This is a genomic window from Ruegeria sp. HKCCSA071, from assembly GCF_017872555.1.
Taxonomy (GTDB): domain Bacteria; phylum Pseudomonadota; class Alphaproteobacteria; order Rhodobacterales; family Rhodobacteraceae; genus Ruegeria.
Genome location: NZ_JAEDOX010000001.1, coordinates 736,173 through 793,843, shown reverse-complemented (window position 1 = coordinate 793,843; position 57,671 = coordinate 736,173). Strand labels below are relative to the sequence as shown.

53 protein-coding genes and 1 tRNA gene (2 of these 54 cut by a window edge) are annotated in these 57,671 nt (G+C 56.1%); 26 read left to right on the top strand and 28 right to left on the bottom strand.

The annotated features are described in order from the left end of the window. The 6 genes from I9188_RS03965 to I9188_RS03940 form a co-directional block, all read right to left on the bottom strand. On the bottom strand, positions 1–152 hold the 5' portion of the coding sequence (locus I9188_RS03965; protein ID WP_209504128.1) for a nucleotidyltransferase family protein. It extends 448 nt beyond the left edge of the window; the window shows 152 of its 600 coding nt (coding positions 1–152); the start codon lies at positions 150–152; its stop codon lies beyond the left edge, outside the window. A gap of 31 nt (positions 153–183) precedes the next feature. After that, the gene (locus I9188_RS03960) at positions 184–2,601 is read right to left on the bottom strand and encodes an FAD-dependent oxidoreductase (protein ID WP_209504127.1); all 2,418 of its coding nucleotides are present in this window, start codon (positions 2,599–2,601) and stop codon (positions 184–186) included. Between the two features lie 96 nt (positions 2,602–2,697). Next, the gene (locus I9188_RS03955) at positions 2,698–4,005 is read right to left on the bottom strand and encodes an HlyC/CorC family transporter (RefSeq protein ID WP_209504126.1); all 1,308 of its coding nucleotides are present in this window, start codon (positions 4,003–4,005) and stop codon (positions 2,698–2,700) included. Between the two features lie 63 nt (positions 4,006–4,068). After that, a complete protein-coding gene (locus I9188_RS03950) occupies positions 4,069–5,025 on the bottom strand; it encodes a site-specific tyrosine recombinase XerD (protein WP_209504125.1) in 957 nt (318 codons plus the stop codon). Between the two features lie 2 nt (positions 5,026–5,027). Further along, entirely contained in the window at positions 5,028–6,548 is a 1,521-nt protein-coding gene (locus I9188_RS03945) for a hypothetical protein (RefSeq protein ID WP_209504124.1), read from the bottom strand. Further along, entirely contained in the window at positions 6,538–6,687 is a 150-nt protein-coding gene (locus I9188_RS03940) for a hypothetical protein (RefSeq protein ID WP_209504123.1), read from the bottom strand. The genes I9188_RS03945 and I9188_RS03940 overlap by 11 nt, the downstream gene beginning before the upstream one ends. A gap of 79 nt (positions 6,688–6,766) precedes the next feature. Between I9188_RS03940 and I9188_RS03935 the strand changes: the two genes are divergently transcribed. Next, a complete protein-coding gene (locus tag I9188_RS03935; RefSeq protein ID WP_209504122.1) occupies positions 6,767–7,354 on the top strand; it encodes a shikimate kinase in 588 nt (195 codons plus the stop codon). After that, positions 7,354–8,466, top strand: coding sequence for a 3-dehydroquinate synthase (gene aroB / locus I9188_RS03930; RefSeq protein WP_209504121.1), 1,113 nt, complete (start codon positions 7,354–7,356; stop codon positions 8,464–8,466). The genes I9188_RS03935 and aroB overlap by 1 nt, the downstream gene beginning before the upstream one ends. An 8-nt stretch (positions 8,467–8,474) precedes the next feature. Here aroB and I9188_RS03925 read toward each other — a convergent pair whose 3' ends face one another. Together I9188_RS03925 and ssb are read right to left on the bottom strand one after the other, a co-directional pair. Next, positions 8,475–9,545, bottom strand: a complete 1,071-nt coding sequence (locus tag I9188_RS03925; RefSeq protein ID WP_209504120.1) for a site-2 protease family protein — start codon at positions 9,543–9,545, stop codon at positions 8,475–8,477. An 18-nt stretch (positions 9,546–9,563) separates the two neighbouring features. Then, entirely contained in the window at positions 9,564–10,052 is a 489-nt protein-coding gene (gene ssb / locus I9188_RS03920; RefSeq protein ID WP_209504119.1) for a single-stranded DNA-binding protein, read from the bottom strand. Positions 10,053–10,255: 203 nt separating this feature from the next. Here ssb and I9188_RS03915 point away from each other — a divergent pair, with 203 nt between their 5' ends. From I9188_RS03915 to I9188_RS03905, 3 genes are all read left to right on the top strand, one after another. Next, a complete protein-coding gene (locus I9188_RS03915; protein ID WP_209504118.1) occupies positions 10,256–10,834 on the top strand; it encodes a lytic transglycosylase domain-containing protein in 579 nt (192 codons plus the stop codon). 96 nt (positions 10,835–10,930) lie between these two features. After that, entirely contained in the window at positions 10,931–11,893 is a 963-nt protein-coding gene (locus I9188_RS03910; protein WP_209504117.1) for a LuxR C-terminal-related transcriptional regulator, read from the top strand. 130 nt (positions 11,894–12,023) lie between these two features. After that, positions 12,024–13,010, top strand: coding sequence for an MBL fold metallo-hydrolase (locus I9188_RS03905; RefSeq protein ID WP_209504116.1), 987 nt, complete (start codon positions 12,024–12,026; stop codon positions 13,008–13,010). A 108-nt stretch (positions 13,011–13,118) separates the two neighbouring features. On the opposite strand, the gene I9188_RS03900 is transcribed toward I9188_RS03905, so the two are convergent. From I9188_RS03900 to miaA, 5 genes are all read right to left on the bottom strand, one after another. Continuing rightward, a complete protein-coding gene (locus I9188_RS03900) occupies positions 13,119–15,206 on the bottom strand; it encodes an ABC transporter ATP-binding protein (protein ID WP_209504115.1) in 2,088 nt (695 codons plus the stop codon). Between the two features lie 93 nt (positions 15,207–15,299). After that, complete coding sequence (locus I9188_RS03895) at positions 15,300–16,763, bottom strand: ABC transporter permease (RefSeq protein ID WP_209504114.1); 1,464 nt, start codon at positions 16,761–16,763, stop codon at positions 15,300–15,302. Positions 16,764–16,776: 13 nt separating this feature from the next. Beyond that, positions 16,777–17,823: an ABC transporter permease gene (locus tag I9188_RS03890; RefSeq protein ID WP_209504113.1), complete on the bottom strand. Its 1,047-nt coding sequence runs from the start codon at positions 17,821–17,823 to the stop codon at positions 16,777–16,779. A gap of 123 nt (positions 17,824–17,946) precedes the next feature. Next, positions 17,947–19,617: an ABC transporter substrate-binding protein gene (locus I9188_RS03885; RefSeq protein WP_209504112.1), complete on the bottom strand. Its 1,671-nt coding sequence runs from the start codon at positions 19,615–19,617 to the stop codon at positions 17,947–17,949. Between the two features lie 353 nt (positions 19,618–19,970). Continuing rightward, positions 19,971–20,864 carry a tRNA (adenosine(37)-N6)-dimethylallyltransferase MiaA gene (miaA, locus tag I9188_RS03880; RefSeq protein WP_209504111.1) on the bottom strand — a complete coding sequence of 298 codons (894 nt, stop codon included), beginning with the start codon at positions 20,862–20,864 and terminating at the stop codon, positions 19,971–19,973. A gap of 97 nt (positions 20,865–20,961) precedes the next feature. Here miaA and pyrH point away from each other — a divergent pair, with 97 nt between their 5' ends. From pyrH to I9188_RS03825, 11 genes are all read left to right on the top strand, one after another. Further along, complete coding sequence (gene pyrH / locus I9188_RS03875) at positions 20,962–21,714, top strand: UMP kinase (RefSeq protein WP_209504110.1); 753 nt, start codon at positions 20,962–20,964, stop codon at positions 21,712–21,714. A gap of 262 nt (positions 21,715–21,976) precedes the next feature. Then, complete coding sequence (locus tag I9188_RS03870; protein ID WP_209504109.1) at positions 21,977–23,203, top strand: aminotransferase class V-fold PLP-dependent enzyme; 1,227 nt, start codon at positions 21,977–21,979, stop codon at positions 23,201–23,203. A 48-nt stretch (positions 23,204–23,251) separates the two neighbouring features. Further along, positions 23,252–24,676, top strand: a complete 1,425-nt coding sequence (locus I9188_RS03865; protein ID WP_209504899.1) for a deoxyribodipyrimidine photo-lyase — start codon at positions 23,252–23,254, stop codon at positions 24,674–24,676. A gap of 69 nt (positions 24,677–24,745) precedes the next feature. Next, a complete protein-coding gene (locus I9188_RS03860; protein WP_209504108.1) occupies positions 24,746–25,957 on the top strand; it encodes a cyclopropane-fatty-acyl-phospholipid synthase family protein in 1,212 nt (403 codons plus the stop codon). Positions 25,958–25,968: 11 nt separating this feature from the next. Beyond that, a complete protein-coding gene (locus I9188_RS03855; protein WP_209504107.1) occupies positions 25,969–26,409 on the top strand; it encodes a TrgA family protein in 441 nt (146 codons plus the stop codon). A gap of 26 nt (positions 26,410–26,435) precedes the next feature. Next, entirely contained in the window at positions 26,436–27,551 is a 1,116-nt protein-coding gene (locus I9188_RS03850; RefSeq protein ID WP_209504106.1) for an NUDIX domain-containing protein, read from the top strand. 68 nt (positions 27,552–27,619) lie between these two features. After that, positions 27,620–28,654: a cysteine synthase A gene (locus I9188_RS03845; protein WP_209504105.1), complete on the top strand. Its 1,035-nt coding sequence runs from the start codon at positions 27,620–27,622 to the stop codon at positions 28,652–28,654. Further along, positions 28,654–31,080 (top strand): DUF3772 domain-containing protein, encoded by a 2,427-nt coding sequence (locus tag I9188_RS03840; protein WP_209504104.1) that lies wholly within the window; start codon positions 28,654–28,656, stop codon positions 31,078–31,080. The genes I9188_RS03845 and I9188_RS03840 overlap by 1 nt, the downstream gene beginning before the upstream one ends. 142 nt (positions 31,081–31,222) lie before the next feature. After that, positions 31,223–31,312 (top strand) — tRNA-Ser (locus I9188_RS03835). A 224-nt stretch (positions 31,313–31,536) separates the two neighbouring features. Continuing rightward, on the top strand, positions 31,537–31,917 hold the full coding sequence (locus I9188_RS03830) for a group 1 truncated hemoglobin (RefSeq protein WP_245223696.1): 381 nt from the start codon (positions 31,537–31,539) through the stop codon (positions 31,915–31,917). Beyond that, entirely contained in the window at positions 31,914–32,972 is a 1,059-nt protein-coding gene (locus I9188_RS03825; RefSeq protein WP_209504102.1) for an adenylate/guanylate cyclase domain-containing protein, read from the top strand. Before I9188_RS03830 ends, I9188_RS03825 begins: the two co-directional genes overlap by 4 nt. 6 nt (positions 32,973–32,978) lie before the next feature. Here I9188_RS03825 and I9188_RS03820 read toward each other — a convergent pair whose 3' ends face one another. From I9188_RS03820 to guaA, 9 genes are all read right to left on the bottom strand, one after another. Then, a complete protein-coding gene (locus I9188_RS03820; protein WP_209504101.1) occupies positions 32,979–33,593 on the bottom strand; it encodes a TetR/AcrR family transcriptional regulator in 615 nt (204 codons plus the stop codon). A 113-nt stretch (positions 33,594–33,706) separates the two neighbouring features. Beyond that, the gene (gene ppk2 / locus I9188_RS03815; protein ID WP_209504100.1) at positions 33,707–34,576 is read right to left on the bottom strand and encodes a polyphosphate kinase 2; all 870 of its coding nucleotides are present in this window, start codon (positions 34,574–34,576) and stop codon (positions 33,707–33,709) included. Between the two features lie 49 nt (positions 34,577–34,625). Continuing rightward, positions 34,626–35,579, bottom strand: coding sequence for an alpha/beta hydrolase (locus I9188_RS03810; protein WP_209504099.1), 954 nt, complete (start codon positions 35,577–35,579; stop codon positions 34,626–34,628). Beyond that, positions 35,569–36,486 carry a homoserine O-succinyltransferase gene (gene metA / locus I9188_RS03805; protein WP_209504098.1) on the bottom strand — a complete coding sequence of 306 codons (918 nt, stop codon included), beginning with the start codon at positions 36,484–36,486 and terminating at the stop codon, positions 35,569–35,571. The genes I9188_RS03810 and metA overlap by 11 nt, the downstream gene beginning before the upstream one ends. A gap of 36 nt (positions 36,487–36,522) precedes the next feature. Beyond that, a complete protein-coding gene (locus I9188_RS03800) occupies positions 36,523–37,395 on the bottom strand; it encodes an ATPase (protein ID WP_209504097.1) in 873 nt (290 codons plus the stop codon). A 47-nt stretch (positions 37,396–37,442) separates the two neighbouring features. Continuing rightward, entirely contained in the window at positions 37,443–38,339 is an 897-nt protein-coding gene (locus I9188_RS03795; RefSeq protein WP_209504096.1) for a DMT family transporter, read from the bottom strand. Positions 38,340–38,438: 99 nt separating this feature from the next. Beyond that, the gene (locus I9188_RS03790; RefSeq protein ID WP_209504095.1) at positions 38,439–39,602 is read right to left on the bottom strand and encodes an outer membrane protein transport protein; all 1,164 of its coding nucleotides are present in this window, start codon (positions 39,600–39,602) and stop codon (positions 38,439–38,441) included. A gap of 125 nt (positions 39,603–39,727) precedes the next feature. Further along, positions 39,728–40,633, bottom strand: coding sequence for a DMT family transporter (locus tag I9188_RS03785; protein ID WP_209504094.1), 906 nt, complete (start codon positions 40,631–40,633; stop codon positions 39,728–39,730). A gap of 211 nt (positions 40,634–40,844) precedes the next feature. Then, entirely contained in the window at positions 40,845–42,404 is a 1,560-nt protein-coding gene (gene guaA, locus I9188_RS03780; RefSeq protein ID WP_209504093.1) for a glutamine-hydrolyzing GMP synthase, read from the bottom strand. Positions 42,405–42,706: 302 nt separating this feature from the next. On the opposite strand from guaA, the gene I9188_RS03775 reads away from it, so the two are divergent. Further along, positions 42,707–44,251: a trimethylamine methyltransferase family protein gene (locus tag I9188_RS03775; RefSeq protein WP_209504092.1), complete on the top strand. Its 1,545-nt coding sequence runs from the start codon at positions 42,707–42,709 to the stop codon at positions 44,249–44,251. On the opposite strand, the gene I9188_RS03770 is transcribed toward I9188_RS03775, so the two are convergent. Beyond that, on the bottom strand, positions 44,252–44,551 hold the full coding sequence (locus I9188_RS03770; RefSeq protein ID WP_209504091.1) for a DUF6477 family protein: 300 nt from the start codon (positions 44,549–44,551) through the stop codon (positions 44,252–44,254). A 240-nt stretch (positions 44,552–44,791) separates the two neighbouring features. On the opposite strand from I9188_RS03770, the gene I9188_RS03765 reads away from it, so the two are divergent. Further along, positions 44,792–45,874: a DUF6456 domain-containing protein gene (locus I9188_RS03765; RefSeq protein WP_209504090.1), complete on the top strand. Its 1,083-nt coding sequence runs from the start codon at positions 44,792–44,794 to the stop codon at positions 45,872–45,874. A 72-nt stretch (positions 45,875–45,946) separates the two neighbouring features. Here the strand turns inward: I9188_RS03765 and I9188_RS03760 are convergent, their stop codons facing one another. Next, a complete protein-coding gene (locus tag I9188_RS03760) occupies positions 45,947–46,495 on the bottom strand; it encodes a peroxiredoxin (RefSeq protein ID WP_209504089.1) in 549 nt (182 codons plus the stop codon). Between the two features lie 261 nt (positions 46,496–46,756). Between I9188_RS03760 and lipA the strand changes: the two genes are divergently transcribed. Beyond that, on the top strand, positions 46,757–47,707 hold the full coding sequence (lipA, locus tag I9188_RS03755) for a lipoyl synthase (RefSeq protein ID WP_209504088.1): 951 nt from the start codon (positions 46,757–46,759) through the stop codon (positions 47,705–47,707). Continuing rightward, positions 47,704–48,855: an amidohydrolase gene (locus I9188_RS03750; RefSeq protein ID WP_209504087.1), complete on the top strand. Its 1,152-nt coding sequence runs from the start codon at positions 47,704–47,706 to the stop codon at positions 48,853–48,855. The genes lipA and I9188_RS03750 overlap by 4 nt, the downstream gene beginning before the upstream one ends. Before the next feature lie 11 nt (positions 48,856–48,866). On the opposite strand, the gene I9188_RS03745 is transcribed toward I9188_RS03750, so the two are convergent. Further along, positions 48,867–49,223, bottom strand: coding sequence for a hypothetical protein (locus I9188_RS03745; protein WP_209504086.1), 357 nt, complete (start codon positions 49,221–49,223; stop codon positions 48,867–48,869). Between the two features lie 119 nt (positions 49,224–49,342). Further along, positions 49,343–49,885, bottom strand: a complete 543-nt coding sequence (gene hpt, locus I9188_RS03740; protein WP_209504085.1) for a hypoxanthine phosphoribosyltransferase — start codon at positions 49,883–49,885, stop codon at positions 49,343–49,345. Positions 49,886–49,957: 72 nt separating this feature from the next. On the opposite strand from hpt, the gene I9188_RS03735 reads away from it, so the two are divergent. Both I9188_RS03735 and I9188_RS03730 read left to right on the top strand, forming a co-directional pair. Continuing rightward, on the top strand, positions 49,958–50,404 hold the full coding sequence (locus I9188_RS03735; protein WP_209504898.1) for a type II toxin-antitoxin system RatA family toxin: 447 nt from the start codon (positions 49,958–49,960) through the stop codon (positions 50,402–50,404). Positions 50,405–50,441: 37 nt separating this feature from the next. After that, entirely contained in the window at positions 50,442–51,734 is a 1,293-nt protein-coding gene (locus I9188_RS03730; RefSeq protein WP_209504084.1) for an MmgE/PrpD family protein, read from the top strand. Here I9188_RS03730 and pyrC read toward each other — a convergent pair. Then, positions 51,731–52,768 (bottom strand): dihydroorotase, encoded by a 1,038-nt coding sequence (pyrC, locus tag I9188_RS03725; protein ID WP_209504083.1) that lies wholly within the window; start codon positions 52,766–52,768, stop codon positions 51,731–51,733. The two genes, I9188_RS03730 and pyrC, sit on opposite strands and share 4 nt — an antisense overlap. A gap of 163 nt (positions 52,769–52,931) precedes the next feature. Between pyrC and I9188_RS03720 the strand changes: the two genes are divergently transcribed. Beyond that, positions 52,932–53,840 (top strand): MoxR family ATPase, encoded by a 909-nt coding sequence (locus tag I9188_RS03720; protein ID WP_209504082.1) that lies wholly within the window; start codon positions 52,932–52,934, stop codon positions 53,838–53,840. Positions 53,841–53,898: 58 nt separating this feature from the next. Next, positions 53,899–55,158 (top strand): VWA domain-containing protein, encoded by a 1,260-nt coding sequence (locus I9188_RS03715; RefSeq protein ID WP_209504081.1) that lies wholly within the window; start codon positions 53,899–53,901, stop codon positions 55,156–55,158. A gap of 4 nt (positions 55,159–55,162) precedes the next feature. Here I9188_RS03715 and I9188_RS03710 read toward each other — a convergent pair whose 3' ends face one another. After that, complete coding sequence (locus I9188_RS03710; RefSeq protein WP_209504080.1) at positions 55,163–55,669, bottom strand: hypothetical protein; 507 nt, start codon at positions 55,667–55,669, stop codon at positions 55,163–55,165. 224 nt (positions 55,670–55,893) lie between these two features. On the opposite strand from I9188_RS03710, the gene I9188_RS03705 reads away from it, so the two are divergent. Together I9188_RS03705 and I9188_RS03700 are read left to right on the top strand one after the other, a co-directional pair. Further along, positions 55,894–56,862, top strand: coding sequence for an XdhC family protein (locus tag I9188_RS03705; RefSeq protein WP_209504079.1), 969 nt, complete (start codon positions 55,894–55,896; stop codon positions 56,860–56,862). After that, positions 56,859–57,671, top strand: the 5' portion of a protein-coding gene (locus tag I9188_RS03700) for a molybdopterin-binding protein (protein WP_209504078.1). 189 nt of this gene lie beyond the right edge of the window; 813 of the gene's 1,002 nt are visible here — the first part of the coding sequence; its start codon is at positions 56,859–56,861; the stop codon falls past the right edge of the window. The genes I9188_RS03705 and I9188_RS03700 overlap by 4 nt, the downstream gene beginning before the upstream one ends.

The following is a 57,671-nucleotide window of genomic DNA, read 5'->3' as shown; positions in this document are numbered from 1 at the left end:
GGCAGGGCGACAAGGACAGGCGCCACGCCACGCGCAAGGGTCGCTGTACGGGTCAGCAGTGGAATGCCGTCGATTTGCTGCAGAAGCTTGTCCAACCCGCCCATGCGGCTGGATTGACCGGCGGCAAGCAGGATGATGGGTATTTCAGTCACTGAGCCACACTGCCGTCAGTCATGTGTGCTGTCATCCCCTCATGCGTCTACCATCTGGGTCAAACAAAGGTGTCGAGATAACCTTCGCTTTGCGCATCTGCCCCAGAATCTCGATTTCAACCTCCAGACCATCTTCTATACGCCCGGACGGCAGAAAACCCATGGCGACGGATTTTTGCGCAAAATGAGAGTAGCCGCCCGAGGTACAGAACCCAACAACTGCACCATCCAGCCAGATCGGTTCATAGGCGTTGACGTCTGCATCGTCTGTTTCAACCTCGAAGGCTGCCAGCTGGCGGGTGGTTCCATTGGCCCGTTCTGCTTCCGCTGTATCGCGGCCGATGAATTGGGTGTTTTTGCTGAATGCAATGAAACGATCCAATCCCGTTTCCGCGGCGGTGTAATCTGGCGAATACTCTCGCATCCATGAGCCAAAGAACTTGTCCAGCCGCAGGCTCATCATTGCGCGCATTCCGAACGGAACAATGCCGTGGGGTTGTCCAGCCTCCCACAGCGTCCACCAAAGCTGACGCTGCGCTAAGGGGTCGCAATAGATTTCATAACCAAGATCACCCGTATAGCTGACACGCTGAACGATACAGTCGGTCATGCCGACAGTCATCCGGCGCACGTTCAGGAAGTTGAAATCGGCCAAGTCGTCTCGGGTGCAGGCTGCCAGAACCTGCGTTGCCTTCGGGCCGGCAATCTGGAAGCCGTTCAACCGGTCGCTGACGTTTTCAATCCTCACGCCGTCCTGAGCGTTTTGCTGGAACCACCGCATGTGGAAGGCCTGACTGCCATAAGACGCCGTAAGCTGGAACTCGGTGTCAGTCAGGCAGGAAACGGTGAAATCGCCGATTAATTTGCCCTTGTGCGACAGCATCGGGACCAAAGACAGCCGACCGGGTTTCGGAATGCGGCCAGCCATGATCCGGTCCAGCCAGTTCCGAGCATCGGGTCCGGTGATGCGGTATTTGCCGAAATTGTGGACTTCGTTGATACCCACAGCTTCACGCACCGCCCGCACTTCGCGCCCTGTCGCCGTGAACGCGTTCGAGCGGCGGAAGGATGGCGTTTCAAACCCCGGCTCATCTTCCTGAGCAAAATAGTTTGGGACCTCAAGGCCGTATTGCTGCCCCCAGACCGCGCCCAGCTCGCTGAAGATGTCATACATTGGTGTTGTGCGGTTGGGGCGTGCAGCGGGCAGTTCTTCGTTCGGATAGGCGACGCTGAAGCGTTTCTGATAATTCTCGATGACTTTGGGGCGGGTGTAACCTGGGCTGATCCAGTCTCCGAAGCGGGCAACATCCATGGCAAACACATCGCGCTCGGGCTCGCCTTCGATCATCCACTGCGCCAGCGTCAGGCCAACGCCGCCACCCTGACTGAACCCGGCCATGACACCGCAGGCCGACCAGTAGTTGCGCATTCCGGGTACAGGGCCGACCAGCGGGTTGCCATCAGGGGCAAAGGTAAACGGCCCATGGATCACCGATTTTATCCCAGCCTCAGCCAGCACGGGAAAGCGGCGATATGCGAATTCGATACTGTCGGTGATCTTGTCATAGTCATCGGGCAGCAACTCGTGCCCGAAATCCCACGGGGTGCCGTCTACTGCCCAGGGCTTGCAGGGCTGTTCGTAGAACCCGATGCACAGGCCACGCCCTTCCTGCCTCAAATAGCTTTCACCTGCCGGATCCATGACATGCGGATGCTCGCCACCCGCATCGATAATTGCTTCGACCTGTGGGATCGCGTCGGTGACAAGATATTGATGCTCCATCGGGTGCAGGGGAAAATAGACACCGGCCATGGCGCCAACTTCACGTGCCCAAAGCCCGCCTGCATTAACAATGTGTTCGGCATGGATTGTGCCCTTGTTGGTGACGACATCCCAGCTTCCATCGGGGCGCTGGTTGGTTTCACGCACCATACAATGGGTTTCAATTGTGGCACCGCCCATTCGCGCGGCCTTGGCATAGGCATGGGTGGTGCCTGAGGGGTCCAAATGTCCATCCAACGGATCGTAAAGAGCACCGATAATTCCGTCGATATTTGTAATGGGCGCGATCTTTTTGATTTCTTCCGGGCCGACGATTTCTGTCTCAAGCCCCATGAACCGATGCTTGGCGCGTTCCGCCAACAGCATATCGAACCGGTCCTGATTGTCGGCAAGTGTCACACCGCCCACATGGTGCAGGCCACAGGACATGCCAGTGATCTGTTCCAGTTCTTTATACAGCCTGATCGTGTATCCCTGTAGCGCCGCCATGTTGGTGTCGCCGTTGAGGGTGTGAAACCCGCCTGCCGCATGCCAGGTCGATCCGCTGGTCAGTTCGGACCGTTCCAGCAACATGACGTCCGACCACCCGAGCTTGGTCAGGTGATAAAGAACCGAACATCCGACAACGCCGCCACCGATGACGGCCACCTGGCATGTGTTTTTCATCTGCTCCTCCATCTCTGGTAGGACGGTGCAGATCAACGATAAAGCATTCTGTCATACGAGCGACAGAGCGCGTCGTTTTTGTCTGGCGTCCGAACCCTATAAGGGCCGCACTTTCAGGGCTGTGATACGATTGCCTTCGCGTGCTGTAACCTCGAACCGGAAGCCATGGAACGAAAACACTTGCCCAACAACCGGGATCATCTGGGCTTCGTGGATGACCAGACCAGCAAGAGTGTTGGCTTCTTCATCCGGTAGCGACCAGTCCAGCGCACGATTGGCGTCGCGAATGGTCATAGCACCTTCGACAAGGAATTGGCCATCATCCGTTCGAACGACCGGCACTTCTTCGGCGATATCGAACTCATCGGCGATTTCGCCCACGATTTCTTCCAGAATATCCTCAAGCGTGATCAGTCCTCGCAATGAGCCATATTCGTCCACCACCAGCGCAAAGTGACCGTGCATTCGCAGAAACTCGCGCATCTGGTCATCCAGAGTTGTGGTCTCCGGAACGAAATAGGGGGCATTTGCGACCTTGCCGATGTCGAAGCTGGCCAGCCGGTCGGTGCCGCCGTCGCTGCTGCCAGCCTGTGCATACATCGCGCGGAACAAGTCCTTGGCGTGAACAACGCCAACAATGTTCTCCTGCTCGTCCCTGAAAACAGGCAGACGAGTGTGAGGGCTTTCAAGGCATTGCCTCAGGATAGCTTCGGGTGGGGCGTTCGCATCGATCATCTCGATGTTGGAACGGTGGAGCATGATCTCTTCCACCGTGCGGTCGCCCAGGTCCAGCGCGCCGAGGATGCGGTCGCGATCTTCTTTTTCAACAACCCCTTCGGAATGGCCCAGTTGCAGGGCGCCTGCGATTTCTTCGCGCACGGCCAGAATGTTGCTGTCAGGATCGATCTGAACTCCGAACAGGCGCAATACGCCACGCACCAACAAACGTACGGCCGCGACGACAGGCGAAAACACTGTCACGACCACGCTGATGATCGGCGCAACGGCCGCAGCGGCCTTTTCGGAATTGGTGATGGCGTATGTCTTGGGCAGCACTTCGGCAAAGATCAACACCAGAAAGGTCATGACCAGCGTTGCCAATGCCACGCCGCTTTCGCCAAAAAGACGTGTGAACAACGCCGTCGCCAGTGACGCGGCCAGAATGTTGACGAGGTTGTTGCCCAGCAGAACCGACCCGATCAGACGTTCGTTGTCGTCGGTGATTTCCAGAGCCTTTTTGGCCCCGCGCGATCCCTTGTCGGCCTGAGCGCGCAGTTTTCCCCTAGATGAGGCGGTCAGCGCCGTTTCCGAGCCCGAGAAAAATCCGGACAGGATAAGCAGGAACAGGATAGCGCCGGTCGTAAACCAGAATGCGCCGTCGATCATAGAAGGTAAGGGTTCCATTGGTCCTTGATAGGTTTGTGTACTGCATCCGTTATGGGGACGTCGCCCCGCTGGATCAAGGTCTTAGCCCTTGTCCTCATTGCGGTCTTTGCTCAGCGGGTGATGTTGCAACACCAGTTCCGCCAGACGTTCATCCAGAACATGCGTATAGATTTCGGTCGTCGCCACGTCTGCATGGCCCAATAACGTCTGGATCGATCTTAGATCAGCGCCGTTGGCCAGCAGATGCGTGGCGAATGCATGGCGCAGCGTGTGTGGTGTGACTTTTTCAGAAGAAACACCACCCCGTACAGCCAGTTCTTTCACCAGCAAAAAGAACCTGTGCCGTGTCAGATGACCGGACTTTCCGCGTGATGGGAACAGAAAGCGCGAGCGCTGAGCGCCTTTTTCCGCGGCCAAGTCCTCGGCCTCGTCCCGCGCGGTCAGCCACGCGGCCAAAGCATCCCGGGCCGGGGGCGACAGGGGGACCATTCGCTCTTTACCCCCTTTCCCCAGCACCAGCAGCATCCGGGGATCGCCACGGGCCGAAGAGACGGGCAGGGAGACAAGCTCAGTCACCCGCATTCCTGTGGCGTACAAAACTTCCATCAGACAGGTGTTTCTTAGCCTGTCAGCTTCGGTTCGCCCGGTTTGTCTGGCGGCCTCCAGCAAACGGTCAACTTCGGGCACATCCAGCGTCTTGGGCAGCCGTTTCTGCCGGCCGGGACCTTTGATCTGAATGGCAGGGTTGGTCGCGCGCCAGCCTTCCTCAAAGCCAAACCGGTACAGCTGTTTTATAGCAGACAAACGCCGCGCGCGGGTCGAACGTGACAAGCCCTGTGCATCGCAGTCGATCAGGTAGGCTTCGATCAGGTCGCGATTTGCCTGATCAAATCCGGATTTCTTGCGGTCCAGCCATTCGGCAAAATCTTTCAGGTCGCGCCCATAAGCCAGCAGCGTATTGGTCGCAGCGCCAAGCTCCGCCGCCTGCGCCTGCAAAAACGTTGAAATCCACAGTGCATCTGATACCGGAGAGCCCATGATCAACGCTCTTGCAGGATCAAAAGGGACAGGGCGGCACGTCGCGCGGTGTCCTCCAGCCCAACGCGCCGGAATGTTGCAATTGCCGCTGTCAGATCCACCAGATTGCCCCGCGCGCCATGTGCAAACAGTTGCATGGCTTCAATAATGGCTTCGCCCAATTGACCGTTGGTCAGCAACGCATCAATGTCGCCTGGCACAGGCGCTGCCCATTCAAACCCCTGAGCGACGGCATCAGCCAAAGGGGACGGGGACACCGCGCGCCCGGGGTCGCCTTGTGCCAAAGCGGCAAGAAACTGGGTGTCGTTGGATGTGTCAGGTGTTGACAAGGCGGCCTGTTCGTAAAGCCCGGACAGCATCAGAATACGCCAGCGCAGGCTTTCGGTGGTGGCAACCGGCAATGTGACAGATGACAAGCGCTCGGCGAACAGTTCGGCAAACGGAACCTCAAGCCCGACACCACGCATCTGTTGCCAGACCGGCTGCAAGGTCTTTCCTATCGCTTCCGCGTTCCCGGTGTCCAACGCGTTTTCAAATCGCTGAACGGCAGCCACCCGATCCCAGACAGCACCTGAGGCTGCCGGATCACGCTCGGTATAAAGGCCCAGCAGCTGATTGGGGGTTAATGCGCCAATTCGGGTCAGCCGCTCCGCTGCTTCGATCTGTGCCTTCCAACCTGCGACATCGCGCAGATCCGCATTGGCAAACGCCCGTGGCAGCGGAGCGGAGGGAAGCCGTTCGCCAATTGCCTCAAACAAACGGAACGTCAGGGGATCAGGGTTTTCCGGCTGCGGCAGGTAAGCTGCGCCTTCATACAGTTCCGGGCTGAGGAAACGGTCCAGAACCGCCAGATCCTCGGGTGGAAGGATTTCAAGCGCATGAGCTGCCTCAAGTGTCAGCGCGGCTGAAACCCAATCCCCGCGGCGGGCCTTGCAGAAGATCTGAGCCGCATAGTCCCGCGAAAGATGCGGTTCAGCAATAAGGGCGGTACAGCTACGATCCTCATCCCCGGTCAAGAGCGTCGCATCGAACCAGCGCTTGAAACGGTCCTGCGTGTCAGTGGGCCCGGCCAATTGAACAAGCGACTGCGCCGGATCAGCAGCGCCCAGTTGCATCAATCGGTCCAGCCGTGCCAGCAAAAGGATTTCTTCAGCCAGAGGCCCTGACGGCGCGCGGGTTTCAGACAAGAGCAGCGTGAACAACAATCGCTGCATGGCCGGGTTGTCACGCACGTGGACGCCGGCGATCAGTTCGGCCAAACGATCCGCATCGCTGCCCTGCCAAAGGTCGACGGGCAGACCAGTGACTGAGGATGAAACAAGGCCCAGCGGCTGCGACAGCGCTTCAAGCGAAGTCACCTCAATTTCCGGCAATGCGCCATCTTGCGTGACCGGAGGTTCCAGCAGAACGGTTCCCGGCAGGTTTTCCGGCGGGTCTGTCAGCCATTCGATGGCGGATAAGGGTTCCTGCGCATGTGCCGACCCGGCAAGTGTGATTACCAAAAGCAGTTGCTTAGTTGACATCCAGTGCAACCGGCTCGCGAATTTCACTTTGAGGCGCAGAGAAATCCGCACCAAAGAATGGACCGACATAGGCATAGGCGACCAGCCCGATGAATGCCAGGCACAGAACATATATCAGGAATTTGATCAGACGGCTCATGGCGTCACGCTGCCTCAATTTTTGATTTTGACCAAGTTATAACTGGCATTTTTCCCAAGATCACGTCATTCACGGTGAAATGAGCGAAATTAAGCATAACACGCACTCAGCGGACGCGCAGACCCGGTTTGATCTACACAAAACCGTGGTTCTGGTCGGTATGATGGGGGCCGGAAAGTCAGCCGTGGGTCGCGCTTTGGCCGCTCGATTGGGTGTTCCTTTTCTGGACAGCGATGCCGAAATCGAATCAGCCGCCAACATGACCATCCCCGAAATCTTTGAGCGGGACGGGGAACCTTTTTTTCGCACCAAGGAATCACAGGTTATCAGCCGCCTGCTGGATGACAAAAAAGGCGTACTTTCAACGGGTGGCGGCGCGTTTCTTCAGCCTGACAACCGGCGTATGATCACCATGCGGGGTGCGTCGGTCTGGCTGCGGGCAGACCTGAAAGTTCTGTGGAGCCGTGTCCGCCACAAGGACACGCGCCCGCTGCTTCGTACTGCCGATCCTTATGCGACATTGAAAGCCCTCTACGAGGCGCGTGTTCCGGTTTACGCCGAGGCGGATCTGATCGTGGATTCGGATGGCGAAACTTCGATCGAGAATATGGTGGACCGGGTTGTCGACGCCTTGTTGGCGCGCCCTGATGTTTTGGAAATCAGATAATGCATCAAACAGTACAAGTTGAACTTGGGGACCGGTCGTATGACGTTGAGATCGGTCCGGATCTTCTGGCGCGCGCGGGCGATTGGATTGCACCGCTATTGGCGCGTCCTAAGGTGGCCGTCCTGACAGATGAAAGTGTCGCTGATCTGCATCTGGAAACGCTGCGTGCGGGTCTGAAAACCACCGGGATCGAAATGTCCGCGCTGGCCTTACCCGCCGGAGAGGCAACAAAAAGCTGGCCACATTTCGAACGCGCGGTTGAGTGGCTGTTGACTGAAAAGGTTGAACGCAGCGACGTTGTTGTGGCCCTTGGTGGTGGGGTAATTGGTGATCTTGCCGGCTTTGCCGCAGCCGTTCTGCGCCGAGGTGTTCGGTTCGTACAAATCCCCACGTCTTTGCTGGCGCAGGTCGACAGCTCTGTCGGGGGGAAAACAGGGATCAACGCCCCTCAGGGGAAGAACCTGATCGGCGCTTTTCATCAGCCATCGCTGGTTCTGGCCGATACATCTGTGTTGCAGACCATGTCCCAGAGGGACTTTCTTTCAGGGTATGGCGAAGTGGTGAAATACGGCTTGCTTGGGGATGCTGATTTCTTTGAATGGCTTGAGGCGAACGGGCGAAGTGTGTCTTCAGGCGACATGGCCGCACGTGTGCGTGCGGTAACCCGCTCGGTTCAGATGAAAGCCGATATCGTGGCCCGGGATGAAACCGAACAAGGTGACCGCGCCCTGCTGAATCTGGGGCACACCTTCTGCCATGCCTTGGAGGCCGCCACAGGGTATTCCGACCGTCTTTTGCATGGTGAGGGCGTGGCCATTGGTTGTGCACTTGCGTTCGAGCTTTCGTCCCGCCTTGGCCTGTGTTCACAAGAGGACCCAAGCCGGGTACGCGCACATCTGCGTGCGATGGGCATGAAAACGGATCTGGCTGATATTCCGGGCGAATTGCCAAGTGCCGAGGTGCTGGTGGATCTGATGGGGCAGGACAAAAAGGTCGTGGACGGCCAGCTGCGGTTTATCCTGGCCCGCGGAATTGGTCAGGCTTTTGTGACCTCGGATGTGCCGAAGGATGCGGTCTTGTCGGTTCTGTCGGACGCTCTCGCCCCGGTGTGACGCAGGGGTTAACGACCCTGAATGACCATCAGCTCGCCGATGTTTTCGCGGGTTATGTAACCGATCATGCGACCGCCATGGGTCAGAACTGCAATGGCCGGCGCCCCATTGTGCAGGTGTTCCAGCACGTCCTCAAGGCCGGTTGTCAGCAGGACTGTGGGGACGTTTGCATCCATGATCGAGGTCGCGGGCGCGGTTCTGGGTTGGTCGCTTGCAAGGGCGGTGAACAGGCGATCGCGTGTCACAAAGCCCAGCAACGTGTGATTTGGGTCCAGTATCGGAAATTCGTGCTGCGTGGTGTGAATCACGGCTTGTGCCGCTGTGCTCAGCGTATCACTGGGAGAAAGTGCGTGAAACTCGGTGATCATCGCGTCACGGGCCAGAACACGACGAACCGCAGATCGCAAAGCGACTTCCTGGCTTTCTGCATTGGCTGCAAAGAACACAAATACGGCGATCAATACCAGAATTGGATTGCCAGAGCTCAGCCCTAGAAATCCAAACCCGACAGCGACAACCTGGCCACCAACGGCTGCAACTCGGGTGGCTTTGACACGATTCATGCGTAAACACAGAAGGGCGCGAAAGACGCGGCCTCCGTCCATTGGGAAGGCCGGGATCAAGTTGAAGATGGCCAAAAGCAGATTGATATAGGCCAGCTTGTCCACAATCCTCACATTTGGTGACTCCAATTGCGCGAGGGTCTCTAGCGGCATACCTGCGCCAAGCGCGGCAAGGCCAATAAAGATAGCGATATTCACTGCCGGACCCGCAAGCGCCACCAGAACCTCTTGCATCGGTTTTTCCGGCATTCTCTCAAGCCGGGCCAGGCCGCCGATGGGCAGAAGGGTGATGTCGGGGGTTTTGATACCATAACGCCGCGCCATAAGGGCGTGACCGAACTCATGCGCGACAACGCAGGCAAACAGCGCCAGAACAAAGAGAAGGTTTTCTATCGCGGCTGGCACGCCACCGGCTGAGAATGCGGCAAAACCGACCCATGCAAGCAGCAGAAAAAAGGTGACATGGACCCTCAGTTCGGACCCGAGCAATCGGCCGAGAGAGAAGGACCATGTCATATTGTTACTCCGCTTTGGTTAGAACGGAATCTCGTCGTCGTCGATTCCGCCCGAGGCTGGTGCCGGAGAGCTGGATGGGCCGCCGTAGGGGTCACCGTAACCACCACCAGCCTGGCCGCCACCATAACCGCCGCCACTGCCTCCACCGCCTTCACTACGACCGTCCAACAGGGTCAGTTCCCCGCGATAGGGGCGTAAGACAACCTCGGTCGTATATCGATCCTGACCGGATTGATCCTGCCATTTGCGGGTTTCCAGCTGGCCTTCGATATAAACCTTGCTGCCCTTGCGCAGATATTGCTCGGCGATGCGGGCCAGCGGTTCCGAGAAGATGGCAACCGAATGCCACTCTGTCCGTTCGCGCCGCTCGCCCGTGTTGCGGTCTTTCCAGTTCTCCGAGGTGGCAATGCGCAGGTTGCACACTTTGCCGCCGTTCTGGAACGACCGGACCTCGGGGTCGCGGCCAAGATTTCCCACCAGAATGACCTTGTTGACTGAACCCGCCATGTAAATCCTCGTTCTGTTCTGCGTAAATGCGCCGAATCTGGCGCGACTTATTTTGTGAGACCCTATACGGCCTGCATCATGGTTGAAACACAGTTGATACAACACTGTGGAACAAGAGTCTTACTGTACTATTTACCAAGCTTTCATTTTTTGCGGGAATACCTATACTTCCACTGGTTTTTGATCGAGCAGGATAAGCAAAGATGCGTTCTTGGGTTGCTGGGTTTTCTGTTGCCTGCCTAGTATTGGCCGTTGCGCCGGTGCAGGCACAAACTTTGTCCAGCAAAAGCCGCAAGGATATTTTCCTGAAACAGGCGAAGGTTCTGGATTCTCGTGCGGCAACCCAGTATCGCGACTCGGCCCGGCTGAAACCCAAAACAACGCGTGATCAGGTCAGCAAACGGTATTCAGGAAAGTATCGCGGAGAATATCTGGAAATCGCGCGCCGTGTTGCTCGCCTTCACAGCATCCCTGAAGATCTGTTCTTGCGTCTCGTGCAGCAGGAAAGTGGATGGAACCCTCAGGCGAAGTCACATAAAGGTGCGTTGGGATTGGCGCAGCTTATGCCACAGACGGCCGAGCTTTTGGGCGTAAACCCCCATGATCCCAAGCAGAACCTCGAAGGCGGTGCCAGATATCTGTCCTGGCAGTACCGCAAGTTCAAATCGTGGCCTTTGGCGCTGGCGGCCTATAACGCGGGTCCCGATGCGGTTGAAAAGCACGGTGGTATTCCGCCGTACAAGGAAACCCAGAACTACGTGAAGGTTATCTGGGGCGGCTGAAACCGATGCTGCGCCGCAGAACGTCCTATTCTTGATTCAGTGCAAAGCCTCCAACTAACCTGACAGGGTATCGCCCAGAAACTGGTGAGGCCCCTAATGCCTGCTGATCATCCGCAGATTCCCAAAGAAACGCTGGCAAACTGGCAGCAACTTGTTGATCTGGTCGCAGAACTGGCCGACGTGCCCGCAAGCCTGATCATGAAAACCGACGCGCCGGATCATGCGGTTTTGATCACATCCGATCACCCCGAGAACCCGTATCCGGTCGGTCTGAGTTTCCAGTTGAACCCCAAGCTGTACTGTCAGGGTGTTCTGGAGCGTGACGGAGAGTTGGTGGTCCAGGACGCCAAATGTGATCCGGTTTGGGCGGACAACGACGACCTGGAACACGGAATGACCTTTTACATCGGCTTACCGCTGAAATGGCCCGATGGATCGGTGTTCGGCACAATCTGTGTTCTGGACCGTAAACAGAACCGGCGGGCCCTATTGTTCCGAGAGGGGCTGGCGCAGTTCGCGCGCATGGTCGAGTCGGATTTGGCTTTGTTGCAAGAGGTTTATCTGAGACGCGCGTTGGAGGAGAAACTGAACGAAACACTTGCCCAGCTTGAAACGCGTGTTTCGGATCGAACCCGAGAGTTGCAGGAGACGAACACGGCGTTGCGCGTATTGCTCTCAAGTCTCGACGATGACCGCAAAAACCGGGATCACGAAATCATCGAGCAGGTTCGTAGCAGAGTATTACCACATCTTGAAAAGGTTCGGGCGCAGCTTTCAGGGGATGAGGCGCAATTTGTCTATCTTGAGCTGGCCGAGAAGAACCTGAACGAGATCACATCTTCGATGTCTGACAAGTTGACGGATGCCTTCGCGGCAATGACCCCTACCGAAATGGAAATTGCACAGATGGTCATGTTTGGGAAAACCACGAAGGACATTGCCAAGGCCCTGTCCCGAGAGACGTCGACAATCGATTTTCACCGCAACAACATTCGCCGAAAACTTGGACTTGAGGGCCGAGATCAAAACCTGCGCAGTCATTTGCTCTCGATTTCGTGAATGTCGAATATGGGGAATGCCCCCATATTCCACCCCCATTTTTTCGGTCTGAGCTGATACGCCTTGGCTTGTTACCCTCTGGGGTGAGGTGCCGAAAAACGGCGCACGTCCAACAGAGAGGTACATAGATATGGATCGCAAGGATCTGAAACCGACCATCCTGAAAGGGGACAGGGATCATCTGGCACCGGGGTTGTCTCGGCGGTCGTTTTTCATGGCGGCAGGTGCCGCCGGTGTTGGCGCGACAGCTTCAGTGCTGGGCGCGAAACCGGTCGAGGCGCAATCGCAGGCGTGGTTGCAACCAGGGAACAATAACCATGTGATCGACCTGCAGGGATCGACGGGGCAGGCCAGTGCCGGAGTTGTCGGTATCGATTATTATGGCCATTGCGCCATCAAGATCACCTCGCCCAACGGCGCAACGGTCCTGTTCGACCCCTGGCGTGATGACCCGTCGGGCGCGTGGGGGCTTTGGTTCCGCAATGAGTTCCCCCAGATCCCGGTAGACATTACCCTGTCGACCCACGCGCATTTCGATCACGACGCGATCGAACGCCCAAGTTCGACCATGGTGCTGGACAGGATGGTCGGCAATTTCGAGTTCGCCGATATCAAGATCACTGGTTTTGCAGATAAACATGCCTGCGTGGCGCCGGGCTGGTACAACTGGACAAATGCACTGGCCGAATTTGGGGTCGAAGCCTGTCCGCCGAACAATGTGGGTCATATGGATATGGTGGTCTATCTGGTGGAAACAGGTGGCATTCGTACGCTGATCTGGGGTGACAATCGCCATAACCCGCCGCAGGAGTTTTGGGACGCCGTCGGACAGGTCGATGTTCTGACCCTACCGGTAGACGGGTCGCAACATATTCTGAGCTTCGATCAGGGTAATGACATCGTGGCCAAGCTAAAGCCCAAGATCATTATCCCAACTCATTACCTGAACGAAGTCACGTCTTACACGCTGACCACGCTGCAATCAGCAGACGAGTGGGTAAAGGGGCAGCAAAGCTATCAGATGCTTGACAGTGCCAGCCTGAAACTGGAGGCCGGAGAGATTGCTGGTATGAACCAGGAGTTTATGCATTTCGGCAACAATGTCATGACTGGCTGAACTTTTTGGGAACCACCACTCACATGCGTCGCCAGTCTCCTCGTGACACGCGGCGCTCACAGAAAGGGCCGGTCAACGACCGGCCCTTTCCAATGAAGATCCGCAAACCTATTCGGCCGCGACTTTGATTACGGGTTGCATCCGTGCCAGCACCTCTTCGGACAAGTGGCACTTCACCTGATGCCCCTCGGCCAATGTCTGCACAGGCGGCACATGCGACTCACAGCGCCCATCTGGCACTTCGGATTTCCAGCGACACCGTGTCTGGAACGGGCATCCCGGTGGTGGGTTCATGGCCGAAGGAATATCACCCTCCAGAACGATGTGCTGCTTTTCGACCGATGTATCGGCGATGGGAACAGCACTCAGCAGCGCTTCGGTATAAGGGTGGTAGGGGGGTGCAAAAACCTGATCAGTTGTGCCCAGCTCGACCACGTGACCCAAATACATTACCATCACACGGTCGCTGAGGTATCGCACGATGGAAAGGTCATGGCTGATGAACAGCAACGTGGTTTTGTGCTCGCGCTGAATTTCCATCAGCAGGTCGGTCACCGCAGCTTGCACCGAAACGTCCAGCGCCGATACCGGCTCGTCGGCCACCACGATGCGCGCATCGCCAGCAAAGGCGCGCGCGATACCTACGCGCTGCTTCTGGCCACCCGACAGCTGACGCGGCATCCTGTCTGCAAAGGCGCGTGGCAGCTTCACCAGATCCAGCAGTTCCAGCATCCGCTTCTTGCGCTCGGCCTCAGAATTGCCAACACCGAAGATTTCCAATGCCCGGATGATCTGGCGCCCGACGGTCATCGACGGGTTCAGCGTGTCGAACGGGTTCTGAAACACCATCTGAACTTCACCAACGGTCTTTGCGTCACGCTCTTCTATGGGCACCTGTTCGATATTGCGGTTGTCCAGCAGAATCTGCCCGTCCGTGGCCGTCTCAAGACCCATGAGAACTTTGGCAAAGGTGGATTTGCCGCAACCGGATTCACCCACGATGGCCAATGTCTCGGATTCATGCGCCTCGAAACTGAGCGTTTCGTTTGCTTTCACAACCTTCTTTTCGCCACCACCGAACAGGGCATTAGCTGCAACCTCATAGTATTTCTTGAGGTTGTCCATCTTCAGAACGACCCTGCCGATCTCACCTTTCGCTTTCTGATCACCCACCGTGATTGGTGCGTTCCAGTCAATCTCTTTGAATTTCAGGCAACGGGTATGGTGTCGGTCATTTCCGGGCACCGCCTCCATCAGGATGTCCTTGGCGTCACAGCGACCCTCTTCGAAATAGTCACAGCGCGGGCCAAAGTTACAACCTGGGGGCCGCTCATGGGGTAGGGGAAAGTTTCCCGGTATAGCCACCAGTGGGCGCGAGTTCTTGTCGGCCCCCGGCAGTGGGATCGACCGGAACAGGGCCTGCGTGTAAGGATGCTGCATCTCGTCAAACACATCCTTTATCGAGCCGCGCTCGACCGCCTCACCCGAATACATCACGCAAAGCCGGTCGCAGGTTTCCAGAACCAGCCCAAGGTTGTGCGAAATGAACAGCATCGAAGTGCCGTATTTCTTGCCCAGATCCTTCACAAGTTCGACCACTGCAGCCTCAACCGTCACATCAAGTGCCGTCGTTGGTTCATCAAGGATCAGAAGCGCAGGTTTTGACATCAGTGCCATTGCGATCACGATCCGCTGTTGCTGACCGCCTGACAGCTGGTGAGGAAACGAGTTGAGCATTCGCTCGGGGTCCGGCAAGCGCACATCGGTGACAACTTCCAGCGCGCGCGAATACGCCTCTTCCGCGCTGACGCCCTCGTGAATCATGGGCACTTCCATCAGCTGCTTGCCGATCTTCATCGCCGGGTTCAGCGAGGCCATCGGTTCCTGATAGATCATCGCGATCTCATTGCCGCGTATGTCTCGCAATTCATCTGAACTCATTTCCGCCAGATCACGACCCTTGAACTTGATTGTACCGCCAACGATGCGACCGTTTTTGCCAAGGTCCTGCATGACACCCAACGCCACCGTGGACTTACCGCAGCCGGATTCACCGACCAGACCAACAGCTTCACCGGGTTGCACGCTGACAGAGAAATCCATCACGGCCGGAATTTCCCGCAGGCGGGTAAAGAAGGAAATCGACAGCTTGTCGATCTCCAGGATCGGGCCGTCATAATCCGCCATCTTGCTCATCTTGTATCTCCTCACCAGATCGAGGGGATCCTCTTCATCTGGCTAAAAATATCTCGGGGGGTCCGGGGGGCTGGCCCCCCGGTCGCTTTCACATCAGTCTTTCAGACTTTCTTCGCGCAACCCGTCGGCCAGCAGGTTCAGACCCAGAACCAGCGTCAACAAGGCCAGCGCGGGTGGCAGAGCAGGGTGCAGGTAGATCGACAAAAGCTTGCGCCCCTCGTTGATCGTCGACCCCCAGTCAGGGCTTTCAGGTGGCAGGCCCAAACCAAAGAAACCTAAGGTTCCCAGTAGGATGGTGGTATAGCCAATACGCAGACAGAAATCGACGATCAGCGGGCCGCGCGCGTTGGGTAGGATTTCCCACAACATGATGTACCACGGACCTTCGCCACGGGTTTGTGCTGCCGCCACGTAGTCCCGTGTTTTGATGTCCAGCGCCAGTCCGCGCACGATGCGGAAAACGGTGGGCGAGTTCACAAAGACCACCGAGACGAAGACCACCAGAATACCGCCGGGGATATCGAACAGATCCAGATAGGTCGGCAGACCCCAGATACGATAGGCGTCGGTATTAATGATGTAGCCACCGGTCGAAATCAGAGACAAGTAGAACCAACCCGCTACCCCCAAAACTCCGATCAGCAGCGGTGTTCGGAAGTTCGGTCTGGTATAATATCGTGAGTTCAGCAGCACACCGAGGAAGATGATCGGGAATACGAACAAGACGGCCGCCATGTAATTCGGTACCCCGGTCGCAACGATCTCGGGCGTGACCAGCAGATAGAACAGCAAGATCACCGGGAAGGCCAAAATCAGGTTCGCAAGGAACGACAGCAAAGTATCCAGTCGACCACCATAATAGCCTGCCGGAAGACCCAACGTGATGCCAACCATGAAGGCAAACATCGTGGCAAGCGGGGCGATCTGAACAACAATCCATGCCCCTTTGACCATGCGGCTGAACACATCGCGGGCCAGATTGTCGCCACCCAGCAGATACCAGGCGTATTGACCGTCCTCCAGATTGGACAGTGGCGTTCCTGGCACTTTGTTCTTCATGCCCGAAACCTGTGACAGCGGGTCATGCGTGACGATCAAATCCATCGCGCCGAATACCCCAGTGAAAACCCAGAACATCACAAGGCCAAAGCCGATCATGCCGATGGGGCTGTCAAACAGTTTGCCATAGAGGCCAAGCTTGCGTTTGAAGGCGATCGACATGGCATAAAGGATGATCAACGACACCCATACAGGCAAGAACTGCTGGGACATGGCGCCAATAATTCCGGCGCTGGTGCCCATCAAAACGCCCAGCACGATATAGGCGAGTGCGATTCCAACACTGGCCAGAAAGCTGTAGCGCAGTGCCAGTTGTATCAGTGTTCGCAGGCCTGAGCTTGAGCTCAACGTACCGTCCGGGTTCACCGTCATCTGGTCTTCGGGCAGCACGATGCTGGCCAGCATCCAGACGGCAATGGATAAGACCATTAGCGCAAGGCCAAGGGCAAAAAGCGGGTTCAGGAAGGCGATAGAGCCGGTCCAGGTAAGTGGTTCCATGATCTAACCCTCCTTAAGAAATGCGGATGCGCGGGTTGAGGTAGACATAGCCGATATCCGAAATCAGCTGGGTCACCAGCACCACAAAGACCGAAACGACCGAAATCGCCAGCAACAGCTGAATGTCGTTATTGCCCGCGGCCTGAACCAGCGCCCAGCCGAAGCCCTTGTAGTTGAACAGGGTCTCGACGATCACCACGCCATTCAGCAGCCAGGGGAACTGCAGCATGATGACGGTGAAGGGTGCGATCAGCGCGTTACGCAACGCATGTTTCATGACGATATTGGGGAAGGACACACCTTTCAGACGCGCTGTCCGGATATATTGGGCGGTCATCACTTCGGTCATCGAAGCGCGAGTCATTCGGGCAATATAGCCCATCCCATAAAGTGCAATAGTCAGGACCGGCAGGAAGAAGTTCTCAAAGGTCGGGTTCTCCATCGCTTGCGTGGCCGTGCCTTTGAACCACTTCAAACCAACTGCGGATGAGGTGAAGATGGCGATAAAGATCACGCCCGAGACATATTCCGGCGTCGCCGTCGTTGTGATGGCGAAGGTCGATAACGTCCTGTCAGTGGCAGATCCTTCTTTCATTCCTGCCAAAACACCAAGGATCAACGCGGACGGAACCATCAGCAACATGACCCAGAGCATCAGACGACCAGTCAGAGCCAAACGGTTCCCAACAACGGTGGAAACCTCTTCCTTGAAGACAGTCGAATAGCCCCAATACCCTTGCAGGATTCCGCAGAAATTCGGAGATTCTTCGGCGGTTTTGCCCGGCAGAATGCATCTTCCCTGAACGGTTCCGTCTTCATTCGTGTACCGATAAGAGGGCAGGACACCCAGCCATTCGCCGTATTTTATCGGAGTGGATTGGAGGTAACCATTTTTGCTCAGGTAGCTCTCAACCTGTTCATCCGACATCCGAAAGTTGCCCTGCGTTTTCGCCAGTTTCTCGAGGTTCGGATAGAGGTTGGTTAAGAAGAAAACCAGGAAAGTCAGACACAATGCCGTCAACAGCATGATGCCAACGCGCCTTAGAATGAAAAGTCCCATATTTGCCCCTGTGGGTCGGCTAGCGCGGGTTTCAAGGAACGCCACGCTTAGCTGTTATTATTTGTTCGTCGCGTTCAGGACGAAGAGGCCGCGCCAGGGTGGCGCGGCCTTTTGCTTTTTCGCTCAGGACGTAAAGCCGAACTTATAAAGCTGCGGCAGGTCTGCGATATGCTTTTCGACACCCACCAAATTGTCGCGGTGATGGCGCATCGCTGTCCGCCAATAAGGCTGGATCGTGACACCTTCGTCGATCATGATCCCCTGCAGTTTGGCCATCACTTCACGACGTTTGTCGACATCTGCGATCGAGTTCGCCTCGGCCAGCAACGCATCAAACTCTGCATTGGCAAAACCGGATTCGTTCCACGCGACTCCCGATTTATAGGCCAGTGCCAGAACCTGAGTGCCCAATGGGCGGTGGTTCCAGTTCGTCGACGAGAAGGCGTATTTCGTCCAGTCGTTCCAGAAGGTCGACCCCGGCAGAACTGTATGCTTGGCCTTGATTCCCGCGTCGTTCAGCTGCGCTACAACCGCAGCCGTGGTGTTACGGCGCCAGTCATCGTCGATTGATTGCACTTCGTGCTCAAAATCACCCATACCCGCTTCGTCCATCAGGGCTTTCGCCCCGGCAGGATCATACGGGATACGAGTCACGGCCGAGTCATGTTCAGGGTGCATCGGTCCGACGTGGCAGTTGTCAGCCGGAATGCCGTAGCCCGACATGCCCAGCTCCAGGCACACTTCGTTGTCGACCGCCATGGCCAAAGCCTGACGAACGCGCTTGTCGCCGTAGATCTTGTTGCCGTTTTCGTCTTCGGCCAACTGGTTCGGGCGGATAACGATGGTGAAGCCTGACGGGATTTCCGAGCGCACAAGCCCAATGCCGTCAAAGATGTCGACGAATTCGCCAACAGATTCCCAGTTCATGTCGATCTCTTCGGCCTCATAAGCTGCAAGGAATGCAGCCGGGTCAGTGCCGTAGTCGATGAACTCGATGCGGTCGATATAGCCGCCTTTGCCAGCCTCATATCCCCACCAGTCGAAACCTTCGTTGCGCACCAGCACACCTTTGACGCCAACTTCGTGGCTGTCAGGCAGCATGAAGCCCGTGCCGACGGGGTTTGAAAGCATGTCGTTCGCATCGAAGCTGCTATGAACGATTGCGGCGGGATAGTCCGCCATACCCGGGATGATCGTGATGTCAGGCGCGTTGCACTTCAGTTTGACAGTATGGGAGTCAACCACAGTGATTGCACCGTCCGCAGCTTGCTGAGTGCTTTCGTCGATAAGCGACGCCATACGCGATGCCATCGAGTTGCCTTCCAGACCAGCGTCACACCATCCTGCAATGTTGCGGGCCACGTCTTCGGCTGTGAAATCGTCGCCGTTGTTCCACTTTACACCCTTGCGAACGTTCAATGTGTATTCAGTGGCGTCGTCATTGGCTTCCCAGCTTTCCAGCAGCATCGGCTTGAACGAGCCGTCGTTGTTGTATTCGACGAGGTACTCCAGCCAGCCTGCTGTGAAAGTGGCAATTTGCGTCCAGTCATAAGTTCGCGGATCTTTGAGCGCGCGCACTTCCATCTGGTAGCGGATGGTACCACCGCGCTGCGGCTCTTGTGCCGCCGCAGGCGATTGCAGACCGATCAAACCATAGGCCGTCGGTACCGCGACACCCAGCGCCGTCGCACGGACCAGAAATTCCCGGCGGCTAAGCTTGCCGTCACGGTATTCCTGCGCGTGCATCTCGGCCGCCCAGTGCACCTTGTCGTTGGTGATTGCCGTATTGGTCATAAATGTCTCCCTGTGACATTGATTTTGTTGATTTGTTCTTGTTCTAAGCGACGCGGGCTTGTCCGGTCGCAAGAAAGAAGGATTCCGGTTTTTGGACTCTGTGCATCCCCATGCCGCCATTCGGCACCAGAAATCACTCAACGTCAACGTTCGGAATCGACATAAAATGCACAAAAACGACGTTACCGCATTGTTGATACTTCGATAGGGATATTCCTATGTGACACACCGCAGAGGGAGAACCTTGCGGAATTTCGAAGTCAAATTACTGATAAAAGACGAGAAACTTCTTCTTTATCTGTTGATCAAATTGCTTTCGCTATCAAATCCAGAGGAATGAACAACACCAGATATCACTTTGAGAAATCGACGTGATTCCATGTTTTCATTCTGGTCCGGAACCATGTGCGTTGACGTTTGGCAAATTGCCGGGTCGAGATCGTGGCCCGTTCACGGGCCTGATCCAACGTCATCATTCCATCCAGATAGGCCATAAGCTCTGGCACACCAATGGCTTTGCAGGCGGGCAGTACGGGGTCGAAACGATCCCGCATCGCGCTCACTTCGTCAATTGCACCCAGTTCAAGCATCTGATCAAAACGGCGTTCAATCCGATCCAGAAGCCAAGCTTTGTCGACGTCAAAAACGATAGGAACTGCATCATTCAGCCGTATTATTGGCGGTGGCGTATCGGCCTGCCAAGATAACAGGCTGCGCCCCGTGGCACGCTGCACTTCCCAAGCGCGCTGCACGCGCGCGCGGTTCTGCGTATCCAGGCCAGCCAAAGTCTGTTCGTCAACCCCGGCGACAAGCTCGGCAACGGTCAGCAAGTCTGCTTCGGCCCGCACCTGCACCGGAGTTGCGGGGATCTCGGCCATGCCTTGGGTCAGGGCCGAGAAATACAATCCTGTCCCGCCGACAATGATTGGCCGCTGGCTCCCGGTCAGCAGTGGCACCACTTCTCGCAGCCAGTGACCGGCTGAATAATCCTGATCATAGGCGATGTGACCATAGAGCAGATGCGGTACGCGTGCTTCTTCTTCGGCAGATGGTCGGGCCGAAATCACGCGCCAACAATCATAAACCTGACTTGCATCGGCATTGACGATGACCCCGCCATAGCGTTCGGCGATCTCCAGCGCCAGCGCTGATTTCCCGGATGCAGTCGGCCCTGCAATCAGGACAGGTTTGTCATCGGGAATAGGGGGCAATTGCCGAAATATCGCGTCTGTTGATCGCCGGGTCATATGCGGTTGCCTCAATCCTCACCAACCGCATTGAACCTGCGGAGCTTTTGCTTCATTTTGCGCCGGAAATTAACCCCGTGCCAGCCCGGAGCGCAACATGAGCCTTTCCCCGTCTTCTGAAACTGCCGAAACCCCGAAAACCACATACAAACGTGTCATGTTGAAAATTTCAGGAGAGGCATTGATGGGGGATCAGGGCTTTGGCCTGCACCCGCCAACCGTTCAGCGCATCGCGCAAGAGGTGAAATCGGTTCACGATCTGGGCGTTGAGATCTGCATGGTTATCGGTGGCGGAAACATTTTCCGGGGCCTGAGTGGATCTGCTCAGGGTATGGAGCGGACCACAGCAGACTATATGGGGATGTTGGCCACGGTGATGAACGCACTGGGTATGCAGTCTGCCCTGGAAGAGATCGGGGTGTTCACTCGGGTCATTTCGGCCATTCGCATGGATGAAGTGTGCGAGCCTTATATCCGCCGCCGCGCCGTACGGCACCTTGAAAAGAAAAGGGTTTGCATCTTTGCGGCCGGTACTGGCAACCCGTATTTCACCACCGACACCGCGGCGACCTTGCGCGCCAATGAAATGGCGTGTGAGGCGATTTTCATGGGCAAGAACGGTGTCGACGGCGTTTACGACAAGGATCCCAAACAACATGCCGACGCGGTGCGTTATGACACGGTCACCTATGACGACGTTCTAGCCAAGCGGTTGCGGGTCATGGATGCGTCAGCCATCGCGCTGGCGCGTGACAACAACCTGCCTCTGATCGTCTTTGGTCTGGATGAGCCCGGAGGTTTCCGTGGTATTCTTGCAGGCGAGGGGACATATACCAAAGTTCAGGGTTGAGGCCCGAACGAGACCCGCCCCAGAGTGTTGGAAATTCAGCCCCGGCAACCCCGCCGGGCTTTTTCTTTTGCTTCAGCTTGACGGTCGCGGATGGTGCTGTCTAAGTAGCGTTGTCCTTCCGAAGTGAAGGGCTGCCCGGTGTTTCGTCAGCTCATGGCGCAAGCACAGGCTGGGCTGGAAGACCTGCCATGATTTCTGAGATGTCCGGAAACATGAGCGGGCATCTTGTTGATATGACAGCACAACTAAGGAGCAATGAGGCATGAGCTCTCTGGATATCGATTTCGTTCGGGCACAGTTTCCGGCTTTTTCCGAACCCAGCCTGAAAGGACAGGCGTTTTTTGAGAATGCGGGCGGGTCATATACCTGCAAGCCGGTGATCGACCGGTTGACGCGGTTCTATACGCAGCGAAAGGTTCAGCCCTACGCCCCTTATGAGGCCAGCCGTCTTGCAGGTGCCGAGATGGATGAGGCACGCGCGCGCATGGCTGCCATCCTTGGTGTTGAAACCGATGAGCTGAGCTTTGGCCCTTCGACCACACAGAATACCTATGTTTTGGCACAGGCGTTCAGGCAATGGATGAAACCTGGCGAGGCGATTGTCGTGACCAATCAGGATCACGAGGCAAATTCGGGCCCATGGCGTCGTCTGGCCGAGGCAGGGATTGAGGTGCGGGAGTGGCAGATCGATCCTGAAACCGGATCACTGAACCCGCAGGATCTGGAAAACATGCTGGACGAAAAAGTGCGTCTGGTCTGTTTCCCGCATTGCTCCAATGTCGTGGGAGAGATTAACCCGGTCACCGAGATCACTGCGATTGCCCACGCGGCTGGTGCATTTGTCTGCGTGGACGGCGTATCTTACGCCCCGCATGGGTTTCCGAATGTTGGCGATCTGGGGCCGGACATCTATCTGTTTTCAGCCTATAAAACTTACGGCCCGCATCAAGGCTGCATGGTCATTCGCCGAACACTGGGAGAGTTGCTGCCCAACCAAGCGCACTACTTCAACGCCGACGTTCTTTACAAGCGCTTTACCCCGGCAGGCCCGGATCATGCTCAGATTGCGGCAAGTGCAGGTATGGCCGATTACGTTGAGCTCCTTTGCACGCATCACGGTGGGCCTGACGCCGGCGCAGCAGAGCAGGGTGCCTTTGCCCATGACCTGATGCGCGCGCATGAGGTGTCCTTACTTCAACCGGTTCTGGATGCGGTTAAGGACCGCAACGCGGTACGTCTGATCGGCACTTCAGATGCCACCCGGCGTGCGCCGACGGTAGCGCTGTCGCTGAACCGTCCCGCTGAGTCAGTTGCAGCGGAACTGGCGCAATACGGTGTTATGGCTGGTGGCGGCGACTTTTATGCTGTGCGCCCATTGCAAGCGATGGGAGTAGATCCGGCACAGGGCGTTTTGCGGGTCAGCTTTACGCATTATACCTCGCAGCAGGAGATTGATCAGCTTTTGGAGGCGCTTGAACGCGTTTTGTGATCCACTCTGCTTGGGGCTTCGTAGAACGAAGAAAACCTCAGGGTGGATATGGAAAACGAGCCGTCTCCGATCATCTTATGGTTCCGACGGGATCTGCGCCTGTCGGACCATTCGGCATTGACTGCTGCTGTTGCAAGCGGCCGTCCGATCATACCAGTCTTTGTTCATGACCCTCTTGTGCAACACCTTGGCGCGGCCCCGAAATGGCGGTTGGGGTTGGGTCTGGAGGTCTTTTGCGACGCTCTGACGAGGCTTGGTAGCCGTCTGATCCTGCGGCGTGGCGATGCGCTTGAGCAATTGCGGACACTTGTCAAAGAGACGGGCGCAAAGGCTGTCTATTGGTCGCGGGCCTATGATCCAGCGTCGATCAGACGCGATACACAGATCAAAACGGCGCTGTCCGAACTGGGTGTAAGCGCAAAGTCGTTTCCTGGTCATTTGCTTTTTGAGCCCTGGACAGTAGCAACAAAGCAGGGCCAGCCGTTTCGTGTCTACACCCCTATGTGGCGCGCGGTTCAGCGGCGGGACGTGCCAGCGCCGGATGCGTTGGTGTCACGCTTGGCGGGGCCTGCAACCTGGCCTTCCAGTGATAAACTGAGCACCTGGCAGATGGGTGCGGGCATGAACCGAGGTGCTGCAATCGTGCGCCCCCATGTTCAACCCGGCGAGCAGGCCGCCCGCGACCACCTTGAGCACTTGCTCGACAAGTTACCCGGCTACTCCATTGATCGTGACCGGTTGGATCTGGACGGAACATCAAACCTGTCAGAATACCTTTCATTGGGCGAGATCGGGCCACGTACTGTCTGGCACAGGGTTCAACAGGCTGCGATGACGGGAACCCCCGGCGCTGAGGCATTTCTGCGGCAGTTGGTCTGGCGTGAGTTTGCCTATCACCTGATGTATTACTCACCGCATCTGCTGACCGATAACTGGAAAGCGGAATGGGATGATTTCCCTTGGAATATCGATCCGCACCACCCTGAAGTTGCCGTCTGGAGACAGGCCCGAACCGGAATTCCTGTGGTCGATGCGGGCCTGCGGCAGATGTATGTGACGGGCCGTATGCATAACCGGGCCCGGATGATAGTGGCCAGTTACCTGACCAAACATCTGATGACACACTGGAAAATCGGGATGAGTTGGTTCGAGGATTGCCTGATTGACTGGGACCCAACCTGTAACGCCATGGGCTGGCAGTGGGTTGCGGGATCAGGCCCCGATGCGTCGCCCTTCTTTCGTATATTCAACCCCGAAAGGCAGGCCGAAAAGTTTGATCCGCAGGGGTCTTACCTGCGGCGCTGGATCGCCGAAGGCCAGACGAAACCCAGTGACGTTGCACTTTCCTATTTCGCTGCGGTTCCCCGGTCATGGAACCTGTGTCCGCAGGCGGATTATCCCGAGCCTGTCGTGAAACTGGCGGATGGACGAAACCGCGCCTTGCGTGCGTATGAAAGCCGAAAATCCAACTAAGGAACTGAAAACTTGCCAGAAACAGAATCGCGGCCTAGCCTGAGACCTGTGCCGCAGAGGGGAGAGCGGATGGTGCTGACGACGACAGAGGGGCAGTCGGATCTGCCCAGGTATTTCGCCCAGGTCTTCAAGATGCTGACCAGAATGGAGTCGGGGCGACTAGACATAACATTGCCAGATGGTCGCATCTTTCGCGCAGAGGGACCCAAGGCAGGGCCTGTTGCTCAGATCGATATCCACGACAGAGATGTTTTTGCCCGTCTGATCCGCGAAGGCGAGCTGGGGTTTTCTGATGCGTATCTTGAGGAGGGCTGGAGCACGCCTGATCTGCGCTCATTTATGGATCTTGTCCATCTGGGGTCCGAGACCGTCTATGACGGGTTTACTGGGAAGTTCCTTGTTCAGGCCTATGAACGGCTGCGGTTCTGGCTTCATCGCAATAACCGGACGCAGGCGAAAAAGAATATCTCGTACCACTATGATCTGGGCAATGACTTCTACGGTTTGTGGCTGGATGACACTATGACTTATTCCAGCGCTATCTTTGAAACCGGGCAAGAAAGTCTTGAGAAGGCGCAAACTGCGAAATACGCCAGCCTTGTCGATGAAATGGGGGCCAAACCCGGCGACCACATACTGGAAATCGGATGCGGTTGGGGCGGTTTTGCCGAATATGCCGCGAAAGAGCGGGGTTTGCATGTAACCGGCCTTACGATTAGTGAGGAGCAGTTCAAGTTTGCCAATGAACGTATTGAAAAAGCGGGACTTTCTGATCGGGTGAAGTTCAAGTTGCAAGACTATCGCGACGAGCGTGGGCAATATGATGGCATCGCCTCTATCGAGATGTTCGAGGCGGTCGGTCAAAAATACTGGCCGGTTTATTTTGAAACCGTTCGTGAACGGCTGAAGCCGGGGGCGCAAGCGACCTTGCAAATCATTACGGTAGGTGACCACCGCTGGGATTATTACAAGAACGGTGTTGATTTCATTCAGAAATACATCTTTCCGGGTGGAATGCTTCCGTCACCTTCGATCCTGCGGCAGCAGATCAATCAGGCCGGTCTGAATGTGGTGAAGTCGAAAGAATTCGGCAAAAGTTACGACCTGACGCTGCGGCGGTGGTATGAAACGTTCAATGCAAAATGGGAACAGATCGCAGACCTGGGCTTTGATGAGCGTTTTCGCCGCATGTGGAATTATTATTTGACAGCGTGTGGCGCAGCCTTTGACACGCGCAATTGCGATGTGACACAGATCACCGTAGCAAAGCAAGTTAACTGACGGACCGTAACATGCCCACTGCCTCGCGTCTTGTAGCCGCCGTTTGCCTCATCGTGCTGGCATTCATTGTCTCTGGCATGATTATCGAGAACGGCGAAGAAGGTAAGGATTACGGGTACTTTACCCTGGTTAACATGGGCCTTGGCGCGGTTTGCGGGTGGGGCATCATGGGCAAGCGTGCAGGGCGCGGCTGGACTGCTGGGATCAATAACGGACTAACTGGTGTCGCCTCGCTGATATTCTGGGCGTTGTTCGTGCAGGGCTGTTACGAAATGTTCCGACTTGCCATGCGCAACCGTTACGGTGGCCCATTTGAGGCCATACTGGCCATTTTCAAGATCGGGATTGAGTACGGTAAGCTGCTGATTTACCCGGAAATCCTGATTGCATTCCTAATTGGGGCTGTTGTCTCGGGGCTGGCCACAGAACAGGCCAGCCGGTCGTGGCGCTGATCCGTTACTGACAAGAGAGATCGAATTTGTCTGATTTGTTCTTTTATGGAACGCTGCGACACTTGCCGTTGTTGGAACGCGTTCTTGGCCATCCTCTGAGCGAAACCAAAGCGCGGCCCGCCCAACTTCGAGGCCACGCTGTCCATTCTGTTCAGGGGCAGGATTTCCCAATGATCGTGGAAATGGAAGGTGCCAGTGCCGAAGGTCTACTGGTGCAGGAATTGTCGTCTGTGGATCTGGCCAGGCTGGATTATTACGAAGGGTCTTTCGACTATGATCTGAAGTCTCTGAGGGTCGAATTGGAAGACGGAACCGAGGCTCAAGCTCAGGTCTTTTTTCCTGCCCCCGATGCCTGGAGACCGGGTGATTTGTGGTCGCTTCAGGACTGGGCGGACAGATTGGGTGAACTTACAACGCTCGCCGCTGAGGAAGAGATGGCCTATTTCGGGAAGGTCGATCCCCGGGTCATGGCCCGCAGTGTTCGCGCCACGCAAACCCGTGCCTGGTCAAAGATTATGGCCGGGCAACGGCGAACCGGTGATCCGCGGGACATTGCAAAAGACGTGATCGTGCATCGCCATGACCGGGTGTATCTTGATTACTTCGGGATGGAGGAAATTGATCTGCAACACCGGCGGCATGACGGCAGCATGGGTCCGGTTCTGCGCCGTGGAAGCTTGTTGCAGGGCAGTGCGGTCGCCGTTCTGCCCTATGATCCGGCCAAAGATACCGTTTTGATCGTGGAACAGTTCAGACCGCCAGTTTTCCTGAACAACGATCCGGAACCCTGGCTTTGGGAAGCGGTAGCTGGGATGATTGATCCGGGCGAAACACCCGAACAGGCCGCGCATCGCGAGGCGATGGAGGAGGCGGGTATTCGGTTTGACAGGCTGGAATATGCTGGCGGTGCTTATACCTCGAGCGGATCTTCCACCGGGTTCATGTATCTTTATGTTGGTCTGGGTGAGTTGACGCACACCACAATCACTGGCGGCCTTGACACAGAAGGTGAAGACATCCGCAGTCAAATCTTGCCATTCGGTGAATTCATAGACATGACGGATCGCCATGTTTTCAAGGATCTACAATTGGTGTCTCTGGCTTATTGGCTGGCCCGCCACCGGGATAGATTGCGCGGGTGACTATCCCGCTTGTGGTCGCCGCGGTGCGGCTGTAAATCTTCGATGGTACAAAACGACAAGGGGCCGTCATGCGCATTGCACGAGATCTTGCTGACGCAGTAGGAAAAACACCGCTGATCCGGCTGCGCCGCATCAGTGAAGAAACTGGTTGCGATATTCTCGGCAAAGCCGAATTCATGAACCCCGGCCAATCCGTCAAGGATCGTGCAGCACTCTATATTATCCGTGACGCAGTCGCGCGGGGCGATTTGAAGCCCGGCGGCACCATTGTGGAAGGCACCGCAGGCAATACCGGTATTGGCCTGGCGCTGGTGGGTGCGTCAATGGGGTTCAAGACCGTGATTGTGATCCCGGAAACCCAGTCGGAAGAAAAGAAAGACATGCTGCGGCTGGCCGGTGCACAACTGGTTCAAGTTCCGGCCGCACCTTATCGTAACCCCAACAATTTTGTGCATTATTCCCGGCGTTTGGCCGAGAAATTGGCGCAGACCGAACCCAATGGGGCGATCTGGGCCAATCAGTTTGACAACGTGGCGAACCGGCAGGCCCATGTTGAAACCACAGGACCCGAAATCTGGGAACAAACAGATGGTAAGGTCGACGGGTTTATCTGTGCTGTCGGGTCGGGCGGTACGTTGGCCGGGGTTGCCGAAGCGCTGCAGCCCAAGGGTGTGAAAATCGGTTTGGCCGATCCCATGGGGGCGGGTCTCTACTCTTACTACACCACCGGTGAAATCGCGATGGAGGGAGGTTCGATTGCCGAAGGTATCGGACAGGTGCGGATAACAAAAAATCTCGAAGGGTTCACGCCGGATCATTCCTATCAAATTACTGACACCGAGGCACTGCCTTACATCTTTGACCTGCTCCGCGAAGAGGGGCTGGTTATGGGCGGGTCGACCGCAATCAACATGGCGGGCGCTGTGCGTCTGGCCAAGGAAATGGGGCCGGGCCACACGATTGTGACCGTCCTCTGCGACTATGGCACACGGTATCAGTCCAAATTGTTCAACCCGGACTTTCTGCGCGGAAAAGACCTACCGGTACCGAATTGGATGACCGAAGCACCGCGCAGCATTCCCGGCGTTTTCGAGGACGTGTGATGCCTAAGCAGGTTCGCCTGTTTCTGACACTGGTTTTTCTGTGTCTTGTCGGGTTCGCAGGCGGTGCTGTTGCGCAGCTGACCGACAGGCAAAGCGAGTATTACCGGGGCTGGATAAAAACAGCGGACCGTGCGGAATCCGTGATCGAAGCGAACCGTGCTTCAAATGCGGCATTCGAGAATTTACGTTCCGAAATAAATGGTTACCGCGAGGACTTTAACAAGGCGCGCAGCGCCAACACGGATCGTATCGCAACGCTGGAAAGCCAGATCAAGGCGCTTGGTCCGAAACCCGAAGGGGACGCGACCGAACCTGAAGATATTGCTAAATTGCGAACTCATCTTAATGATCAGCTCAACAGTTTGCGCGTGCCTCGCATCATTTCCGAAGAAGCGTATAGCCGCGCAAACGGATTGATCAGTGAAATCGACCAGATTATCCGGAAACGGCAAACGAAGGAGTTTTTCCAACGCGGTCCGTCGCCGATCAACCCCGTATATTGGGGACCTGCGTGGCAGGATGTAAAAGAAGCGCTTTTGAGCCTGGCGAATGAAATATTTGCCAACCTGCGATCGGACGTTGTCAAAGAACGCATCCGTGATCGCGGTTTGGGCATTCTGTTTTTAGTGATCCTCGCGGCAGTTCTGCTGATCTTTGGCAAGCGTTGGTCAGAGAAGGGCGGCGACTATCTTAGATTGCTGGGTGGAGCCGGGACAGGTGCCTGGTCCTTCATCATTTCGCTGCTGCGGATCCTGTTGCCCTGGATTGGTGTCGTTGCCGCCATTACGGCGATCAGCCTATCGGGCATTCCGGGCCTGCGCGGCAGTTTGTTGCTGGAAAATATCCCGTATTGGGCGGCAATCGCCTTATTCTACGACTGGATCGGCCGACAGATTTACGTGATTGGTGCTTCGCAGGGGTTCAAGCGGCTGTCTGCCGCGCGGATCACCGAGTTGCGCATCTACATCGATCTGTTGGCTTTGATGCTGATCCTGCATGAATTGGCGCTTCTGTTCCAGCAGATCGAAAACGTCTCGGACGCGACCCGTGCGGTCATCAGTTTCCCCGTGATCGTCGGAACGGCTTTGCTTTTGCTCCGTGTGCGCCAAATCCGGACGAACGACCACCTGCTTGATCAAACGGCGTCCACAAGGGCGGCCGGATTCAGCCAAATGGTGGAATTCCTGCGCAAGGCCATGTTCCTGCTGGGGATCGCAACACCCGTACTGGCACTGGTCGGCTATACTAATGCGGCCGAAGCGATCGTGTTTCCGGCGGTAAAAACGCTGGTTCTGATTGCCGCTCTGGCAATTTTTCAACGGTTCGTCAGTCAGATATACGGATGGATCACAGGGCAGGGCGACGCTGCGCGCGACTCACTTTTTTCGGTCCTGGTGGGCTTTGCACTCGCCATCCTCGCGCTGCCTGTTTTAGCGATTTACTGGGGTGCGCGCGAAACCGACCTGCTTGAAGTATGGTCACGTCTGTTGCTTGGCTTTGACATTGGCGGTGTCACGATCTCGCCCAGCAATTTCCTGACGTTTATCGCGGTATTCGCAATCGGATATACGCTGACACGGTTGTTGCAAAGCGGGTTGCGCAACTCGCTGTTGCCCAAAACCAGCATCGATCCGGGCGGGCAGAACGCGATTGTCGCTGGCTCGGGGTATATCGGGATTTTCCTGGCCGCTCTGGCCGCGATCATGGTCGCGGGGTTTGATCTGTCGTCGCTGGCAATTGTTGCAGGTGCACTGTCTGTCGGTATTGGCTTTGGCCTGCAAACGATTGTGTCCAATTTCGTGTCCGGTATCATCCTTCTGGTCGAACGGCCAATCTCTAAGGGTGACTGGATCGATGTGAACGGGATGATGGGCTACGTACGTGACATTTCCGTCCGCTCGACCCGTATCGAGACGTTCGACAGATCGGATGTGATCATCCCGAACTCGGACCTGATCAGCGGCGTCGTCACGAACTACACCCGTGGCAATACTATCGGCAGGGTGATTGTTCCGGTCGGTGTCGCCTACGGCACAGATACACGGCTGGTCGAGACTATTCTGGGTGAGGTCGCAAACAACCACCCGATGGTGCTGGCCAACCCGGCGCCCAGTGTGGTTTTCCAGGGATTTGGAGCGGACGCGCTGGATTTTGAAATCAGGGCGATCCTACGGGATGTGAACTGGGTTCTGTCCGTCAAATCCGACATGAACCACGAAATCAACCGACGCTTCCTAGAAGCAGGCATCGAAGTGCCCTTTGCACAGCGCGATATCTGGTTGCGCAATCCCGAAGCATTGCCGACCTCGAACAAGGTCAAAGAGGTTGGATCAGCGTCCAAACAGAACGCAGATGAGTTGACGGCAAGACAGCCAGTGGAACTGACCGAATCTGATCTGGACCCTGACGCTGGCGATGAATTATGACGACCAATCGGAAAGCTGAAGGGGGAATTTCTGGTCGTTTGACACTCCGGGAAGACTGCCGGATTTAATTGATCCTTTCCGGTGATTTCACCGAATTGGGGCCTTGCAAATCTCATGACATTGGTCCAAACATCGCCGGCACGGAGAGGTGGCCGAGTGGTCGAAGGCGCACGCCTGGAAAGTGTGTAGGCGGGGAACCGTCTCCAGGGTTCGAATCCCTGTCTCTCCGCCATCACTCCCTTGGACAGAAGCCCAAACCCGCCCCGGCGTCTCGGCTGTGTACAACTTAGTTTCGTTTACCACGCCGGGTCTTCGAAAGCGCAGGATCGTACTTCCCGGACACTTTTGCTTTTCCTAAAATGAACGCGCGTTAAGCCGGAAAACGAAAAAAATACCACAAACATTAACAAAAATGTCCATTTGATATAGAATTACAGTGTTTTTGTTCGGTAACTCTTGGGTTTTCGTGTGGCGCAAACGCTTTATGATAAATACGGTGGCTTCAAAACGATCAGCCGTGTCGTGATGACCTTCTATGAAATAGCGTTGGATTCGGATGACATCGGCCATTATTTTGAAGATATAGATATGCCGCGGCTGATTGATCATCAGACGAAGTTTGTATCGTCCCTGATAGGCGGACCGGCGTCATTCAGTGATGACAGGATCGAAGCCGTACACAGGCATCTGAGTATCTCACATGACGAATTTGATGTGATGGCTGAGCTGTTTGGCGAAGCGCTGAGCGTGCATGGTATGTCCGATCAGGATATCAAAACCGCGCTGGCCGCAATTGAAGGGAAGCGTTCAATTATCGTCGCCCGAAACGCGGCATGAGCATTCATGCAATAAACGAACAGCTGTTACGCGCCATCGGTGTCGGCATTGCCGTGGTGCGCGCCTCGGATCTTCAGTTCGTTTTTCATAACGGGCCGTTTTCGGAGTGGTTTGGAACCCCCGAGAACGGCAGTACTCTTACGGACATTCTGCCGGCCCTTGATCCCAAAGAATTGGAAGACGTCAAGCAATCGGGCTTGAGATATTCGGTTGAATTGCAAATCAAGCCGAAGCGGCGGACCTTGATCTTTGCAGTCGCAGTTTCGTTGGCCAAAGGGCTTTCCGAGCAGGTTCTGATTGTCGAATGCCAGAACATCACGCGCATTCGCGAGCTGGAAAGCATGATCGACAGCTACTCCACTATGGTCGAACGCAACACGCGAGAGCTGGAGCGCGAGAAAGAACGGGTTGAACGGCTGCTTCTGAACCTGATGCCACGGGCCGTTTATGAAGAGTTCAAAACCTTCGGTGTTGTCACTCCGCAGCTCTACAAGCAGGTGTCCGTGGTCATGCTGGACTTTGTGGGTTTCACCGATTTCGCGGCCAAGACCGACCCGACAGTGACCCTGAGCGAGTTGAACGACATTTTCACAGCGTTTGACAGGATCGTTGAGCAATTCGGGTGTGAAAGGATCAAAACAATTGGTGACGCATATCTTGCGGTCTCAGGCATGCCTGACCCGACACCCGATCACGCGACTGCTGTGGCCCATTGCGCGGTACGTTTCCTGCGCTATCTCGAACGCCGTAACGAAAGCCACCCGCACAAATGGCAGGCCCGGATCGGTTTGGGGATGGGGGCCGCGGTCGGGTCTGTCGTGGGTATTCAGAAATACGTCTACGACGTTTTCGGTCCGGCGGTAAATATCGCGTCCCGACTGCAAATTTTTGCCAATCCTATGAAAATCGTTGCGCCGGAAGAAATGAAATACGCCCTTATTGACGAATTTCAGGTCTCGGACTTGGGACGTGTTGACATAAAGGGAATGGGCGAGATGAATCTGATCAACGTAACGTCCGGGCTGAGCTTACCGCAAAGCAGCCGAACGTTTTGACAGGTGTCAATCGTCCTGCGGGATCAGACCCAGCCCTCGCAGGTAGATACCAATGCCGCTTTCCAGCAGGTCTTCCGGGGGGAAGGGAGACGTCGCTCCGGTATTGCGCGCGTATAATTCAACCACACCATGGCTCATCGCCCAGATATGTGCGCTGAACATCGACGCGGGCGGGCGCTTTTCAGGTGGAATATGTTGTGACAGGTCGTCGGCGGCTTTTTCAAGAACCGATTTGGCCCGATTGGCGGCCATTGATAGTTCGGGGGTGCGATTCAACGAAATTCCGCTTTCGAACATGGCGATGTAGTGGCCGGGGTTCTTCCGCGCAAAAGCCAGATAGGCCCGCCCGGTTGCCTCGAAGGCGGCAAGGGCAGAGGGTTGGCCCTTGTCATAAGCGTATTGCATCAGGTCCGCGAACATCTCGAACCCTTGCCGTGCAGCTTCGGCGATAAGGTCTTCGCGCCCTTCAAAATGGCGATAGACAGCGGCGGGTGTTACGCCAGCGGTTTTGGCGGCTTCAGATAACGTAAAACCTGTCGGCCCCTTTTCTTCGATCAGGGACAAGGCTGCCTCGATCAGGGCTTGCTTTAGGTTTCCGTGATGATAACCGCGTTTCGACATCCCGGCCTCAGGTTCTTTGATTAGGTATTGGAAGACAAGGGGATAGACCAAATACACACGGTCGTCCAACGCTTGCCCTTGAAATCCTTGGCCGGGCAGGGTGAAAACGCAACCTAGGCTTCCCAGACATCCGGACCACCGCAGATCAGGGGATCAATGTCGCCAATGCTTTTTGCGTCCTTCTCATCATAGTCCAGCGTGTGCAAAACCGTTTGGATTGCTGCAAGACGGGCGCGTTTCTTGTCGTCCGACCGGACAATTGTCCAAGGAGATACGTCTGAATGTGACCGGGTCAGAGTTTCTGAAATCGATTGTGTGTATTCGTCCCACTTGTCCAACCCAGCCACGTCAATCGGGCTGAGTTTCCATTGCTTTAACGGGTCGGTTTCACGGGCCAGAAAGCGATTCAGCTGCTCAGTCCGCCCGACATTGAGCCAGAACTTGAAGAGTTTGATGCCATCATTGACCAGGCCCGTTTCAAGCGGCAGAACCTGACGAAAGAACCGCTCGCGCTCTTCCTGGGTGCAGAAACCAAAGACGTTCTCGACCACGCCGCGATTGTACCAACTTCGGTCAAAGAAAACGATTTCCCCGGCGGCGGGCAGGTGAGGGATGTAGCGCTGGAAGTACCATTGACTGCGTTCAGTCTCTGAGGGTTTGCTGAGCGCCACGTTGCGCGCGCCGCGTGGGTTCAGATTTTCGCGAAACCGTTTGATCGTTCCGCCCTTGCCGGCGGCATCGCGGCCTTCGAAGATGATGGCGATCCGTTGGGCGGTGTCCTTGACCCAAGACTGCATTTTGACCAGCTCGATCTGGAGCAGTTCCATCTGCTCATCATAGTCCTTGGTCTTCATCTTCTCGCTATACGGGTAGGTCGGATTCAGGATATCGCCTTTCTTCGAATTCTCGATCTCATCCCGCACAGCTTTAGGCGCGCTTTCCTGAAAGTACTTCTCGATAGAACCTTTTGCGGTCCGGGCCATTTGTCACCTCGCGATAAAACCCATATCCGACTATGGATTAGTGCTTGGATTAACGCAAACCTGCACGCCGCGCTGCACGATCAATTGCGGCAGCAACCTCGGGCGCTGCGACAACCTGCGGCATGTGACCGATCCCCGGTAACGCGACCAGTTCGGCCTGCGGGATTTGCTGGATCAGACGTTGCGAATGCCATTCAAGGCCGACAGTGTCGTCGGCGGTGCCGTGAACGATTTCGGTTGGCACTGAAATCTCACCGTATCTCGGCTGTATTTGGGTTATCTCATCCAATAGGTTGGCCCGTTGCTTGGCATTTGCATGCATGGAACTGCGCCGGATGGTCAGGCCGGGCCCGAAATGATCAGCGTATCCGGCAGGGGCCGATTGGGGCGCAAATACACTGTTCAATGCCCGTGTCACGTACCAATCGGGCACGAATGAAGAGATCAGGGGCAGGGCGAGCGCGTTGCCGACCGTGGTAGACGCCAATTGGTTAAACCCATCCAAAGGCGTTTCCCACGGAATGGCAGCGGGTGCGATCAGAACAAGCGCCGAGAGATCCTCGGGCCTGGTGACCGCCCATGCAAGCGCCACTGAACCGCCATAGCTTTGGCCCGCAACGATAGGCTTTCCCGCCCCAAGCTGGGCAGCAGCTTTTTGCAGGATATCCGCTTGTTCCGTGATCGTTTCACCGTCTGGGTTGAAACTTTCTGAAAATCCCAGGCCGGGCCGGTCAAAAACGATGACGCGGTAGTTTTCAGCCAGAATGGGTGCCAGCGCAAAAGTCATGTCGCGGGTGTTGCCGCTTGAGCCGTGAAGAAGGACCACGTCTGGCCCTTTCCCCATGACAACCGCATGAACGGCGATCCCGTCGACATCAAGAATCTGGCCTTCGGGTGGGAAAGCCGCTTCTGCCTGCGCTTCATTCCGGGCGCTGCGCCACGCAGTCACAGCGGCAAGGCCCAGAATGATGAGGCCAAAGGATATCAAGTTCTTAGCGGCCAATTTCGCTCATATCAAAAGGCGTCGTCTGATAGATTTCGTTTATCCAGTTCCCGTAAAGAAGATGCGCGTGACTGCGCCAACGATTTTGAGGTGTCTTGGATGGGTCATCATCCGGATAATAGTTGATCGGCACGTTGATGGGCGTGTCATTGGCGACGTCGCGGTCATACTCCTGTTTCAGCGTGTCGCTGTCATATTCAAAATGATTGAAGATATACAGCGCGCGGTGGCTGGGATCCTCGACCAGACAAGGGCCTACATCGTCGCTGCCCAGAAGGGTCGTCAAACCCTGCGCAGCGTCGATCTCAACTTGTTTCATTTCCGTCCAGCGGCTGACCGGGATAACGCAATCGTCAGAGAACCCACGCAAAAAAGGTGATGCAGGGTTCAGATTGCGGTGACGGAAACAGCCAAAGGCCTTGGCATCCAGCATGTGTTTTCGGACACCATGAAAATGGTTGATCATCGCCATCCCGCCCCAACAAACGCCAAAGGTTGAGTGAACGTTTGTCTGAGTCCAGTCGAAGATTTCGCTGATTTCATCCCAATAGGTGACGTCACAAAATTCCAGATGCTCGATCGGCGCACCGGTGATGATCAGGCCGTCGAATTTCTGGTCCTTAACCTCCTGAAAAGGCAGGTAGAACTCTGACATATGCTCGGCGGCGGTGGTTTTTGTCTGGTGTTCCGTCATACGGATCAAAGACAGTTCGATCTGCAACGGGGTTGCGCCGATCAGTCGCGCAAACTGGTTTTCCGTCTGAATCTTCTTCGGCATCAGATTCAGCAACCCGATGCGCAGGGGGCGAATATCCTGACGCATCGCCTGATCCTCGGACATGACCATAACGCCCTCTTTGTTCAGGACGTCAAAGGCGGGCAGATCTGAGGGAATTTTGATGGGCATGTGTCTGACTTCGAAGAGATTAGGGAAAACTGGTAGTTAGGCGTTATTGCGACTGGCCTCAAGGGTGCGTTCGATCAACTCGTCGAAATCAGCCGCATCGCGGATCTTGCCGATGTCGTTGGCATCAATCGCCACGCCCCAGTTCTTTGCCATCGCCTCGTACCGGGGCTGACGATGGGCCAGGGCTTGCGCATAGGTCCAGCGGACAAAGTCATCGGGGTTGACCTCGGCCTCTGCACAGCCGTGTTGATCCAGATACTCGGTCCAGGAACGGGTCAGGAAATTGGCCTGATAAGACATGGGTTTTGGGGCCTTGTCGAAACGGCGCACAAGATCGGCCGTATGACCCTCGTCACCCTTTAGCCAGATCATGAGGGTTTGCCGCGCGAGTTCAGACAAAACCTGATCTCTTGGGTCCTCGGGATCTACCCACTCGCAGATGGATCCGCCCGTATCGCAGATAAAGTGAGGATATTTGTACAGACGTTCGGCGCGGTCGATGAAGTATTCGGTGTCCAGCAGCGCATGAATTTCGGCCAAGCGAAACTGTTCCTGCCTGCGGCGGTATTCCGGCATGTCCAAGCCACCCAGATCGGGGTTTCCCGGCTTGCCCAGATAAGCGGCAACAGGTGTCAGGTTGGCGAATGAAATATTCGAACCGATATAGATCGAATCCGACAACAGCAGTTCACGCAAGAACGGAACTTTCATAGCCTCGGCCTTGGCATTGTCGGTAATGTACTCGCCCATATAGCGCGTTCCGATCCGGTAATCGATCGAGTAGTGGAACCAGTTCCCGGAATCTCTGAGGATGTTGGATACGTAGGTCTTGCCCAATCCTGACATGCCAAAGAACAGCACTTTCTTGCGGCTTGCGGTGCGCCAGTCATTGGCTGAGGTGTAGATCATTTTGCGCTGTCCTTTTTTGCCCTAGCTAAATCGGGCAGCGCACGGCGTCAATTGGGCTGGGACGAACGGTTCAGAACCAAAAGGCCAATCGCCAGAACGGCAAAGCCCAGAAAGGCGTTTGGGGGCAGGGACTCTTCGCGCAGCAATGCGCCCAGAACAATAGCGACCGGGGGTATGACAAGCGTCACCAGCATAAGATTGCCGCTGCCGGCCACTGCCAAAACCCGATAGTAAAGCAGATATGCGCCGGCCGTTGCGACAATTGCATAGTACCCGATGGCCGCCCAGGTTATTGCGGGTAACGCCAAGCTGGGTACTCCATCAACTGCTAGTGTTATTGGCAATACCAACACTGTCGAAGCCGTCAGCATACCGGCGGCGGCAACTACCGGTGGAAGGTGCGATAATGTCTGCCTCGCCCAAGCCGCGGCGCATGCGTAGGAAACTGTTCCGGCCAACACTGCAAGCTGAGCGGTGCTTTGCAGGCTGAAACTCAAGAAATTCTGCGCTCCGATCGCGATTGAGACACCAAGAAAGCCCAGGCAGACACCCAGTAGCCGGTTTTTTGTCAATCGTTCGTCGCGAAAAAACAGTGCTGCTATCAGAACGCCGAAGATCGCAGTTGCTGCGTTCAGGATCGCCGTCAGACCCGTGTCAATGTACAGCTGCCCCCAAGCCATCAGGCTAAAGGGGATGACGTTGTTCAACAGCCCCATGACCAGAAAAGCGCCCCAGACTCGGGGCGCGCTTGGCACCTTGCCCCCCCCGATCCAAGTCACCAGCCACAAGACCAGCATGGCCCAGAATGTGCGGTGCAAAACCGACGTCATCACGGGAAGTGTGTCCAGAGCGACCCGGATGGAAACAAAGGAGGCGCCCCAGATCAGTCCAAGCAGCAAAAGCTCGGTCCACCCGCGGATAGAGAGGTGTTTTTGTTCGTTCATGCGGGCACTGTTTCATTGAAGTTAACCAACGGCGACCCGGTTCATGCGAAAAAGCCCCGCAGAAACTGCGGGGCTTTGTAGTAAATATGATTACTCAGATCAGTTCAGAGCGTATGTGATCTGGAAGCCAACGCTCCAAGCGCTGTTGCCTGTGAACGTGCCACGTGCCGCTGGACCAGCGCCATTCGCGGTGGCATCTCCGATATCCGTGTAACGCACACCACCGGAAATTTTGGCATTCTCAAGAGAATAGGTGCCACCCAGACCGATGCTCCAGAACCCATCTGTCGGGCCGAGGTTCGACACCGGCGTACCTTGGGAAGATTCGTAGCCAAGTGTCACAGCACCAGAAAACTCTTCCGAGAACTGATAGCCCAAACCCAGCGAGTAGGTGAACGTGGCTTCGTCATAGTCAACCAGGTTGCTGGTCGGCGGATAGTTTGGCGGGTTATACACAAGCTGTGGCCAGTCGACCCAACGGATCGAGCCGAACAACAATGTCTTGGGCGCCACACCAGTCTGGAAATCCAAGTTGATTGACTGGGGTGTTTCAATCTCACTTGTGGTGTTGAACGTTGCCACAGTCCCCGGTGGAATTGGTGGGAAAGGAGGCGGATTGAGCGATTCTGTCTGCGAAAGGTCGTGGCTGATCTTGGAGTTGTAAGTCAGCGATACACGTGCAGCGATTTCGGGTTTTTCCCACGCGACACCAACGACATACCCGAATGCGGTATCAGCGCTGGTATCCACCTGATAGCCTGCGGTAATCGGAACAGTTATCGAAGCCTCGACGCGTTGCGCGCGAATCCCACCGATCGCACTGAATCCGCCATCGAATTTGTAGCGCAGCAGTGCAGTGATGGCATCTGTATCCGCTGTCGCCCTCAGGCTGTCGGTCCGACCGCCGGGAATTGGGTTGATAGACAGGGGATACGTGCTCGCGTACTGAATATCGGCGCCGTAGGGTTGATCGTAGATCAGCGCGAAATCAAGTTTTTCCGTAAGCGCCGTTTTGTACCCCAAGTGTGGCGTAAAGAAGTCGTTTGCAACTTCGCCGGAAGCAACGGGTTGGCCGCCGTTTGTACCAAAAATGTCTGGCATCGTACCGGTCACGCTTGGGTCGGTATACCCCAACCGAAACTGAACTGCAGAGCCTTCTTCAAAGATCAGGTTGATACCCTGACCGCTGCGGTCCAGACCGCCTGCATAACCAGCCGTTGCTCCAACGCACAAAGCGCACGTTGCGAGTAGTGTTGTTTTCATTCTGTCCTCCCGAACATTTTTCGAGTATTTGCCTGGCGAAGAATTGAGTGAGTCCAGCGCCTACTCGTTGTGTAATGCGCGATACTTTCTTTTCAGTTAGTTTAAGGTCAACTGGTGACGGTGCGTTACTTGCTACCACTACAGTTCTGAACTGTTGCTAAACTGTTACGATTTTCGGACCAGATGTTCAGGAAAATGCCTGTAAAGATGACAGCAGCACCGATCAGCACCCAATGGTCGATGGGCTCGTGATAGAGGATCGTTCCGATCACCGCGATTGTCGGAAGGCGTGCAAAATCAAAGGGAATGACGACGGTTGCCGGGGCGATAGACAGGGCATTGGTAATGCAGAAATGCGCTAACAATCCCGCCAATCCAACCAGAATCAAGTAGGGAGCAGTTTGCATTGTCGGAAGCGCAATCTGACCGTCGATGCCAGCGGCTGTGGCCCCAAGGACCGCTTGCATTGCAGTCAGCCAGAAAACGATACACCCAATGCTGGCAAAACGCGTGAGCTTCTTAGTGGTAATCGTTGTAAAAGCAAAGAATACCGCGGATGCCGCCGCTGTTATTAAGCCGGGGCTCAACGGGGCAGCGCCTGGGCGCGTGACGATCAGAACTCCTGAAAACCCAATTAGCGCCGCTATCAACCGGAGCGGGGTCAACCGTTCGTTCAGAAACAGCGGCGATAGCAGGATCACCCAAAGCGGCTGAGTGAACTCCAGCGCGAAAACCTGAGCCAAAGGAGCCACTGCAACGGCGTAGAACCAGAGATTTTGCCCTGTGAAATGTAAGGTGTTTCGTAGGGCGTGCAATCCCAGCCGTTCGGCTGAAACCTGATGCCAGTTGCGAGTTAAAGTCAGGACTGTTGCAACAACGACGAACCCCACGATGCTGCGATACATCATGATTTCAAAGGTATCATGCGCAGAACTCAGCTCACGCCCTGCAACCGCCATGGATGAGAATGAGGCGATCGCACCCGTCATCCAAAGACCGGCCTTCAACACGTCTTTCTGTGCATGGCTCATTTCGGGCGTCCATCAGGTTCGTCGCGGGGCCGCGCTGCCAAAAGACCGCAAAGCCAAGCGCTTATGATAAGCAGACTAGGTTCGTCAGGCTATTCAAACGCCGAAGGTGCGCCAGATTCAAGGTCGTATAGGTGACCGCCCCGAACAAAGGCTTGAACAAACAGGGCGTTTTGCAGCTCAATCAGTTAGGTTTTTTGCAGGCATCTGCTGGTCATTCCCACTCGATGGTGCCGGGAGGTTTCGATGTGATGTCATAGGTGCACCGGTTGATGCCTTTGACTTCGTTGATGATCCGCGTTGCCGTTTCGCCCAAGAAATCATGGCTGAACGGGTAGTAGTCCGCGGTCATGCCATCGACAGATGTGACGGCCCGCAGCGCACAGGCGTAGTCATAGGTGCGTCCGTCGCCCATGACGCCTACGGTGCGCACTGGTAAGATGGCGACAAAAGCCTGCCAGATGTCATCATAGAGGCCGTGTTTACGGATCTGGTCGATATAGATCGCATCGGCTTCCCGCAAAATACCCAGCTTTTCACGTGTGATTTCACCGGGGCAGCGGATTGCCAGACCTGGGCCGGGGAAGGGGTGGCGTCCGATGAAGCTCTGCGGAAGACCAAGTTCGCGGCCAAGTGCGCGCACTTCATCCTTGAACAGCTCTCGCAAGGGCTCGACCAGCTTGAGGCCCATCTTTTCCGGCAAGCCACCGACATTGTGGTGCGATTTGATGGTTACAGAAGGCCCGCCTGAAAATGACACCGATTCGATTACGTCCGGATAAAGCGTGCCTTGCGCCAGGAACTCGGCACCTTCAATGGTGTCGGCGTGTTTCTGGAAGACGTCGATGAACAGTTTGCCGATGATCTTGCGTTTGGTTTCCGGGTCGCTTTGCCCTTCAAGCTCGCCAAGGAACAGTTCGGATTCGTCCGCGTGGATCAGCTGGATGTTGTAGTTGTCGCGGAACATGCCAACAACTTCCGTAGCCTCGTTCTTGCGCAACAGCCCGTGGTCGACGAAGACGCAGGTCAACTGGTCCCCAATCGCCTCGTGGATCAGGATCGCCGCGACTGAGCTGTCAACACCGCCCGACAAACCGCAGATGACCTTCTTGTCGCCAACCTGCTCGCGGATCTTGCGAATCATCTCTTCGCGATAGGCCCCCATGGTCCAGTCGCCTTTGAAACCGGCCAGCTTGACGAAGTTCTCATACAGCTTCGCGCCCTTGGGCGTGTGGTGGACTTCAGGATGGAATTGCACGGCATAGAAATGACGCGCTGGATCGGCTGTGATTGCAAAGGGCGCGTTGGGCGACGTGCCGAAGACCTGAAACCCCGGCGCGATTTCACTGACGTGGTCGCCGTGGCTCATCCAGACCTGTTCATCCCCGTCGTCAAACCAGCCGTTCAGAATTTCCAGTTTGTCTTTTGGCGTGACAAAAGCCCGACCAAACTCGGCCGTGCCATGGCCGCTTTCGACCTTGCCGCCAAGCTGGTGCATCATCACTTGCTGGCCATAGCAAATGCCCAGGATCGGCACGCCGTAGTCAAATATCTCTTGCGGAGCACGGGGTGACCCCTCGCGCGTCACACTGTCTGGCCCGCCCGAGAAAATCACGGCACGTGGTGCCATTTCCCGCACAAAATCCATCGTGACATTCTGGTAGGGGTGAATTTCGCAATAGACATTCAGTTCACGCAGGCGGCGGGCAATAAGCTGCGTAACCTGGCTGCCGAAGTCGATGATCAGAAGGCGGTCGTGGGATGTCTGGGTCATGTCAGCGCCTTAGGGCAAGCCTGCACATTTCGCAAGAGCGAGGTCCAATTCCGGCGCTGGTTTCGGCAAAGTTCACCGCAAAGATCTTTGACACGAGGGTTTTTGACCGGTGGTTCCGGAGGCGCACTTAGACACGGAAGAAGGGGACGCTTTCCATTTCCAGATTTCACCTTTGGCAGCCGGTTCGCCGGATTGCCACGCGGCAATGTCGCTTTTTCCCCCAACGTGCCGCAATCCCTATGCTTGCGTTCCGGCAAACCTGTATCAAACGCTCAATCTAACCAACAACACGGGATCTTCTCATGACCGAGGCAAACACCCGGCGCAGGGCAAGAGGTGGCGGTGGCGCTGCCCGCCGTGCCGAGCGGACTGCAGTTCGTATCGAGACCGCGAAATACATCGAACGCAACATTCCGAACTTCGAAATCCTTAACGAAGAGGCGCTGGAGATCATTGAAAACAACGCGGAAACCGTGTTGGAAGAGATCGGTGTAAACTTTGTTGACAACCCTGCCGCTCTGGAACGATGGCGCGACGCTGGTGCGGATATTGACGGTGAACGCGTGCGCATTCCGCGCGGCCTGGCTCGTGAGCTGATCAAAACAGCGCCCAGCGAGTTTACCCAACATGCCCGCAACCCCGAGAAATCGGTCGTGATTGGTGGCCGGAACATGGTTCTGGCCCCGGTTTACGGCCCTCCTTTCGTGCGCGATGCACAAGGCGGCCGTCGTTACGCGACGATGGACGACTTCAACAAGTTCGTGAAACTCGCCTATATGTCCAAGTGGCTGCACCATTCGGGCGGTACAGTATGCGAACCGACGGACATTCCGGTGAACAAGCGCCATCTGGATATGTTGAAGGCGCACATGACCCTGTCGGACAAGCCTTTCATGGGTTCAGTGACCGATCCCAGCCGGGCTCAGGATTCGGTTGAGATGTGCGAAATCCTGTTCGGAAAGGAATTCGTTCAGCAAAACACGGTGATGACGTCGCTGACCAACATCAACTCGCCGATGACATTCGATGATGTGATGATGGGCTCGCTGGAAGTTTATGCCCGCAACAATCAGGCCTGTATCATCTCGCCCTTTATCGTGGGCGGTGCGATGGCGCCGGTCTCGGTGGCCGGTACTTTGACCCAGGTTCTGGCCGAGGTTCTTGCCGGTGTGGCGTACAGCCAGATCGTCCGTCCCGGTGCACCCGCGATCTTTGGTGCATTCGTGACCTCGATCGACATGAATTCTGGCGCGCCGACCTTTGGTACGCCGGAAGCTGCGCATATCACTTATGGCGCGGGTCAGTTGGCGCGGCGTCTGAACTTGCCGTATCGGTCCGCAGGGTCTTTCTGTGGCTCGAAACTTCCGGATGCGCAGGCGGCTTATGAAACAGCGAACTCGCTGAATATGGGACTGTTGGCTGGCGTGAACTTCATGTTGCATGCCTGCGGCTGGCTGGAAGGCGGTCTGGTGGCCGACTTCGAGAAGTTTGTCATGGATGCCGACCAGTTGGGTGTTTTGCATTCGCTGGCCAAGGGCGTGGCCTATGACGAAAACGCGCAGGCCATGGATGCGATCCGGGAAGTTGGCCCCGGCGGGCATTATCTTGGATGTGCCCACACGCAGGCGAACTTCAAGCAATCCTTCTGGAAGTCCGATCTGCTGGACTACAAGCCATATGAAACCTGGCAGGAAGAAGGCGCGCGTGATACGCGGGCTCTGGCCTCTGCGCGGGTTGAACGCCTGCTGGCAAATTACCAGCAACCGCATATGGAACCGGATACAGCTGCAGCGCTGGAAGCCTATATCGCCGAGAAAAAGGCCTCCATGCCGGATGCGTTTTCCTAATTATTGAAGGACTGGGGCGCGGTTGGCCTGATACAGCCGCGCCTCACCCAACAGCGCGATAAGAATGTCGAGATGCCGGACCAGAGAGTATGCGGCATCATCTTCTTTGCGCAGTTCATTCACCTCTTTTTCCATCTCAATCAGACGCAGCAGGGCTTGACCTGAACCCGGCAAGGACTCGTATCCCAGAATACGTTGCAGATGCCTGTCCCGGTTGTACTCTCTCGCTCCGAAATTGGCGGCTCTCGCCAACATGCGTGGGCGGTGAAGCATTGAGATCATTGTCATCAGGTCCTGCATCTTATGTGTCCTGTGTCTGAGGTTTACGGGACCATTAAGCGCACAACCTAAGCGGGTGTTGCCTTCGTGACAGCCTCTCCGAACGATGGTTTCACGACTGTTTATCTTTTTGAATCAAATCTGGTTCGTGCCTTGTGAGGTTAACGAACGAGTAACGAATGGGCCTCTAGTTAGATTTGGTTAACCGGCTATCCGAGGGCGAAAAGTGACATTTTGTTTTGTCGACGAGGGCAAATAATCATGGAAAACAACATGGCTTTCACCATTCCGGCATGGGTTCCAGAGGGGGCGCAAAGATACCTTGCTCATACCGAAACCGGACGCTCGATCCGCGATATCGCGAGATCGGCAGGCTGCCATGCGTCAACCATCCTCCGGCAAATCCGACGTATTGAGATGCGCCGCGACGATCCTTTGGTGGATGCCGCGTTGCAATCGCTGGCAGAAACACATTTCTCCATGTTAGACGACACAAACGGGGCGGCCGCGATCGCGGATGAAACAGCCCAGGAAGAGGCGTTCGAAAGAGAGGCATTGCGCATTTTGCGCCGCCTGAGTGAGACGGGTTCGGTTCTTGCCGTGGCTGAAGAAATGGACAAAGCGGTAGTCGTTCGTGACACCGGCAATGCCGGAGCCACCAGAACCGCAGTCGTCGATTGCGAGATCGCTCAGGCTCTGGCCTTAAAGGACTGGATTTCCTGCGATAATCCCGGTCGTATATCGCGGTACAGGATTTCCGCTGCAGGCCGAACGGCCCTGAGCCACCTGATCGAAAAAGCGGAAAACAAGGCGCGTGTGGGAACCGAAGTCGGCTTTGCCGAAACTCAGTCGTTGTTTCAGGTAAAAACATCGGGTGGGGCGACAGACCGGATCAGGCGCATTCGCTATAGTGCCACCGAAAGCCCGTTGGTCGCCCTTGCACGCAGGCGTGACCGTGATGGCAAGCCATTTCTGGATGAAACGCTTGTCAGCGCCGGAGAGCGTTTGCGAGAAGATTTCGAATTGGCGCAGATTGGCCCACAGGTTTCACAGAACTGGGACCGGTTTCTAACGGCTGGTGGCCGCGGCAGTTATGACAGTGAAAGCCACGGAGGAAAGGAGGCATCCGATGCGCGGGACCGCGTGGCGCGGGCTTTGTCTGACCTTGGCCCCGGACTAAGTGACGTTGCCCTGCGGTGCTGTTGCTATCTCGAAGGGTTGGAACTGGCGGAAAAACGCATGGGCTGGTCAGCACGATCCGGAAAGATTGTTCTGCGGATCGCGTTACAGCGGCTGAAGCGCCACTATCAGGATCAGGCTGAACGCGACCGCATGATAGGCTGAACGCGACCGCATGATAGGCTGAAGGCACAAAAAAGGCCCGTCTAAACGGGCCTTTCTTCGTCTTGTTAATACTCAGGCCAGTTCGGGCTCTGCCGTTGCCTGAAGATGTTTCATCAGGTTTTCGGGCGAAGACACGCCATAGGGATCTTCGGGGCAGTTATCCATCAGACCAGGTTCTTCGAACCACGCTTCGACAACACCGTCGTTTACGATGGCCGCATAGCGCCATGACCGCATGCCAAAGCCAAGGTTATCCTTGTCAACCAACATACCCATTTTGCGGGTGAACTCGCCCGACCCATCCGGAATGACCTTAACGTTGGTCAGACCCTGATCTTGCGCCCATTTGTTCATCACAAAGCTGTCGTTGACAGACATGCAGTAGATTTCATCGACACCCCGGGCAATGAAATCGCTATACCCGTTTTCAAAGCCGGGCAGTTGATATGTCGAGCAGGTGGGTGTGAACGCGCCGGGCAACGAGAACAGGATCACGCGTTTTCCGGCAAAATAGTCAGCGGTGGTCTTGTCTTCCCAACGGAATGGGTTTGGTCCTTCGATTGAGTCATCGCGGACACGGGTGTGAAAGGTCACGTTGGGCAGTGTTGCGCCGGATTTCATGGTCAAGCTCCTGTGATTCACCTGTGGTTTTGCCGTGACTTAAAACAGTTCTAAACTGCCTTCAATCGACGAAATGCCGCATTCTGAATTAATAAAATATTCTCATTAGGCATTGAAAAAATGCGATAAAATGGGAATTTGCAATCGCGTTCTTGCTCATGCGCGGCTGCGTTGCATAGCGGCTATGCGCCGCTGGTGTAACACAGCACATCTGTCTATGTTATGAGCGACAAGATTGACCCAAAGTCAGGAATACTGCCCGTGCGAGATCTGAAGATCCCCGAACAGCGCCACCCGGAGAAAGCGCACCGCCCAGATAATGCGCAGCCCAAGAAACCGAACTGGATCAGGGTCAAGGCACCCGGCGGCAAAGGTTATGCAGATACGCGCCGGATCATGCGCGATAACAATCTGGTCACCGTCTGCGAAGAGGCGGGATGCCCCAATGTCGGCGAATGCTGGAGCCAGGGCCACGCCACCATGATGATCATGGGTGAGATCTGTACCCGTGGCTGCACATTTTGTAATATCGCTACTGGCCGCCCAGACGACCTTGACGCCTTTGAACCCGGCCGGGTGGCACATGCGGTCGAAAAACTTGGCCTGAACCATGTGGTTATCACCTCGGTTGATCGGGATGATCTGAGCGATGGTGGAGCCGAGCATTTTGCGCAGACCATCCGCGCGGTGCGGCACCGCTCTCCCAAAACCACGATCGAGATTCTGACGCCCGATTTTCTGAAATGCGATGCGGATGTTCTGGAAATTGTGGTCCAGGCAAAGCCGGATGTCTTCAATCACAATCTGGAAACCGTACCGGGTCTGTACCCCGAGGTTCGCCCCGGCGCGCGGTACTTCCATTCCCTGCGTCTATTGCAGCGGGTGAAAGAGCTTGATCCGTCGATCTTTACCAAGTCCGGTATCATGGTTGGGCTTGGCGAAAACGAACAGCAGGTGCGTCAGGTCATGGATGACATGCGCGCGGCGGATATCGATTTTCTGACAATTGGCCAGTATCTGCAACCGACACCGAAACACCATGGCGTTGATCGTTTCGTAACACCCGAAGAGTTCGCGTCTTACGAAAAGGCGGCTTACGGCAAAGGCTTTCTGATGGTATCCGCGACACCTTTGACCCGGTCTTCTTATCATGCAGGTGATGATTTTGCCCGGCTGCGCGCGGCGCGTCTAGAAAAGCTACAAAAAGCGTGACGCCGGACCAGATCGCGCGACTGACCCTTCTGCGCCACGAGTTGCATCAACATCCTGAACTTTCGGGGCAAGAAAAGAATACCGCAGTGCGGGTGGCTGAACTTCTGCGCGACGCTGGTGCTGACCATGTCCTGACCGGAATTGGTGGGCATGGGATCGCCGCCGTTTTCGAAAGTGGCCAACCCGGTCCCACCTTGGGCATTCGCTGCGAATTGGATGGGTTGCCGATCCAGGAGTTGGCGGACCATTCCTATGTATCACAGGTCGTGGGCAAAGGGCATTTGTGCGGCCACGATGGGCATATGACAATGGTTCTGGGCGTGGCAGACGGGTTGAAGCATCAACGCCCAATGAAAGGCCGAGTCGTATTGATTTTCCAGCCAGCCGAAGAGACTGGCCATGGTGCAATCGCTTTCCGGGCTGATCCCCAATACGCCGAGGTTGCGCCCGACCTCGTGTTGTCGTTGCACAACTTACCGGGGTTGGAGTTGGGGGTGGTAGAAATTTGTGACGGTCCCGCCAATTGCGCCTCACGTGGGATGCAGATTGTTTTGACTGGAAAGACGTCACATGCTGCTGCTCCTCAAGATGGGGTGTCGCCTGCCGGTGCGCTGGCTAACCTGATGCCGGCTTTAAACGCGTTAGGGGGCGGCGGGGATCTTAATGACGATTACGCATTGACCACCGTCACACATGCCACGTTGGGTGAGCGCACGGTCGGAGTAGCACCGGGGCGGGCCGAGCTATGGGTGACACTTCGCACGGTCACAGACGCGCGAATGGTGCAGCTGATCAGCGACGCTGAATCGTTGGTCCGTGAAATGGCCAAAGCCGAAGGACTGGCGGTCGAAATCAGTTATGACGAAGTGTTTGAGGCTTGTGCCAATCACCCGGAAGCAGTCTCGATCCTGTACACGGCCTGCACGGAGCAGGGCGTTGCTTGCAGGTTTGTCGATCAGCCACAGCGGTTTTCAGAAGATTTCGGCCAGTTTGGAAAAAGTGCGAAGGCCGCCATGTTCTGGTTGGGGTCGGGGAGCGACCATCCCCAGTTGCACAACCCGGACTATGACTTCCCGGATGCGCTTATTCCGATTGGGACCGGGATATTTCTGAAGGCCATCGAAGCTGTGTTAGGCCGCGACTGCTAGGACCGAGGCTTTCAGTTCATCAGATCGCCAACGATTCCAACGGCTTCTATTACAGTCTTCGTATCATCCGATATCGAGATTATTTCGTCGTCGACCCGAATATACCGTTGCCCCGGCTTCAGCGGTTTGAGCTTCCAGTTGTCGAGGTCGTCAATATAGTCAAAACGCAGGTCGTCCGGCAATTTCTGACCTCGGGTGTATCGTTTGATTTGACCGGGCGGAACAGCCTTGCCGTTTGACTTAATGGATTTCTCTACTTTGGTTTTGTTGGCACCTTGCCCTTTGCCCTTGTTGTCTTTTGCATATGACTCGTTTGCAAGGGACACGATCACCAAAAAGACGCTCGCTACCGCAAAAAATCGCTTCATCAACAATACTCCTGTTATTACCTGAAAGGTAAAGCGACGAGGCGATGATTGTCCAATGATATTCGAAATAATGAATTTTAAACGGGCCTGAGCACGAGATCGGCAAATTTCCCGTTCGGCTATTCGTCCGTAAAGCGGACTTTGCCAATATAGGGCAGGTTGCGGTTGCGTTGGGCGTAGTCAATTCCATAACCCACGACAAATTCGTCTGGTATCTCAAAACCGATCCAGTCTGATCGGAAATCCACTTCGCGGCGGCTCGGCTTGTCCAGCAGGGCGATGGATTTCAGGCGCGCGGGGTTACGGCTTTGCAGCAACTTGGTGACATGGTTCAACGTATGGCCGGTGTCAACGATATCCTCGACAACCAGCACGTCGCGCCCTTCAATTGCGCCGCGCAAGTCTTTGAGAATACGAACTTCCCGGCTGCTCTCCATCGCGTCTCCGTAAGAAGAAGCTTCAAGGAAATCCACCTCGATCGGAAGGTCAAGTTCGCGCACAAGGTCGGCGATGAATACAAAGCTGCCGCGCAGCAGACCCACGACCACCAATTTGTCGGTGTCTTTGAACTCTGCCGAAATGTCGCGACACAGCTCCTCGATTCGAGCAGCGATGGCCTTTGCCGAGATCATCTCATCTATCATATATGCGCGGTCAGTCATCGCAGCCCCCTTGATCTTTGGCGCGCAACATACGACATGACGCGCCATTGTCACCTGCAAATACCGGACGCCATGCCTATCCATTCGGAAACCCGCCACCTGCCGTATACAGCCCAGCAGATGTACGACTTGGTTGCCGACGTGGCCAAGTACCCCCAATTTCTGCCGTGGTGCGCTGCTGCCCGCATTCGCAATACCTATGCGCTGGAAGAGGCTGAGGTGATGGAGGCCGATCTGGTCATCTCGTTCAAGGTTTTCCGGGAACGTTTTGGCAGCAAAGTAACCCTGTTTGCGGATCAAAAGAAAATCGACACCGAATACCTGGACGGCCCCTTCAAATACATGAAATCCGACTGGCAGTTCGAGGACGCGCCTGAAGGGGGCTGCAACGTATCGTTCCATGTGGATTTCGAGTTCAAGAATGCCATCCTGCAAGGAATAATCGGCGTGGTTTTCAACGAAGCCATGCATCGGATCGTGCGCGCGTTCGAGGCGCGTGCGCAAGAACTCTACAGCTAGGTCTTTACCCTTGTCAGGCGCACGCTAGACTACGCGCATGACGGGATTTACAGCATCATTAGCCACCTTCGTGGCAGGTCCGGTTTTGACGTCGGCTCAGGCAAGAATCGTCACGTCGCTTTCTGTTCTTGACTGGGTCGCTGTGGGCCGGGCAGGTGCGCGCGAACCCGTCTCAACCACGGTTCGCGACATGATATTGTCCGAGGGCGGAAACCCTCAGGCGCATCTCTTTGGCGGCGGCTCGGCGCCGCTGCGTGGTGCGGCGTTGGTCAATGGCACGGTGTCCCACGCGCTGGATTACGATGACACGCATTTCGCCCATATCGGACATCCTTCCGTCGCCATTTTGCCCGCAGCCCTTGCGGTGGCAGAATGGGATGACCGTATTCTTGTCGACATGCTCGAAGCCGCTTTGGTGGGTATGGAAACCTCAATCCGAATTGGCTTGTGGCTGGGGCGCGGCCACTATCAGGCAGGATTTCACCAGACGGCAACATCCGGTGCCTTTGGGGCGGCTGTCGCTGTCGGTCGTTTGCTGGGTTTTGACGCAAACCAGATGCGAATGGTTCTGGGTCTGACGGCAACGCGTGCGGCAGGACTGAAGGCGCAGTTCGGAACCATGGGCAAGCCGTATAACGCCGGACTTGCCGCCTCGGCAGGGGTCGAGACAGCCTTGCTGGTGCAGCGCGGTTTTCAGGCCAACGCCGACGCGCTGGAAGGTCCTTTTGGGTTTGGCGCAACGCATCAAGGCGCGGCAGACCAAACTGCTCTGGATGGGTTGGGCGATGAATGGCTGTTTGAAACGGTCAGCCACAAGTTTCACGCCTGTTGCCACGGTCTTCACGCCGCGCTGGAAGCCGCGCGGGAGTTGGACATAGCAGAACCCGAGGTCGCCGAGATCCAGATAAAAACGCATCCGCGCTGGATGAGTGTGTGCAATCAGCTGTCACCGACAACCGGACTGGGGGCCAAGTTTTCCTATCGGACAGTGATCGCGATGCAGGCGCTGGGATATGATACGGCTTTGCCAGGCAGTTTCACTGACAAGGTCTGCCTCGACCCGCGTATAACGTCTTTGCGCGACCGCATCACGGTCGAGGCAGATGAAAGCCTGTCAGAAACGCAGTCGCATCTGTCCCTGCTGCGTCGCGATGGCATTCGCCGCGAAGCAACGCATGATCTGCTGAACCCAATATCGCTGTCTGACCGCGAGGATCGCGTACGCGACAAAGCGACCAAGCTGATCGGCGCGGATGAGGCGGACACGATCTGGTCGATGCTGCGCACAGGGGGACGTGCACGCGATTTGGCCGAACGAATGGCGGGTTAAGCCACGCGCCAGTGCAACGGAAAGCCCGGGTCAAACACAGTGACCGGTCCATCGCCTGTGTCAATCTTTGAGGGATACGAAACGGGCTCACCCTTGGTCAGGGTGATCATCTCTTGGTTCACGGGCAAGCGATAGAAACCTGGCCCGTTGAGCGACATAAAGCCTTCCAGCTTGTCCAAAGCACCTTCCCGGTCAAACATCTCGGCGACCAAAGACATAGTGTTGGTCGCCGTGAAACAACCGGCACAGCCGCAAGCCATTTCCTTGTTTGCATCCGTGTGCGGGGCGCTGTCTGTACCCAAAAAAAACCGCGCATCGCCCGACGTTGCGGCGGTTAGCAGGGCCAGACGGTGTTCCTCGCGCTTGGCAACGGGAAGGCAATAGTAATGCGGTTTGATGCCACCAACCAAGATGTGGTTGCGGTTGATAATCAGGTGATGCGCCGTGATCGTTGCACCCAGATCAATCGCGTTGGCTTTGACATAATCCACACCATTGGACGTGGTGATATGTTCCATCACCACACGCAGGCCCGGTGTCGATCTGCGGATCGGATCCAGAACACGGTCGATGAACACGGCTTCACGGTCAAATATATCAATCTCGGGATCCGTCACCTCGCCATGTACGCACATGGGCAAGCCGATTTCGGCCATCTTCTCAAGCACCGGGCGCACTTTGTCGAAATCGCGCACACCCGAGGCAGAGTTGGTCGTAGCCCCGGCAGGATACAGCTTGACGGCTTTGATCACACCGCTGGCATGGGCCGCTGCGACATCTGCGGCGTCTGTATCTTCGGTCAGATACAGGGTCATCAGCGGCTCGAACGTCATACCGTCGGGCAGGGCCGCCAGAATGCGGTCGCGATAAGCGGCGGCCTGATCGCCGCGCACAACCGGCGGCACTAGGTTCGGCATAATGATCGCACGGGCGAAATGGCGCGCGGTTTCGGGCAGAACGGCTTGTAGCATCGCGCCATCGCGCAGATGCAGGTGCCAGTCGTCGGGGCGGTGGAGCGTAAGGGTGTCGGTCATGGCCTTCCGCTAGCATAGCTGTTGCAAAAGACCAACTGCGTCCGCGCAAGCCACAAAGAAAATCTTGTCAACCGACCTGAACGTCGTAGCCCCGACCTAGGTTGAGGTCTTGACGGCCAGACGGTTGCATGACCTGTTTATCCCTATAGCAGAGAGGGGTTCCATGACACAGCCAGTTTCCATCGATGCCGTGCAGCAGATGCTGGGTCGTCAGGGCTATGTCTGTGGTCGCGCCCTTGCGACGGTTGTGTTCCTGTCGCTGAAGCTTGGACGCCCGTTGTTTCTGGAAGGCGAGGCTGGGGTGGGAAAGACCGAGATCGCCAAGGCTCTGGCATCCGGGTTGAACCGGCGCCTGATCCGTCTGCAATGCTACGAAGGTCTGGATGCGCCTTCTGCCGTTTACGAATGGAACTTTCCGGCGCAGATGGTCGCGATCCGAACGGCCGAGGCCGCAGGTGGGGCCGACCGGGGCGCGTTGCAGACTGAACTGTTCTCGGACGAATACTTGATCGAACGCCCCTTGTTGCAGGCAATGCGCCCGGACGAAAACGGAGCGCCGGTTCTTCTGATCGACGAACTGGACCGGACCGATGAACCGTTCGAAGCGTTTCTACTGGAAGCTCTGAGTGATTTTCAGGTCACGATTCCTGAACTGGGCACTGTTGCAGCACCCGAACCACCGATTGTGATTGTCACGTCGAACCGGACCCGCGAAGTGCACGATGCCCTCAAGCGTCGCTGCCTGTATCACTGGGTCGATTATCCCGATTTCGAACGTGAAATCGAAATTCTGCATGCGCGCGCGCCTGAAGCTGCGGGAGGGCTCAGTCGCGAGGTTGTAGCCTTCGTTCAACGTTTGCGCACCGAGGATTTATTCAAGAAACCCGGTGTGGCCGAGACCATCGACTGGGCGAAATGCCTGTTGGCGCTGGATGTGATGAACCTCAGCCCCGAGGTGATCGGCGACACGCTGGGTGCGATCCTCAAATATCAGGACGACATTCAAAAACTTCAGGGGTCCGAGGCCAAACGCATCCTCGACGAGGCCAAGGCCACGCTCGAACCGGTCTGATGTTTCATCTTTTTCCAAATACTCCGGGGGTATGGGGGCAGAGCCCCCATAGCGTCTGATGGCCGAACAACTTCCGCTGGATATCCCGGACAACCCAAAGCTGGCGCACAACATCACCCATTTTGCTCGCGCACTCAGAAAGGCAGGGTTGCCAATCGGACCCGGTCGTGTGATCGACGCTATTCGTGCCGTGCAGGCGGCAGGTTTTTCCGAGAAACAGGATTTCTACTGGACCTTACACGCCTGTTTCGTGAACCGCCCGGAACACCGCGTGGTTTTTGCGCAAGTCTTCCGAATGTACTGGCGAGACCCGCGTTACATGGAACACATGATGGCGATGATGCTTCCTGCAATTCGCGGCGTTCAGGAAGAACGCAAGGCCGATGCCGGTGAAAAGCGCGCGGCTGAGGCGCTGCTGGACGGGGTTGAGCGTGATTTGCCGGAGGCTGCCGGACAAGAGGAAGGCGAAACCGAGATCGAAATCGACGCAACCCAAACCGCTTCGTCCGAGGAGCGGCTGCGCAATCTGGACTTCGAGCAGATGAGCACCGCCGAAATCGCGCAGGCCAAGCGCGTTTTGGCGGGGATGACACTGCCAGTAAAGCCAATTGAATCACGCCGCGGGCAGACCAGTCATCTGGGGCACCGCATCGACCGTGCCCGCACCTTGCGCGCGGCCATGCGGCAAGGGGGTGAGTTGCGCGACATAGCCAGGCTACAACCCAAACCACGCTGGCCAAATCTTGTCGCGCTTTGCGATATTTCCGGCTCGATGAGCCAGTACAGTCGGATCATCCTGCATTTCCTGCACACGGTATCGAACGCCAAGGGTGCGGGTTGGGCCAAGGTCCATGCCTTCACATTCGGCACACGCCTGACCAACATAACGCGCCACCTGCACCAACGGGATGTAGACGCAGCACTTACCGCCGCAGGGGCCGAGGCACAGGATTGGGAGGGTGGCACTCGCATCGGAGAGTGCCTGCATCAATTCAATCGGGACTGGTCACGCCGGGTGATGGGGCAAGGGGCGGTCGTTCTGCTGATCACCGACGGGCTCGAGCGGGGTGATCCAGAGCTCCTCAGGAAAGAGATTGAACGTGTGCACCTGTCCTCAAAACGCCTGATCTGGCTGAATCCCTTGTTGCGTTGGGACGGGTTCGCGCCCAAGGCGCAAGGGGTTGCCGCGATGCTGCCGCATGTAGACAGTTTTCGCGCAGGGCATTCGATTGCCTCACTCGAAGACTTGGCCGCAGCGATTTCACAATCCGGTGACCAGGGCCAGAAAGCACGGCTGATGGCCGCGCTTTCCGACTAGCCGATTACGTCAGCTGCTCTTCGTTGCACTTCCGAGCCATTTCCATGGCTTTGTAAGTGCCTGTCAGATCGACCGTGAAGGCATAGGATGTCTCGGGGAACACGATCATGACCTTCTTCTTTGCCAGATCATCCGCGAACTGAGGGCTGTCCGACAGGACATAACCACCGGAATAGCCTTTGGTGATGTTACCTTTCATGCCGGTCGCTTCACCCAGATAGATGTTGTCGCCCAGCAGGATGGCGACTTCTTGCGTCTCGCCACGTTTGATATCGGTTTCAGCCTTGGTGAAAACGCCGACATATCCCACACCGCGATCTTCGGTCAGACCCATCTGAACGACGTTTTCCGCATCATCAACGGCCTCGATCAGGCAGGATTTCTTTTCATTGTCGATGAAGACTTTCCAGCCTTCAACCTCTCCATAGCGTTGGAATGTGTCAGCCCACGCCGCGGTTGAAGTCAAAAGACCAACTGCCGCGCCCAGTGCAAGAAAACGTTTCAACTGCATGTCTCCGATCTATGAATTGTTTGGTATGCAAGCCAGACCTGATGCCGGTTGCCTCTACAGGCTAGAACTCGGGTCACAAACAATCAATGCTATGATTTGTTGAATATCTTTCAGGCCGTGGCGTTGCCTAATGGGGTCCAATATAGACCTTTTGGTAAGCTTGGTGCGCTTTTCATCCCGCAAATCCCGCTTATGTTGGTGTCATAGGTCATCCGGAGGTTCCGATGAAGCGATTCGACAACAGTCCTGAAACGGCGCTTGACTGGCACCGCAGCGGGCGCGGCGCGGCGCTCGCTACAGTTGTCGAAACTTGGGGCAGTGCGCCGCGGCGGGTGGGATCCCAATTGGTGATTGGTGGCGATGGTCGGATCGAAGGTTCCGTTTCTGGCGGATGTGTCGAAGGTGCTGTTATCGTCGAGGCGCTTGAAGCCATTGACGAAGGCGAAGCGCGTTTGCTTGAATTCGGGGTCAGTGACGACGATGCCTTTGCGGTTGGTTTGGCCTGTGGGGGGACCATACGCATTCTTGTCGAACCCATAGGACAAGTCCTGCCCGAACCTATGTTGGCGGAACTGGTTGCCGCTCGGGCCGCTCGTGCACCCATTGCCTACGAAGTCAATGTCGAGACCGGGCGCAGGGCGTTGCGCCGCAATGCTTATACCGACAGGCTGCGCATGGATCGGTCAGGGTTCGAAGAAGATGGCCAGACCTTTGTCGCAGTGCACAACCCGCCGCTTAGGTTGCTGGTCGTTGGGGCGGTTCACATTGCGCAGGCTCTGGTGCCGATGGCGCGGATTGCGGGCTACGATCCAACCATCATCGACCCACGTGACTCCTTCGCGTCCAGTGCGCGTTTTCCCGGCGAAACGATCCTGACGGATTGGCCGGATGAAGCCGTTGCGAAGCTGGAATTGGACGCGCGGACCGCGATTGTCTTGCTGACACATGACCCAAAACTTGATGATCCGGCGCTACAAGCCGCATTGGACGCCGATGTGTTCTATATTGGTGCATTAGGGTCAACACGCACCCATGCCAAGCGCATTGAGCGTATGAAAGCGGCCGGTTTCACCGATGCGCAAATCTCTGGCATTCATGGGCCCATTGGCCTGGATATCGGGGCCGCCGGTCCCTCGGAAATCGCGGTTGCGATACTGGCGCAAATCACTGCAGTTCTTCGAGGGAAATCATGAAATTTGGGCCTGTGCCGGTGTCCCGGGCAGAGGGGGCCATTCTGGCGCATTCGGTTACAGCGGATGGGCGAAAGCTTCGCAAAGGTCTTGAATTGCGCTCGGAACATGTGGCGCAACTGGAAAAGGCTGGTCTAAACGAGGTCATTGTTGCCCGGCTGGATACCGGTGATTGCCATGAAGATCAGGCGGCGCGCAAGCTGGCGTCTGCGCTGGCACCTGATCCAGCTTCAGCCAACTTGCGGGTTACCGAGGCATTTACCGGGCGGGTAAACCTTTTGGCCGACGGGCCTGGAGTTGCCGTGCTTGATGTTCATGCACTTGAATTGTTCAATCTGGTCAATCCGATGATTACCGTTGCGACCGTTCCGCAGTATCAGCAAATGGGGGCGAACGGCATGGTGGCGACCATCAAGGTCATCTCATACGCTGTGCCCGAGGCTGATGTTCGGCGCGCCGCCGGGCTGGCACAAGGGGCTGTGCGTTTGGCGCGGCCTGTTCATCGGACAGCCGGGCTTGTTGTCACGGAAATTCCCGGTGGCCCACCGAACGAGAAGGGGATTGCGGCCATTCGGGGACGGGTCGAGGCATTGGGAATGGAGCTTGCGGAGGTGCAGATTGTTCCGCATCGAACAGATTCCTTGACCCGCGCGATTTCTAAGGGGAAGGGCGATCTTCTGATGATACTGACGGGATCGGCCACCTCGGATCCGAACGATGTCGGACCGTCGGCCGTTCGGCAGGCCGGTGGGACGATTGATCGCTTTGGTATGCCGGTTGATCCGGGAAACCTGCTGTTTCTGGGGAACCTG

Coding starts and splice junctions, on each gene's coding strand:
- hpt (WP_209504085.1), bottom strand. CDS start 49,885: ATGACTGACCGCGCATATATGATAGATGAGATGATCTCGGCAAAGGCC.
- guaA (WP_209504093.1), bottom strand. CDS start 42,404: ATGACCCAGACATCCCACGACCGCCTTCTGATCATCGACTTCGGCAGC.
- pyrH (WP_209504110.1), top strand. CDS start 20,962: ATGAGCCTTTCCCCGTCTTCTGAAACTGCCGAAACCCCGAAAACCACA.
- aroB (WP_209504121.1), top strand. CDS start 7,354: ATGCATCAAACAGTACAAGTTGAACTTGGGGACCGGTCGTATGACGTT.
- ssb (WP_209504119.1), bottom strand. CDS start 10,052: ATGGCGGGTTCAGTCAACAAGGTCATTCTGGTGGGAAATCTTGGCCGC.
- I9188_RS03840 (WP_209504104.1), top strand. CDS start 28,654: ATGCCTAAGCAGGTTCGCCTGTTTCTGACACTGGTTTTTCTGTGTCTT.
- I9188_RS03745 (WP_209504086.1), bottom strand. CDS start 49,223: ATGAAGCGATTTTTTGCGGTAGCGAGCGTCTTTTTGGTGATCGTGTCC.
- I9188_RS03925 (WP_209504120.1), bottom strand. CDS start 9,545: ATGACATGGTCCTTCTCTCTCGGCCGATTGCTCGGGTCCGAACTGAGG.
- I9188_RS03945 (WP_209504124.1), bottom strand. CDS start 6,548: ATGTCAACTAAGCAACTGCTTTTGGTAATCACACTTGCCGGGTCGGCA.
- ppk2 (WP_209504100.1), bottom strand. CDS start 34,576: ATGGCCCGGACCGCAAAAGGTTCTATCGAGAAGTACTTTCAGGAAAGC.
- I9188_RS03735 (WP_209504898.1), top strand. CDS start 49,958: ATGCCTATCCATTCGGAAACCCGCCACCTGCCGTATACAGCCCAGCAG.
- I9188_RS03715 (WP_209504081.1), top strand. CDS start 53,899: ATGGCCGAACAACTTCCGCTGGATATCCCGGACAACCCAAAGCTGGCG.
- I9188_RS03955 (WP_209504126.1), bottom strand. CDS start 4,005: ATGGAACCCTTACCTTCTATGATCGACGGCGCATTCTGGTTTACGACC.
- I9188_RS03905 (WP_209504116.1), top strand. CDS start 12,024: ATGGATCGCAAGGATCTGAAACCGACCATCCTGAAAGGGGACAGGGAT.
- I9188_RS03820 (WP_209504101.1), bottom strand. CDS start 33,593: ATGTCGAAACGCGGTTATCATCACGGAAACCTAAAGCAAGCCCTGATC.
- I9188_RS03935 (WP_209504122.1), top strand. CDS start 6,767: ATGAGCGAAATTAAGCATAACACGCACTCAGCGGACGCGCAGACCCGG.
- metA (WP_209504098.1), bottom strand. CDS start 36,486: ATGCCCATCAAAATTCCCTCAGATCTGCCCGCCTTTGACGTCCTGAAC.
- I9188_RS03760 (WP_209504089.1), bottom strand. CDS start 46,495: ATGAAATCCGGCGCAACACTGCCCAACGTGACCTTTCACACCCGTGTC.
- I9188_RS03710 (WP_209504080.1), bottom strand. CDS start 55,669: ATGCAGTTGAAACGTTTTCTTGCACTGGGCGCGGCAGTTGGTCTTTTG.
- I9188_RS03795 (WP_209504096.1), bottom strand. CDS start 38,339: ATGAACGAACAAAAACACCTCTCTATCCGCGGGTGGACCGAGCTTTTG.
- I9188_RS03765 (WP_209504090.1), top strand. CDS start 44,792: ATGGAAAACAACATGGCTTTCACCATTCCGGCATGGGTTCCAGAGGGG.
- I9188_RS03960 (WP_209504127.1), bottom strand. CDS start 2,601: ATGAAAAACACATGCCAGGTGGCCGTCATCGGTGGCGGCGTTGTCGGA.
- I9188_RS03910 (WP_209504117.1), top strand. CDS start 10,931: ATGCCTGCTGATCATCCGCAGATTCCCAAAGAAACGCTGGCAAACTGG.
- I9188_RS03845 (WP_209504105.1), top strand. CDS start 27,620: ATGCGCATTGCACGAGATCTTGCTGACGCAGTAGGAAAAACACCGCTG.
- I9188_RS03950 (WP_209504125.1), bottom strand. CDS start 5,025: ATGGGCTCTCCGGTATCAGATGCACTGTGGATTTCAACGTTTTTGCAG.
- pyrC (WP_209504083.1), bottom strand. CDS start 52,768: ATGACCGACACCCTTACGCTCCACCGCCCCGACGACTGGCACCTGCAT.
- I9188_RS03890 (WP_209504113.1), bottom strand. CDS start 17,823: ATGGGACTTTTCATTCTAAGGCGCGTTGGCATCATGCTGTTGACGGCA.
- I9188_RS03720 (WP_209504082.1), top strand. CDS start 52,932: ATGACACAGCCAGTTTCCATCGATGCCGTGCAGCAGATGCTGGGTCGT.
- I9188_RS03855 (WP_209504107.1), top strand. CDS start 25,969: ATGCCCACTGCCTCGCGTCTTGTAGCCGCCGTTTGCCTCATCGTGCTG.
- I9188_RS03860 (WP_209504108.1), top strand. CDS start 24,746: ATGGTGCTGACGACGACAGAGGGGCAGTCGGATCTGCCCAGGTATTTC.
- I9188_RS03865 (WP_209504899.1), top strand. CDS start 23,252: ATGGAAAACGAGCCGTCTCCGATCATCTTATGGTTCCGACGGGATCTG.
- I9188_RS03825 (WP_209504102.1), top strand. CDS start 31,914: ATGAGCATTCATGCAATAAACGAACAGCTGTTACGCGCCATCGGTGTC.
- I9188_RS03785 (WP_209504094.1), bottom strand. CDS start 40,633: ATGAGCCATGCACAGAAAGACGTGTTGAAGGCCGGTCTTTGGATGACG.
- miaA (WP_209504111.1), bottom strand. CDS start 20,864: ATGACCCGGCGATCAACAGACGCGATATTTCGGCAATTGCCCCCTATT.
- I9188_RS03915 (WP_209504118.1), top strand. CDS start 10,256: ATGCGTTCTTGGGTTGCTGGGTTTTCTGTTGCCTGCCTAGTATTGGCC.
- I9188_RS03730 (WP_209504084.1), top strand. CDS start 50,442: ATGACGGGATTTACAGCATCATTAGCCACCTTCGTGGCAGGTCCGGTT.
- I9188_RS03790 (WP_209504095.1), bottom strand. CDS start 39,602: ATGAAAACAACACTACTCGCAACGTGCGCTTTGTGCGTTGGAGCAACG.
- I9188_RS03800 (WP_209504097.1), bottom strand. CDS start 37,395: ATGATCTACACCTCAGCCAATGACTGGCGCACCGCAAGCCGCAAGAAA.
- I9188_RS03705 (WP_209504079.1), top strand. CDS start 55,894: ATGAAGCGATTCGACAACAGTCCTGAAACGGCGCTTGACTGGCACCGC.
- I9188_RS03940 (WP_209504123.1), bottom strand. CDS start 6,687: ATGAGCCGTCTGATCAAATTCCTGATATATGTTCTGTGCCTGGCATTC.
- I9188_RS03900 (WP_209504115.1), bottom strand. CDS start 15,206: ATGAGCAAGATGGCGGATTATGACGGCCCGATCCTGGAGATCGACAAG.
- I9188_RS03895 (WP_209504114.1), bottom strand. CDS start 16,763: ATGGAACCACTTACCTGGACCGGCTCTATCGCCTTCCTGAACCCGCTT.
- I9188_RS03885 (WP_209504112.1), bottom strand. CDS start 19,617: ATGACCAATACGGCAATCACCAACGACAAGGTGCACTGGGCGGCCGAG.
- I9188_RS03870 (WP_209504109.1), top strand. CDS start 21,977: ATGAGCTCTCTGGATATCGATTTCGTTCGGGCACAGTTTCCGGCTTTT.
- I9188_RS03775 (WP_209504092.1), top strand. CDS start 42,707: ATGACCGAGGCAAACACCCGGCGCAGGGCAAGAGGTGGCGGTGGCGCT.
- I9188_RS03770 (WP_209504091.1), bottom strand. CDS start 44,551: ATGCAGGACCTGATGACAATGATCTCAATGCTTCACCGCCCACGCATG.